63 protein-coding genes, 1 pseudogene and 1 riboswitch (2 of these 65 only partly in view) are annotated in these 57,061 nt (G+C 47.2%); of the genes and pseudogenes, 9 read left to right on the forward strand and 55 right to left on the reverse strand.

What is annotated here, in order from left to right; all coding sequences use genetic code 11:
• The 34 genes from ASG16_RS30580 to ASG16_RS06855 all read right to left on the reverse strand — a co-directional run.
• Nucleotides 1–540, reverse strand: partial view of a DNRLRE domain-containing protein gene (locus ASG16_RS30580; RefSeq protein WP_133257442.1) — the 5' portion only. The gene continues 2,154 nt to the left of window position 1, outside the view; the window shows 540 of its 2,694 coding nt (coding positions 1–540); its start codon is at nt 538–540; its stop codon lies off the left edge, out of view.
• Between the two features lie 120 nt (nt 541–660).
• Entirely contained in the window at nt 661–933 is a 273-nt protein-coding gene (locus ASG16_RS06695) for a hypothetical protein (RefSeq protein WP_056495565.1), read from the reverse strand.
• On the reverse strand, nt 934–1,251 hold the full coding sequence (locus ASG16_RS06700) for a hypothetical protein (protein ID WP_056495561.1): 318 nt from the start codon (nt 1,249–1,251) through the stop codon (nt 934–936).
• Nucleotides 1,248–1,820: a DUF2313 domain-containing protein gene (locus ASG16_RS06705; RefSeq protein ID WP_056495558.1), complete on the reverse strand. Its 573-nt coding sequence runs from the start codon at nt 1,818–1,820 to the stop codon at nt 1,248–1,250. The genes ASG16_RS06700 and ASG16_RS06705 overlap by 4 nt, the downstream gene beginning before the upstream one ends.
• On the reverse strand, nt 1,817–2,632 hold the full coding sequence (locus ASG16_RS06710; RefSeq protein ID WP_056495555.1) for a baseplate J/gp47 family protein: 816 nt from the start codon (nt 2,630–2,632) through the stop codon (nt 1,817–1,819). Before ASG16_RS06710 ends, ASG16_RS06705 begins: the two co-directional genes overlap by 4 nt.
• A complete protein-coding gene (locus tag ASG16_RS06715) occupies nt 2,620–3,054 on the reverse strand; it encodes a DUF2634 domain-containing protein (protein WP_056495552.1) in 435 nt (144 codons plus the stop codon). Before ASG16_RS06715 ends, ASG16_RS06710 begins: the two co-directional genes overlap by 13 nt.
• A complete protein-coding gene (locus ASG16_RS06720; RefSeq protein WP_056495549.1) occupies nt 3,054–3,302 on the reverse strand; it encodes a hypothetical protein in 249 nt (82 codons plus the stop codon). Before ASG16_RS06720 ends, ASG16_RS06715 begins: the two co-directional genes overlap by 1 nt.
• 3 nt (nt 3,303–3,305) lie before the next feature.
• Nucleotides 3,306–4,259 (reverse strand): XkdQ/YqbQ family protein, encoded by a 954-nt coding sequence (locus ASG16_RS06725; RefSeq protein ID WP_056495546.1) that lies wholly within the window; start codon nt 4,257–4,259, stop codon nt 3,306–3,308.
• A 13-nt stretch (nt 4,260–4,272) separates the two neighbouring features.
• On the reverse strand, nt 4,273–4,857 hold the full coding sequence (locus tag ASG16_RS06730) for a hypothetical protein (protein ID WP_056495543.1): 585 nt from the start codon (nt 4,855–4,857) through the stop codon (nt 4,273–4,275).
• On the reverse strand, nt 4,854–7,283 hold the full coding sequence (locus ASG16_RS06735; protein WP_056495540.1) for a hypothetical protein: 2,430 nt from the start codon (nt 7,281–7,283) through the stop codon (nt 4,854–4,856). The genes ASG16_RS06730 and ASG16_RS06735 overlap by 4 nt, the downstream gene beginning before the upstream one ends.
• A gap of 231 nt (nt 7,284–7,514) precedes the next feature.
• Complete coding sequence (locus tag ASG16_RS06740) at nt 7,515–7,901, reverse strand: phage tail assembly chaperone (RefSeq protein ID WP_048034815.1); 387 nt, start codon at nt 7,899–7,901, stop codon at nt 7,515–7,517.
• 14 nt (nt 7,902–7,915) lie between these two features.
• Nucleotides 7,916–8,368: a hypothetical protein gene (locus ASG16_RS06745; protein ID WP_007723453.1), complete on the reverse strand. Its 453-nt coding sequence runs from the start codon at nt 8,366–8,368 to the stop codon at nt 7,916–7,918.
• Complete coding sequence (locus tag ASG16_RS06750; protein ID WP_056495536.1) at nt 8,369–9,706, reverse strand: phage tail sheath subtilisin-like domain-containing protein; 1,338 nt, start codon at nt 9,704–9,706, stop codon at nt 8,369–8,371.
• Nucleotides 9,707–9,708: 2 nt separating this feature from the next.
• Nucleotides 9,709–9,900, reverse strand: coding sequence for a hypothetical protein (locus tag ASG16_RS06755; protein WP_016741308.1), 192 nt, complete (start codon nt 9,898–9,900; stop codon nt 9,709–9,711).
• Nucleotides 9,900–10,349 (reverse strand): hypothetical protein, encoded by a 450-nt coding sequence (locus ASG16_RS06760; protein ID WP_056495534.1) that lies wholly within the window; start codon nt 10,347–10,349, stop codon nt 9,900–9,902. Before ASG16_RS06760 ends, ASG16_RS06755 begins: the two co-directional genes overlap by 1 nt.
• A 64-nt stretch (nt 10,350–10,413) precedes the next feature.
• Nucleotides 10,414–10,581, reverse strand: a complete 168-nt coding sequence (locus tag ASG16_RS30655) for a hypothetical protein (protein ID WP_157966765.1) — start codon at nt 10,579–10,581, stop codon at nt 10,414–10,416.
• A gap of 189 nt (nt 10,582–10,770) precedes the next feature.
• Nucleotides 10,771–11,424, reverse strand: a complete 654-nt coding sequence (locus tag ASG16_RS06765) for a hypothetical protein (protein WP_056495531.1) — start codon at nt 11,422–11,424, stop codon at nt 10,771–10,773.
• 250 nt (nt 11,425–11,674) lie between these two features.
• Complete coding sequence (locus tag ASG16_RS06770) at nt 11,675–11,869, reverse strand: hypothetical protein (RefSeq protein WP_007723468.1); 195 nt, start codon at nt 11,867–11,869, stop codon at nt 11,675–11,677.
• Nucleotides 11,866–12,093, reverse strand: coding sequence for a hypothetical protein (locus tag ASG16_RS06775; protein ID WP_048034818.1), 228 nt, complete (start codon nt 12,091–12,093; stop codon nt 11,866–11,868). The genes ASG16_RS06770 and ASG16_RS06775 overlap by 4 nt, the downstream gene beginning before the upstream one ends.
• A complete protein-coding gene (locus ASG16_RS06780) occupies nt 12,039–12,377 on the reverse strand; it encodes a sigma factor-like helix-turn-helix DNA-binding protein (protein WP_056495528.1) in 339 nt (112 codons plus the stop codon). Before ASG16_RS06780 ends, ASG16_RS06775 begins: the two co-directional genes overlap by 55 nt.
• Nucleotides 12,378–12,778: 401 nt before the next feature.
• Nucleotides 12,779–13,255, reverse strand: a complete 477-nt coding sequence (locus tag ASG16_RS06785; protein ID WP_056495526.1) for a DinB family protein — start codon at nt 13,253–13,255, stop codon at nt 12,779–12,781.
• A gap of 28 nt (nt 13,256–13,283) precedes the next feature.
• Complete coding sequence (locus ASG16_RS06790; protein WP_048034821.1) at nt 13,284–13,841, reverse strand: DNA-3-methyladenine glycosylase I; 558 nt, start codon at nt 13,839–13,841, stop codon at nt 13,284–13,286.
• 123 nt (nt 13,842–13,964) lie between these two features.
• Nucleotides 13,965–14,708, reverse strand: a complete 744-nt coding sequence (gene map, locus ASG16_RS06795) for a type I methionyl aminopeptidase (RefSeq protein WP_056495523.1) — start codon at nt 14,706–14,708, stop codon at nt 13,965–13,967.
• A gap of 134 nt (nt 14,709–14,842) precedes the next feature.
• Nucleotides 14,843–15,658, reverse strand: a complete 816-nt coding sequence (locus ASG16_RS06800) for an alpha/beta fold hydrolase (RefSeq protein WP_111914396.1) — start codon at nt 15,656–15,658, stop codon at nt 14,843–14,845.
• 94 nt (nt 15,659–15,752) lie between these two features.
• A complete protein-coding gene (locus tag ASG16_RS06805; protein WP_056495517.1) occupies nt 15,753–16,082 on the reverse strand; it encodes a DUF2085 domain-containing protein in 330 nt (109 codons plus the stop codon).
• Between the two features lie 334 nt (nt 16,083–16,416).
• A complete protein-coding gene (locus ASG16_RS06815) occupies nt 16,417–17,943 on the reverse strand; it encodes a YcdB/YcdC domain-containing protein (protein ID WP_056495514.1) in 1,527 nt (508 codons plus the stop codon).
• A gap of 77 nt (nt 17,944–18,020) precedes the next feature.
• Entirely contained in the window at nt 18,021–18,896 is an 876-nt protein-coding gene (locus ASG16_RS06820; protein ID WP_056495511.1) for a PepSY domain-containing protein, read from the reverse strand.
• Between the two features lie 12 nt (nt 18,897–18,908).
• A complete protein-coding gene (locus tag ASG16_RS06825; protein WP_056495508.1) occupies nt 18,909–20,273 on the reverse strand; it encodes a HAMP domain-containing sensor histidine kinase in 1,365 nt (454 codons plus the stop codon).
• A 3-nt stretch (nt 20,274–20,276) separates the two neighbouring features.
• Nucleotides 20,277–20,963, reverse strand: coding sequence for a response regulator transcription factor (locus ASG16_RS06830; RefSeq protein ID WP_056495505.1), 687 nt, complete (start codon nt 20,961–20,963; stop codon nt 20,277–20,279).
• Between the two features lie 97 nt (nt 20,964–21,060).
• Nucleotides 21,061–22,401, reverse strand: coding sequence for an SLC13 family permease (locus ASG16_RS06835; RefSeq protein WP_370444393.1), 1,341 nt, complete (start codon nt 22,399–22,401; stop codon nt 21,061–21,063).
• Nucleotides 22,402–22,457: 56 nt separating this feature from the next.
• A complete protein-coding gene (locus tag ASG16_RS06840) occupies nt 22,458–23,642 on the reverse strand; it encodes a glycerate kinase family protein (protein WP_056495498.1) in 1,185 nt (394 codons plus the stop codon).
• A 144-nt stretch (nt 23,643–23,786) separates the two neighbouring features.
• The gene (locus ASG16_RS06845) at nt 23,787–24,785 is read right to left on the reverse strand and encodes an ABC transporter permease (protein WP_056495495.1); all 999 of its coding nucleotides are present in this window, start codon (nt 24,783–24,785) and stop codon (nt 23,787–23,789) included.
• Nucleotide 24,786: 1 nt separating this feature from the next.
• Nucleotides 24,787–26,277 (reverse strand): sugar ABC transporter ATP-binding protein, encoded by a 1,491-nt coding sequence (locus tag ASG16_RS06850; protein WP_056495492.1) that lies wholly within the window; start codon nt 26,275–26,277, stop codon nt 24,787–24,789.
• A 93-nt stretch (nt 26,278–26,370) separates the two neighbouring features.
• Nucleotides 26,371–27,390, reverse strand: a complete 1,020-nt coding sequence (locus ASG16_RS06855; RefSeq protein WP_056495695.1) for a sugar ABC transporter substrate-binding protein — start codon at nt 27,388–27,390, stop codon at nt 26,371–26,373.
• A gap of 96 nt (nt 27,391–27,486) precedes the next feature.
• Nucleotides 27,487–27,606, reverse strand: a riboswitch (SAM riboswitch).
• Between the two features lie 202 nt (nt 27,607–27,808).
• On the opposite strand from ASG16_RS06855, the gene ASG16_RS06860 reads away from it, so the two are divergent.
• Nucleotides 27,809–29,062, forward strand: a complete 1,254-nt coding sequence (locus ASG16_RS06860; protein WP_056495489.1) for a sensor histidine kinase — start codon at nt 27,809–27,811, stop codon at nt 29,060–29,062.
• 163 nt (nt 29,063–29,225) lie between these two features.
• Here the strand turns inward: ASG16_RS06860 and ASG16_RS06865 are convergent, their stop codons facing one another.
• The 4 genes from ASG16_RS06865 to ASG16_RS06880 all read right to left on the reverse strand — a co-directional run bounded on the left by ASG16_RS06865 (nt 29,226) and on the right by ASG16_RS06880 (nt 31,043).
• Entirely contained in the window at nt 29,226–29,684 is a 459-nt protein-coding gene (locus tag ASG16_RS06865) for a DUF421 domain-containing protein (protein WP_241970709.1), read from the reverse strand.
• Between the two features lie 24 nt (nt 29,685–29,708).
• Complete coding sequence (locus tag ASG16_RS31495; RefSeq protein WP_255412995.1) at nt 29,709–29,834, reverse strand: hypothetical protein; 126 nt, start codon at nt 29,832–29,834, stop codon at nt 29,709–29,711.
• Between the two features lie 68 nt (nt 29,835–29,902).
• Nucleotides 29,903–30,199: a hypothetical protein gene (locus tag ASG16_RS06875; RefSeq protein WP_056495486.1), complete on the reverse strand. Its 297-nt coding sequence runs from the start codon at nt 30,197–30,199 to the stop codon at nt 29,903–29,905.
• Between the two features lie 100 nt (nt 30,200–30,299).
• Nucleotides 30,300–31,043: an IclR family transcriptional regulator gene (locus ASG16_RS06880; protein WP_056495483.1), complete on the reverse strand. Its 744-nt coding sequence runs from the start codon at nt 31,041–31,043 to the stop codon at nt 30,300–30,302.
• A 190-nt stretch (nt 31,044–31,233) separates the two neighbouring features.
• On the opposite strand from ASG16_RS06880, the gene ASG16_RS06885 reads away from it, so the two are divergent.
• The 4 genes from ASG16_RS06885 to ASG16_RS06900 all read left to right on the forward strand — a co-directional run bounded on the left by ASG16_RS06885 (nt 31,234) and on the right by ASG16_RS06900 (nt 34,719).
• A complete protein-coding gene (locus tag ASG16_RS06885; RefSeq protein ID WP_056495480.1) occupies nt 31,234–32,109 on the forward strand; it encodes a dimethylarginine dimethylaminohydrolase family protein in 876 nt (291 codons plus the stop codon).
• A gap of 243 nt (nt 32,110–32,352) precedes the next feature.
• Entirely contained in the window at nt 32,353–32,607 is a 255-nt protein-coding gene (locus ASG16_RS06890; RefSeq protein ID WP_048034840.1) for a FeoA family protein, read from the forward strand.
• Nucleotides 32,604–33,335, forward strand: a complete 732-nt coding sequence (locus tag ASG16_RS06895; protein WP_056495477.1) for a FeoB small GTPase domain-containing protein — start codon at nt 32,604–32,606, stop codon at nt 33,333–33,335. The genes ASG16_RS06890 and ASG16_RS06895 overlap by 4 nt, the downstream gene beginning before the upstream one ends.
• The gene (locus ASG16_RS06900) at nt 33,313–34,719 is read left to right on the forward strand and encodes a nucleoside recognition domain-containing protein (RefSeq protein ID WP_056495474.1); all 1,407 of its coding nucleotides are present in this window, start codon (nt 33,313–33,315) and stop codon (nt 34,717–34,719) included. The genes ASG16_RS06895 and ASG16_RS06900 overlap by 23 nt, the downstream gene beginning before the upstream one ends.
• 84 nt (nt 34,720–34,803) lie before the next feature.
• Here the strand turns inward: ASG16_RS06900 and ASG16_RS06905 are convergent, their stop codons facing one another.
• The 4 genes from ASG16_RS06905 to ASG16_RS06920 all read right to left on the reverse strand — a co-directional run bounded on the left by ASG16_RS06905 (nt 34,804) and on the right by ASG16_RS06920 (nt 38,731).
• Entirely contained in the window at nt 34,804–36,183 is a 1,380-nt protein-coding gene (locus ASG16_RS06905) for a hypothetical protein (RefSeq protein WP_056495471.1), read from the reverse strand.
• On the reverse strand, nt 36,180–36,737 hold the full coding sequence (locus tag ASG16_RS06910) for a sigma-70 family RNA polymerase sigma factor (RefSeq protein WP_056495469.1): 558 nt from the start codon (nt 36,735–36,737) through the stop codon (nt 36,180–36,182). Before ASG16_RS06910 ends, ASG16_RS06905 begins: the two co-directional genes overlap by 4 nt.
• A gap of 120 nt (nt 36,738–36,857) precedes the next feature.
• A complete protein-coding gene (locus tag ASG16_RS06915) occupies nt 36,858–37,598 on the reverse strand; it encodes a GNAT family N-acetyltransferase (protein WP_056495465.1) in 741 nt (246 codons plus the stop codon).
• Between the two features lie 41 nt (nt 37,599–37,639).
• Nucleotides 37,640–38,731: a DUF6236 family protein gene (locus ASG16_RS06920; RefSeq protein WP_056495462.1), complete on the reverse strand. Its 1,092-nt coding sequence runs from the start codon at nt 38,729–38,731 to the stop codon at nt 37,640–37,642.
• Between the two features lie 186 nt (nt 38,732–38,917).
• On the opposite strand from ASG16_RS06920, the gene ASG16_RS06925 reads away from it, so the two are divergent.
• Together ASG16_RS06925 and ASG16_RS06930 are read left to right on the forward strand one after the other, a co-directional pair.
• A complete protein-coding gene (locus ASG16_RS06925; protein WP_056495459.1) occupies nt 38,918–40,090 on the forward strand; it encodes an NAD(P)/FAD-dependent oxidoreductase in 1,173 nt (390 codons plus the stop codon).
• 45 nt (nt 40,091–40,135) lie between these two features.
• Complete coding sequence (locus ASG16_RS06930; RefSeq protein WP_056495456.1) at nt 40,136–41,002, forward strand: RNA polymerase sigma-70 factor; 867 nt, start codon at nt 40,136–40,138, stop codon at nt 41,000–41,002.
• Between the two features lie 88 nt (nt 41,003–41,090).
• On the opposite strand, the gene ASG16_RS06935 is transcribed toward ASG16_RS06930, so the two are convergent.
• From ASG16_RS06935 to ASG16_RS06945, 3 genes and pseudogenes are all read right to left on the reverse strand, one after another.
• On the reverse strand, nt 41,091–41,657 hold the full coding sequence (locus ASG16_RS06935) for an SMI1/KNR4 family protein (RefSeq protein ID WP_056495453.1): 567 nt from the start codon (nt 41,655–41,657) through the stop codon (nt 41,091–41,093).
• A 29-nt stretch (nt 41,658–41,686) separates the two neighbouring features.
• Nucleotides 41,687–42,160 (reverse strand): annotated as a pseudogene (locus tag ASG16_RS06940) (histidine phosphatase family protein); the annotation flags it as partial.
• A 91-nt stretch (nt 42,161–42,251) separates the two neighbouring features.
• Nucleotides 42,252–44,318 (reverse strand): methyl-accepting chemotaxis protein, encoded by a 2,067-nt coding sequence (locus tag ASG16_RS06945; protein ID WP_056495450.1) that lies wholly within the window; start codon nt 44,316–44,318, stop codon nt 42,252–42,254.
• A 249-nt stretch (nt 44,319–44,567) separates the two neighbouring features.
• Here ASG16_RS06945 and ASG16_RS06950 point away from each other — a divergent pair, with 249 nt between their 5' ends.
• Complete coding sequence (locus ASG16_RS06950; RefSeq protein WP_048034850.1) at nt 44,568–45,137, forward strand: DoxX family protein; 570 nt, start codon at nt 44,568–44,570, stop codon at nt 45,135–45,137.
• Between the two features lie 235 nt (nt 45,138–45,372).
• Nucleotides 45,373–47,004, forward strand: a complete 1,632-nt coding sequence (locus ASG16_RS06955; protein ID WP_056495447.1) for a peptide ABC transporter substrate-binding protein — start codon at nt 45,373–45,375, stop codon at nt 47,002–47,004.
• Between the two features lie 55 nt (nt 47,005–47,059).
• Here the strand turns inward: ASG16_RS06955 and ASG16_RS06960 are convergent, their stop codons facing one another.
• From ASG16_RS06960 to ASG16_RS07005, 10 genes are all read right to left on the reverse strand, one after another.
• Nucleotides 47,060–48,079, reverse strand: a complete 1,020-nt coding sequence (locus tag ASG16_RS06960; protein WP_056495445.1) for a vWA domain-containing protein — start codon at nt 48,077–48,079, stop codon at nt 47,060–47,062.
• Nucleotides 48,080–48,153: 74 nt separating this feature from the next.
• Nucleotides 48,154–49,269 (reverse strand): AAA family ATPase, encoded by a 1,116-nt coding sequence (locus ASG16_RS06965; protein WP_056495442.1) that lies wholly within the window; start codon nt 49,267–49,269, stop codon nt 48,154–48,156.
• 16 nt (nt 49,270–49,285) lie between these two features.
• The gene (locus ASG16_RS06970; RefSeq protein WP_056495439.1) at nt 49,286–50,494 is read right to left on the reverse strand and encodes an MFS transporter; all 1,209 of its coding nucleotides are present in this window, start codon (nt 50,492–50,494) and stop codon (nt 49,286–49,288) included.
• Between the two features lies 1 nt (nt 50,495).
• Nucleotides 50,496–50,975: a DUF6530 family protein gene (locus ASG16_RS06975; RefSeq protein ID WP_056495435.1), complete on the reverse strand. Its 480-nt coding sequence runs from the start codon at nt 50,973–50,975 to the stop codon at nt 50,496–50,498.
• Between the two features lie 23 nt (nt 50,976–50,998).
• Nucleotides 50,999–51,358, reverse strand: coding sequence for a GIY-YIG nuclease family protein (locus ASG16_RS06980; protein ID WP_048034856.1), 360 nt, complete (start codon nt 51,356–51,358; stop codon nt 50,999–51,001).
• Between the two features lie 230 nt (nt 51,359–51,588).
• Complete coding sequence (locus tag ASG16_RS06985) at nt 51,589–52,053, reverse strand: GNAT family N-acetyltransferase (protein WP_056495432.1); 465 nt, start codon at nt 52,051–52,053, stop codon at nt 51,589–51,591.
• Nucleotides 52,054–52,066: 13 nt separating this feature from the next.
• On the reverse strand, nt 52,067–53,197 hold the full coding sequence (locus ASG16_RS06990; RefSeq protein ID WP_056495429.1) for a mandelate racemase/muconate lactonizing enzyme family protein: 1,131 nt from the start codon (nt 53,195–53,197) through the stop codon (nt 52,067–52,069).
• Nucleotides 53,194–54,660, reverse strand: a complete 1,467-nt coding sequence (locus ASG16_RS06995) for a serine hydrolase domain-containing protein (RefSeq protein WP_056495428.1) — start codon at nt 54,658–54,660, stop codon at nt 53,194–53,196. The genes ASG16_RS06990 and ASG16_RS06995 overlap by 4 nt, the downstream gene beginning before the upstream one ends.
• Nucleotides 54,661–54,696: 36 nt before the next feature.
• On the reverse strand, nt 54,697–56,337 hold the full coding sequence (locus tag ASG16_RS07000) for an ABC transporter substrate-binding protein (protein WP_056495425.1): 1,641 nt from the start codon (nt 56,335–56,337) through the stop codon (nt 54,697–54,699).
• Between the two features lie 160 nt (nt 56,338–56,497).
• Nucleotides 56,498–57,061, reverse strand: partial view of a helix-turn-helix domain-containing protein gene (locus ASG16_RS07005; RefSeq protein WP_056495422.1) — the end only. Its footprint extends 750 nt past the window's final position; the window shows 564 of its 1,314 coding nt (coding positions 751–1,314); its start codon lies beyond the right edge, outside the window — the gene reads right to left on this strand; the stop codon is at nt 56,498–56,500.

Here is a 57,061-nt window from a genome sequence, read left to right on the forward strand (position 1 = left end):
CTTCTTATTTGTCGTTGGAATCGAATAATCTACGGTTATAACTGGCTTGAAGTGCGTTTGGGAACCCGGATTGTTCAGGGTATAAAAGTTTCTGTTGTTGTCGATTCCTTCGGCTACGTTTTTAAGCAAAAATCCGTAGTTAGGATATTTAGAGTTAACGAAATCTTGCACAAGGCTGGTAACATCAACGTTGATGTATACGTGATCACCATTGACGGAATCAAACGTTGTTAATGGTGTAGGATCGAATTGAGGAGCTGTGTTCCAACTAACTTGATGTGGTATGCCCTGCGTTAATCTATGAGTCGTTATTTTGTAAAGAGACTGATTTCCGCTGTGCTGCATTAATCTCAGTGTCGCTTTGTTGATTATAGCGTCATTCGGAACCTTTCCAAAGTTGTTGTTGAACAAGAGTCTACGAACTTCACTTCCACTTTGCAAGGACATATAGCTTCTTCCGACGAATGATGTCGTAGGGAAATTGTTGCTTATGTCCGTGCCTAGAAAATTGTCGTTTAAACCAATTTCTACTTTTGGCACTAAATATCACTCCTTTGAAGTGGAACAATCAGCGCTCTAATAACCATCTCGTGTCGTATGATTGTGTCAGAAGGTACTGTTACGTGATGGCCGTTATTGGTAGTTTTCCTCATTCCGGAATTACACCTCCAACCGACTCTGAGCCTCGTTATAGTAGCCCCGAATCACTTTGATTGAGCTGGAGCTGGACAGGTCATCATTGAAATTGTTGTGAACGAATCCGTCCGGCAATGTAGATTCGATTGTATTCACTCGCACTTTCAGGTTCGAGACATCCGCTTTCAACACGGCCAGCTCCGCATGGGCATCTGCAATGCCCTGCTCCCAACGATTAATGTCCATTTCTGTGACCGGATCATCATGTTTCCAATCCGTTTTTGCGACATAAGACACCTATACCCCTCCTCTCGCTTCGATAACAAAGGTCAGGTTTACAAACTGCGCCCTGTTCATTTCAATGGCTCCTGTCTTCTTGGCAACTACAGCTCCCGTCCGAGTCCTCAACTTCACATTCGTGATGACTGGCACGCTGGCTACATGCTGGGCAGATACTTGTAGTGCTATCCCATCTTGTATGCCCGCAATCGGATGTGAGGAAATCTCCACGGCCTGTAAGGGCACCGAAACTGTGCCGTTTATTAATATGTCGCCGCCAGATACCCTAGCTAGCAAGTCATTCCGAACGGTTTGCAGATAGCTTGGCAGGATCATTTCACGACCTCCTCATAACGCTTGATTGGTTTCATTCCTACTCGAAACTCATAGACTTTGTGATACTCCTTTATCCCGACAACTAAGACGTCTCGCAGCTCGATTTTTTCGGACACCACAGGTTCAAAGGCGACACCATTACAATGTACTGGTCTGATCCTCTCAACCGACTGTACCGCGTTCTTTGTATCGAATCGATCTTCAATCGGGTAAACGTACCGGATAACCTTTTTGCCGTAATCCTCGACCATCTGTACTTGCTTGAACGACGATGAACTCAAACCAATTGCCCCCAGCACGCTCGGAGTAAAACCAAGATACGACCAGTGCTTTTCCTGGATGTTTTTGCGCCGTTCTTCAATGCTCAGCAATTGCTTTCTCCCAAAATAAATCCAATCCCAGACATCCAATCCCCATGTAGCTGACCAAGGACTAAACTGCTGTAGGATGTCCTCACGCTGTGTATTGAAAGCATCGACTGCTTCTGCCGATCCTTCGAAATGGTACTCTGCCACATCATTCTCATACCATTGCGGCGGTAGCATGCGTCTATAGCGCTCAGGTATCATGCTGTCACCACCAAGGTTAGTGTTGATACAGAGTCAGCAGGCACCGTCAAATTCAATTCCGCGCCGTTTATCGTGTAGCCCGTAAAGTCGATAACGCCATCCACGAAAAAGAGCGCTCCGATCTGCTGGTACACGATCTGAGAACGCCCTTTTAGGTAAGTCTTTACTTGTATGGTGATTTGGTCTTTGATCTTCTCGATTTCTGCGTCTGGTCGCAAGATAAGCTTAACAGCGATATTCACTGGAAAAACATTTGCTGGTAGTACCTGCAAGTCGTGCAAGGCCCTTCTTTTCTCTTCCAACTTCGTCCGTACAACCGTAGCCAAATCCTGCCCTGCTGGGTTTCCCGACAGGTCTGTGATATACACGTCGATAGATAGATCGTGTCGCGCCTTCTCGATAGCAACGGCTCCACCTACCCCATCAACGTTTCGCGCCCACCGCTCGTAATCTTGGCGTCTGCCGTCTCCCTCTTCTGTCCGTGCTCGGTCAATAAGTCGTTGTCGGTAGGCATCGTCGGTCTCTCCCTCGTTGCGAGATAAGCCAAAGAATACGCCTGTGGCATCCAAAAACTCTCCGTCTGCCCAGGGTAGAAACCGTTGGAGAAAACCGTACTCAAATAGTTGCTGCTGATCGCTGATTTCCTCTGCTATCGGATAGCCGAAGTCATAAAAGATTTCTCCCTCTTCCGTCGCTGGTGGCGTCTCTCCACGCTTTTGTGCTATAAGGGCCATCCGATTTGCCAACCGCTGATAAATCTGATCCGGGGTTTCCCTGAGAATCGGCATTTCTGGTTTGTCTAACGTTGCCATGTATTCACCTCCGTCCTAGTTGTCCCTCTCGCGCCCTCCATTTCGAGCAAAAAAATGACCCTGTTGTCCTCAAATCGAATGTCTACCACTTCCGCACGCTCAACCTCACTGTGAGCCTCTAGCGCCTCTTGTGCTTGCGTCTTAATCGCTGGCAATGAAATGCCCGAGCGCATCCTTCCTATCTCATATAGGAAGTCTACTCCGTACCTTTCCGAGTAAATCTCGTACCGGAAACGACGCGTATTCAGGATTTTCTTTGCTGTCTCTTCCAGGTACTCCGAATAAGTTGTCGTCCTCAAATAACGACCATCTGACCCTTGCATCAATTGTTTTTTGGTCCAGTCGAATTTGTATGTCCATGGAATCGGGTTATCTGGAGATTGAACCAGTTGTATTTCTTTTCCGTTCAGCTCTGGAAACATTACTCCACCACCCCAAGCAGGAGGTATTGTTCGTTGTTACAACGCAACAGAGCTACTTTTTTGCCCACATCCTCTGGCTTTAATTGGGCAGATCGTAATGCCGACAACTCATACGGCTCCAAGGATGTCGGGTCCTCGTCCAGCTTTACAGACAAGGGTGACAGCGACAAAAGCTTGCCGAACTCCCCTTGCGTGTTCTCGATGCCGTCCTGTGAGTACCCTCTCAGTTTTGCAATAACGGAATGCATCCCTCACGTCCTCCTTTCCAATTGGAGATCCATTGTGTATTGACCGCCCTGCCAGCGTGCTTGGCAGCTAGTGACGATCCAGTCCGTGATGGTTTTATTGTCTTTTTCCATGATTTTGATGAGCCAGCCAGCGCGCAGCCTCGCTGCATTCTCATCCTCGTGCCTAACCGATATCGAGCGTGTCTTAGGGATTTTGGACAACTCCGCAAGCTGCTTGGTTGCCAATCCAGCTACGTTTTTGTCCTCACCTGCGTCGATGACTTTTTGCATGCGCCCGATTTGTTTGACTAGGCTATCATTTGATTTCGTTGCACTGCTCACAACCCGATCATCTCGGTAGCGTTCTACGGTCACGACGGTGTAAACTTCTTCAATACTTTCGCCCGTCGAACTGCTTGCGAGTAAACTGGCCTTGAACATCGGGATGATACTGTTTTTCCCCTCGGGCAGTACCGTCAGCTTGTCGCGCTGGTATTGTACGAAATAGCGGATGCCTGTCTTTTCATAAGCTTGCTCGGTCAGCGAAGTAAAGAGAGACGTGTATGATTGGGATGGGATTCTCTCCTTAATCGTGAAACCAAAGGAAGGGCAGCTAAAATTGATACCTGCCGACTTGATGATTCGTGCAAGCTCTGTCCCTGCATCCCCGTCCAGCTTGAGTCTGGAGATTTCGTTTTTTTGCAAATACCAGCCCAACTCGTATGCTGAGGCGGATAGATCGCCTGTCCGATCGTCTCGGTCAAAACGAACGAGCGGGCCATGGAAAAGCTGTTGGGATTCTTTTAGCTCCGTACCCGCAAAGAGCATCAAAAAACCCGCCGATTGCAACGGCGGGCCTTCCTTGATTCTCACATCACAATTTTGAGCGATTTGTCCCCTGGCCGAGGACCAGGACAGCTCAGTAACGGCCGGGGTCAGGTCATAGCGGGTCTGTTCTTTTCCGTAAATGACTTTCATTCCATCCACTCCGTTACTTAACTACTTTTAGCTTTTCATTTATCTCTAATTTCTTGTACTCCGATTTTTCGCTGTCTATTCGAGGAGCAGCTTGTTGCTTCAGTGTCTTCTTGGCTACCTTCCCGCTGGTGTTCGGGCGAGCTGGCTGCTGTTTCGTGATGACTGTACCTGGGGATAGGAGCTGCGTTTGATTGCTCCACGTAATAAATTCGTCTTTGACAAACAGCGGAAGATCAATTGAGCCGTGAAAATCGACATTTTTCCCATGAAATTTGCCGTCACATGGCCCGATGAGCACATTCCACGCCAGATCAAGCTCGTCTATAGTCAAAAGTGCTTCGGAACCCGTTAAACGATCCAGTCCGGCAAGCCACTGTCTAGGACCTTGATATCCCTGCACCTCGACATAGGGAGCCGTACTGTCTCCGGGTAAGATGAAGTCAAAAGAGATAGACTTTGGCCGTCTGGAAGAGATCCGATTGCCGGACAATAACGTGATTGATGTCGTGCTTTCGATGTCGTTGCCGTAGCCGCGAAACTGGATTTCCGCAGGTGTGACCGGAAATGTCAGCCTATATTTTCCTTGCAGGCGGATCATGTCGTTACTCCTCCCCTCGTCTCTAGTGCATCGAGCAGCGAGCGTTCGATGATGTCTTTGATGCGTTGGGCGACAGATGGGTCAGTAAGCATTTTCATCATTGTCGGGATATCCTGTAGCACGCCTTCTACGTGAAGGGGTACCGTAATTTGCGGAATGTTCACCGAGGTAGCTTGTTGTATTGCTGGCGAGTTGCCGACAGGAGAACGATTTGGAATAGGAGGACCCGCTGGTGTTGTTGATGGTTGTGTACTGACAGGTTGTTCAGCAGGCTTGTCTTGCCACCACGACTTGATCCAGTCATATAGAGCACCTCCTGCCATTGATCCGCCGATATTTCCACCGACACCACCGACCACACCACCGACCGCTGTTCCAACGCCAGGGGTAACGAGTGAACCAGCGGCTAATCCTACTGTCGCTCCCAATCTTGCTCCAGCCCAGCCACCGAGGGATTCCGCCCCCAAACGAGCTGCAGCATCAAGCTTGTTCTCCGATGAGAATACTTCTGCGAGGCTTTCAATGATTCCGAGTTTGGGTACCTTTTTCATCCCAGCTTTCATTTTGTCGATGGGCAATTTCTTGAATTGTTCCATGAGCTTGTCTTTAAGCTTACCCGAGTGAAAGTCTTCGAGTTTGTTCATCAGTCCGTCTTTAAGCTTATTCAGGTTCATTCCTTCGAACTTTTTCATCCCGGTTTTCATTTTGTCGATGGGCAATTTCTTGAATTGTTCCATGAGCTTGTCTTTAAGCTTACCCGGGTGAAAGCCTTCGAGTTTGTTCATCAGTCCGTCTTTGAGCTTATTCAGGTTCATTCCTTCGAACTTTTTCACAAGCCCACCCTTGAACTTGTCCCGAATAAAATCTTTCAAGCTCTTATCTTTAAATTTGTTGTTGAACGTTTCATTGAGTCTGTCCCAAAGCCGTTTGACGGGATTTTTCTTGTCTCCTGATCGGGGCTTACCAGTATCAGGACCAAGTGTTTTCCCACTAGAAAATTTCTTTGGTGTACCCTGTAAGCTATTATTAGCCTCACAGCAACAACAGCAGCAACCATCTTTTCCACCAGCATCTTTTGTTGTGCGTGATGAAGCCTCCGATGTGGTTTCTGTTTTAGAGGTTGAATCGGAGCCACCCTTTTCAAATTCTTTCGCCGATTTAAATATATTTCTGAATTGCTTATACCGGGATGTAATGTTATTGATTAAATCATCGTTAAATAAAAGAAAAGCGGTAGCAAAAATCGCTGTACTTTTTTGCCAATCTTCCAAAGCATTAAACCCACTCATCAATCCTGTGGCTGCGTTCGAAATCCCAGTATTTAACCAAGACATTTTTTCTGTATACTCGGTCATAATCCCTATGGCTTCGTTTCTCGCCATAGCTTGCGCCTGTGTGGGTTCGAAATAAGCATCTTTCTGCGTAGACAGCTTATGCGCATTCACGGCTTCATTTCCAACTTTATATTCTTCCTGTTTTTCATATTCTGGTTCAAAAACCCCTGTAGCTTTATCCCTTACTTCTTTCAGACCTTTTGACAACTCATCTCCAGCATTACCTGTCAACCCAGCGAATGCATCTCGTTGTGTTGTCTCATCTTTTATGGAAGCAAAAGTCGTCATGAGTTTTGCGAGGGCGATATTAATTGTTTCTTTTTCTCCTGATGCGATATCTCGATATAGCCTTTTTATTTCGTCGTCAGCCCGGGTCTTTGCATCCTTTTTCCCTTGAGCCGTATAATGCTTCTCAAGAATTTTAGCCAGATCGCCACTCTCTGCCATCTTCATCGCATTCTCTTGCAACGCACCATACGTTTTAAAATCATTCAAAAGTTTTCCCATTGAGACAAACGTAGTCGCCATTTTTTCAGGAGTATTCAGCAATTTGCCATTCATAAAGTTGAAGTTACCCATGGACTCCACAAACTTTGCGGTAATGGCTCCTCCTCCTTTGTTGCTCATATACTGAACGGCATTTGACGTCCTAACGGTACTCTCATGTCCAGTAGAAAACTCCATGGAACCCATCATTTTCATAGCTTCATCTTCCGTAAGCCTCGTCGTGTATTTAAGCATGCCTGCTTTTTCTGCATACTTTAAACCATTCGTTGCATGCACGAGGTCGGCTTTGGCGATGAGGGCATACGATTGGTCTTTCTTTATATTCGGATTGAGCTCCATAATCGTTGTTGAAGTATCTTCTATTTTGATGATTTGATCATTATTTTTTCCACCCACTTCAAAAAGCGTCTTTTCTCTTTCTGTTGCCTGCGCTTCTTGTGCGACTGAACTAAGAGACGTTCCCAGTGCCGTTTCGGCAAGCGAAGTAAAAGAACTAAATAACCCTTTTTTGAATTCTTCATGTTTCCCTATCATTTCACTGTAACCATCAAAAAAATTGAAGAACTTCGTTAGATTCTCAGACATTCTTTCACCCCCTGTCCTCCCGTGATGTATCTCTCCACCTAGCAAAACCGAGAAAAAGCCGGGAGACCTACCCCCCAGCCCTTTCCTCGTCCTCCGCCTCAATCATCTGACAAGCAAAAATAAACAGCTTCTGCTTGTACAAATCGACTTCGTACTCGAGTAGATCCGACGGGCGGCCTCTGCCTTTTAGAAAAGCGCGGCAAATATGCCAGGCCTCGCCGTCAGATCGGATTAGTTTTTTGCTTCTTCAATGGCTTCTTCTTCCGTCTGGGTTGCATTGACTTCACGGACAGCATTGAGCAGCTTGGTGTAGCCCTCTGGATTGTCGCGGAAAATTTTCTCGACGAGCTCGTACTTGGTACCGACCTTGTAGGCTTTCTTCAGCTCTTCCTGATTCCAAGGGAAATCGTGCTCAGTGGCCTTCACCAGACGCGCATCGTTGTACAAGAACCAGTCCGTTTTCTCGCCTTTGTCAGCCATGCGTTCGCAATCGCGTAGCTCGGACAAATTCAATTGGCGAACCTTCCACTCGTCACCGTCGATGGTTACAGTGATTTCTTTTCGCGAAGCTTGTTCATTGGCTTTGGCCAAAAATTTCTCGAGTTTGTTTTTGTTCATAGTCAAGCACTCTCCTATTCCGTGTAGGTTGGTAATTCATCGAGGTAGTCCGGCTTTTCGATGGACATCCCTTTCAAATCGTAGGTCGCGTGATCGTTACCGTCTGCTTTTGCTTCCCACAGCGTAATTTCGTCTGGGTTCAGCACGATGTTGGAAATGCGGACGCGTTCGGAGTTGCCCGCTTCCTTGTCCAGCGTCTCGCCGATCAGGAATGGGAGGACTGGTGTCTTGCCTTGCGTCAATTGATCGACGCAGTAGTATTTCAACGCAGCGTTGGTTGCGGTAATTTTCAATGTCACTTCTACATGCCAGTCGTTGACGGTCTGGATTTTTCCTTTTTGCAGACGATTCGTATCGCCGTACTCCACCTTGAGGACCATTTTGCCTTCCAGGGTACCGAAGATTGGGTCTCCGTTTTCATCGTAAATTTGGCAGTTCTTCAGTTTAATATCGCGTGCAATAGCCAATTACAGCACCTCCCAGTCAATGTCAAAGTATTCGATGGCATCAAGCGGCTTCGCAGACAAGAGGAAACCACGGCGATCCCCGACGCCGTTCTTTTGATCCGTAAACGTCCAGCCCGTATCAATCGCGCCTTGCTGCTCGCGGACGGTCATGTACGCGTTGACGGCAGAGACAAACACCGCGCCGCCCAAATCGTTGTTAGCGAGCTTGCCTTTGTATTTCTTGCCGACTTGGCTGATGTCGTTGACAATCTGATCCAGCGTCATGCTGACACGAATTTTTCCGTAGTCCTCGCGCTCATGCGTGCCTAGCACCGCCAGCGTATTGACGGCGCTCTCGATGATGTACACATCTCCGTCGCGGGTTGCGATCAGCGTACCAGAGCCAAGTGCACTCAAAATATCAGTGTGGCCCCAATCCTTGAGCGCTTTTTTCAACGGAACGACGATGGCCGTCAGCGATTCATGCGCAGGTGTCGCGGCGATCATGCCTGCTACCCATGCGGCCCACTCCAGGCTGCCGTATACTTTTCCGTTGTTGTGCTGACCAGCGATAGCACTATTGACGACAAAACGGGCATTTTGCGCCACAGAGCGCTCGATATGCTTCGCCATGTTCTCATCATCCACGGCTTTGCCGCCGATCACCAGCGTGCTGAGCTTCTTGTTTTGCGTGCGACGATCGCTCATGAATTGTTTCGCTGCCGCTTGTACAGCCGCATCGTCAAAAGGCAGATACATTGTGTCAAAATCAGCACCAGACACAGCCATGAACAGCTTGGTCGAGTCAGCTTGGGTAAGCGCTACTGTGCCACTTTTCGCTCCTGTCAGTGCTGTTTCTGGCACGATTGTAACGGCAGTCTCGCCCAGCTTTTTCACACGCACATAATTGGATTGGCTCGTTTTCGCTGCCAGCTCATTCGCATCCGCAAACGAAAACTTCTCGGTTTGTAGTGGGCCTGTTACCTGGAGTTCTTTTTTACCTGGCTCAGATGTCGAGGCCGTGATGACAACCTTCAACTCGTTACCTGCCAAACCCGGATACAGAGCCTCGACTCTGATTGCATCAGCTTGCTCATACGCTGCTTTTGTGGCTGTGCCATTCGTCATGCGGTACGCAAGAATCGTTGCCCCGCCTTCTGCTGCCAGCTCCACGGTATCGACCTTGCCAAACGTTTGCGCTAGTCGCTCCTCAAAGCTCCCCAGCTTGACGAGCTCATCTGGCGCACCCCACTCTGCTTGATATGGCACCAATACGACACCGCTCTTCGGTACTACACGTTCTTTTGCTTTTGCGATCAGTTCGACCGTTACACCCGGACGTTCACGTTGAATGGTCATGCTTACACCCCGCCTTTGTATTTGGTCAGTCGGCTCTTTACTTGTCCTTCTGCCAGTAGTTGATCATCTGCTTCAGAAAAAAGAGCACCTGCTACCTCGAACCGTTCGGCTCCAAGGTAAGCGGCGCTCTTGATCCACTCTTGTTTGGTTTGCACAAGCTCTGGGGCCTGTGCTTGTTGTTCTTTTCGTGCCACTATGATCGGACCCCCTCTACATCAAATTCGCTGATTTTGTTTGTGGCCGCTCTCTGCACCGCCACGTTGTAGGTGAACTGGAACGCGATTTCCGTCCGGTCCTTTTTATCCCGCCAAATACGCAAGGTGGAGCTGTCGATCTCGATGGACAATCCAGACGTCTTGCCTTGATAGCTAAATTGCCTTTGGCGAAGAAGCTCACGCAGCGGCTCAACTGAAAGCGGCTGGTAGATACCATCTACCTTTGGATAGTGGAGGACGATGGCTGCTTCTGAGACCACCTGATAGGAAGTGAGGCTTCTTCCTTCTTCACGGACCCCTTGCGTTAAAAGAAACGCGATAGGCGGCTGGAATCGCTGCGCCATCCAGTCGTCCACGTTCACAACAGTAGCCAGCTCTGGATACGCTTCATTCACCAGTTCAATGAGAACGGCTAGCTCACGATCCATCTAGCTTTCACCTCCCATACTTGCGGTATTCTCTTCTGTCTTCGTCACATGTCTCTTCCCCCCACTACTTCACTTCATTTGGCAAGGCATCCACGGCAAATACCCGCCGAGCAGGGAGCGAGTAGCCTTTTGGCTTCGAACTCGCAACATCGTGTGGCACCAATCGCCGTTTTCCCCACTCGCCGGACATTTGAGTCGTCGGCGTACATAAAAAGCCACCCGACAGCTTCATCGGATGGCTCGTATCTCTCTTACTTGTTTCGCTTGACTCAAGTATAACCGATCTGGAGGAAAAACCGGGAAAATGACCCGATGTGTCAGGAAGTGTCAACCTTTGTCAGTTTCAACATGCTTGTGAAAATGAAAAGAAGCTGTCATCATCAGACAGCTTCTCGTCTATCGAGCTGGGCTCTGTTTTTTATTATCCAGTCTGCTGAACCTGATCGCCATACATCGCCCACGCCATCTTCATGACGGCACTACGCTTGATTTCATAATACCGCTGACGGGACACACCGATTTCTTTGGCAATCAGATTGTTCTTATCGCCATCCAGCAAAGCTTCGACTACCAAGCGTTCCTGTTCCCCCGGAATCGTCTCGACCGCTTTGTTGATCCGCTCGATTTTATCCTGCAAACTTTGCAGCCTCTTCCACTTTCGTTCCCGGCGAGCAACCTCCGCATGCGTCCTATCTCCTGTGGTGCCCTTTCCTTTTGGCAAACCTGCATCCAATCCGTACTGAGAGACCATCCCTTCCCCCGCCTCACGTAAAAAACGCTGGATACGAACGATCTCGATCTGCATGTAATTGTAGTCGCGGATTTCTTCCTCAGCCTTTTGCAGGAAATCTACGATGGGGACTTGCTCACTCATCCGGACGAAGCCTTCTTTTCTAGCAGATACTGTCTTTTGCTGCCCTTTTGCCTCTTGATCCCGCATGTACTTGTCCCACTCCGGGCAAGAATCGATTTTTCCTACGTGCTTATCATGAACCTGGCAATGTGATTTCTTTCCCCAGCACGTTGCCGGACACACCTCGCATACTGCTTCCATGAAAACATCTTTGCTGATCAAGGCACTATTCCCCCTCGGTCATATATATGAAGTCCGGATGATTGCTTAACGGTTTTCGTTGACTCTTGCGCCTTTTCTTAATCTTTGAGACAAACCGATCTGTCCGATAATGACTCCGATCAATAAGACAACTGCTCCGATTAATGCTGCTTCTATCATTTCGTACGTATCTCCTTTGCATCGTCATTTTCTTGTATAATGAAAGGGGGCAAAGAGGATACTCACCAGTTGTATTCTTTGCCCCAAGCAATTAATGGGGATTCCGATCGTCAGTCGGAGTCTCCTTTTTTTCCAGTTGCTCTTTCTTTTTCTCTTTGTTTGCCTTTAATTGCAGATTGAACAGATTATTGATCCGAATCTGCAAGTCTACCTGCTTAAACGTGACGATTAAAGCAAGGAAGCACACGACAACCGCGAGAACCTGAACGTAATCAATCGTCATCATAGCATCACTTCTCCACTGCGGATCGCTTCGAGCATCGCGGTTTTCATTTCTTGCATACTCTCTTCGCGAGGTTGTTTGATAAAGGAAGCAAGGTACTCCATGTCAGGAAGCAGATAGTCGAGGATGGTCAATACGGCCCGATTATCCCCTGACTGTGCTTTTTGGAGGGTCAGGCTGAATGAGTCAGCTTCTCGGCCAATTGGCGCAAATATTTGTTTTTGCATTTACTCACTCCTTGTCTGGTCATATTCAGTTTTTTGGCTACCTGTTCTTCTGTCATTCCTTGAATGACGACTTGCTTGATAATGATCCGGGCTTTTTCCGGGAGTTGCATCAACACCTCCTGAACATACAGGTCCGACAAGTTGTCCTCGATCTCTTCCGTTCCCCGCATCCTCTCTGTGATCACCGTCTCCCTGTACAAGCGCTTCTTGGCGGCGTACTGCAATCGCCAAGCAATCCTCTTGAGCACTTTTCTGCAATGCTCTTTCAACTGCTCATCTGTCATATGCTTCACCTTCTGTCGTTTCCAAACATCCAATCCCAAAATAGGAACACTCGTTCTCTTTGTAGTACAAGTATCTCATACTACGGTAATAAGTTCAAGTTCTTTCCACCAGATTTTTGGAGATGATTTTTCTGACTGATCCGCCGAAAAAACTTCATAGAAGACATCAAAAAACACGATCCCAAGTGGAGATCGTGCCTGTGTAGAAGTATTACATTATCCTTACACAACTGCTGCCCCTACTCTATAAAAGTACATAATTCTCATACTTTTTGAGTTTTATCTGCCCATCACGCAAGAAACACGTTAAATGAAGAAGGAGCTAGTAAAAATAAAAAAGCAAGCCCCTCTCGCATTCACAACAGGAAGAGCTAGCTTGCTTTTCTATCTTTCGCACTCTTTTAATCCCAAATATTCGGACGTTCCACACCCATCGTTCGCATATAATCTAGCAGTTGACCGGTATGTACCGACTCATGATAGGCAATTCGCAGCAGCATGTCTCCAAGCGTGCGGACATAGCCTACATCGGATCGATCGATACGGACACTCTCCAGATCACTCTTGGACAGCCCTCTGACGAAGCGGAGAAATTCTTCTCGATACGGCTTCGCAAAGGCCAAATCTTCTTCTACGGTCGAAAACTCTTTGGTTTCATACGGATTGGGGATGTCAGACAAGGGGGCGCTTCCCCGTTGGATCAAAATTTGGTGATACAAAAACTCACCCTCGATGACATGGCGAATCATTTCCCCGCAAGTGAACGCTTTATCGTCAGGCTTCCAGTTCAGCATTTCTTTGGGAATTGCCTTCCAAACTTTGATGCTTCTACGTCTTACTTCCTCAAAGTTTAAGATTAAGAGATCATTCTCGTTCATGCCATTCATCCCTCCCCGTAAGCTCGTCCTAGTTTTTTTGATAGAGATCACATGTCGCTACGTGATCATTGACCATGCCGACTGCTTGCATATAGGCGTAGCAAATGGTTGAACCCACAAATGTAAAACCGCGCTTTTTCAGGTCCTTGCTCATCTTGTCGCTGATTTCGGTAGAAGCAGGCACATCCTTCATTTCCTGAAAATGATTATGAATCGGCTTCCCGCCTACAAACGACCAAATATAGCTGCTAAAGGACCCAAACTCCTCCACAACCCGCAAATAAGCGTGGGCGTTCTTCACGACGCCGCGAATCTTCAGCCTGTTTCGAACGATGCCTTCGTCTGTCAGCAATTGCTCGATCTTGGCTTCATCGTATTGAACAATTTTATCTGCTTCAAAGTTATCAAACGCTCTTCGATAATTTTCCCGCTTCTTCAAGATCGTGTACCAGCTCAGTCCGGCTTGAGCGCCTTCCAAATTCAAATATTCAAAGAGCAATCGATCTTCATAGACAGGAACTCCCCACTCGTGATCGTGATAATCCATATAGATAGGGTCCTGATTCACCCAGCCGCACCGATTCATGGAAAGAAGCCTCCTCTACATAATACGAACATATATTCTTATATAAAGAATATACAATCATTGGGTATTCTGCAAGTTTTTCTTCACAAAAAAAGACCTCATCCATCTGAGGTCTCTCTGCAATCAAGCTGTTAAAATAATTGGCTTCCCCTTCGTTACAACGATGGTGTGCTCATATTGAGCTACGTAACTTTTATCAGGCGTAATGAGCGCCCAACCGTCCCTGCCATCATCCACATATTCCGTCCCCGTTGAAATGAATGTTTCAACTGCCAACACGAGGCCTTCTGTGAGCAAGCGTCTATCCTTTTTGTCATAGTAATTCAAAATGTAAGCAGGCTCTTCATGCAAGCTTTTGCCGATGCCATGGCCGGTAAGGTTTTTGACGACTGTAAAGCCCTTTTTCCTGGCTTCCTGGTGAACAATGCGACCAATCTGGCTTAGCTTCGATCCCGCCTTTGCCGCATCCAATGCCTTGTACAGCGACTCCTCGGCGCATTCGCATAAGGATTGCTTCTCAGGCTCGCCTTCCCCTACCACAATAGAAGCACCTGTATCGGCAAAATATCCATCCAGCTCTGCCGAGACATCAATATTGATGATATCGCCATTTTTCAGGACAGTATCATCCGGGATGCCATGCGCAACAATGTGATTGACACTGATGCACGTATGCCCTGGAAAATCATAGGTGATATTCGGTGCAGACCGCGCTCCGTACTTTGCCAAGATCTCTCCGCCAATCTGGTCGAGCTCTTTTGTTGTCACGCCTGCTCGCACGGCCCTTATCATCGTCTCTCTTGCCTCTGCCACAATACTACCAATCCGCTTCAAGCACAGCAAATCATGTTCATTTTGAATCGACATGTGTTTCCCTCCTTTTTGCATATATCAGGTTTACCCAATCCATTTTTTCATTTGAACATTTTTCTTCACCAATCGCAACCAAAGAAAAAACAAAGAACCCCAGAAGCATCCTCTGCGGCTCTTATCTTACGAAGCTATGCTGGATTCAATGCATACATTCCTTGCGCTATGGTCGACTGCTTTTGAATAAACCCGATGGAAATTCGGTTAAATTCTTCTGGCTGATCGACATTGACGACATGACCACAGTCAGCGACTAGACTCAACTGTGCAAATTGTCTTTTTTTCACACGCATCTGGACGAACGGCAAAAACATATGGTCTTCGTCACCCATAATGAACAAGGTAGGGATGGGAGGCTCTTTATCAAAGAGGGTTCCTAGGAAGCCATTAATGCCTTTTGTCAGCTTAAACCATCTCTTGAATTCTTTTTGACAAAGCTTTTTGGCTTCACGGATAAACAAGGAGCGCGATTCTTTATGACGCTTGCTCGGCATGATCACCCATGCAAACAGTCGATACAGCCACATGTACGGGATGAAATGCTTGACCATATTCCCCAATGTGATCAGCACCTGCGACCGCACGTTCATGTGCGTCACAGCTCCTGCCAAAACCATAGAGCGCATTCTCTCCGGGGCCTGCTCCGAAATAATCTGCACGATGATCGTTCCCAAGGAAATCCCCACAAAATGGGTGGAAGTGATTTTTAAATGATCCAAAACCTCAATGATATCTCTGCTGACATCATCAAAGGTATATTTTTTGAACAGCTTGCCTGGGATGTTTTTAGATTTTCCGTGACCACGCATATCTACTAGAAGAACATTGAAATTCTCTTTGTATGCCTTCAGTTGTTTATACCAAATCGATGAGCTGCCCCCTGCCCCATGGACAAAAGTCACCCATTCGCAATCTTCACCACGTATGTATGTCTTATAATGGATCACTAATATCCCCCCACCAGTATTATATAGGAGGGATGTCCCAGGTGAAAGGATTACCATAAAATTGAAATTTTTGTGTACATAAAGTCAGCTCGGTTCACTTCAGTTTCTCTACCAAAAACCAAACGACATTGGAGATGAGTAAAGACTGACCGATTCCAAAACTGAGCCCTGTGAAAAAGCGCAGCTTGTTATTACTTGTCCGCCACTTCCATTGTTGGGTAAAGCCATCAATGAGCATTGGCAATAACAGGAATCCAATCAAATAGTAAGAGGTCACGATATGCATCCCTGCAAAAACAGGTGCCAGCAGGTATCCAGCTAGGATCGAAACACATCTGGCACATAGCGGCATTTTTTGACCCACTATATAAAAGGAACGATCTGGGCGCCGATGACATGGTATCCACTGCAAATTGATCTTCATCCACTCCCTCAATGTGAGCAATCTGGCTTGCAATCGCAATCGGGTGTATTGCAATCTGGAACCGGACAATCAACGGGGAGATAGTTGCAATCCGGCGAACAATTTTTACGCTTCTTACGATAGAAGATGATCATGCAAATAAAAAGAAGAAGACCAACACCAATCAAGACTCCTCCCGTTACATAATCCCCTTCATATAGAAATACTCCTCCCGCTATCCATGCGATCATGCAAAGCGTTAATCCAACAAAAAACAGATACATCCTCTCCCTTCTTTTCTTTCTACGTCAAAGAGTATCTGCAGTTTCACTGGGCTGTATGATCGTAAGCAAAATCATCTGCCTGGCAGGCTTGTCATTGCGTCGAAATATTTATAACGCTTTGTACATGTATATTTGAGCCGATAAACCGGGAACGGAACAGGAGCTTTTTCTCTTCTATTTGAATCTCTGTTCTCCACTTGTACATATTCCAGTTCCATGTCAAACAGGCGTAAGAAGCTCTCCGCTGCCCTCCGAGTAGACACAACAGAGGCGGGATCGGGAATCTCCTTGTTTTTGCGGGCATCGTGCTTGTAAAAACCCGTTACCTGGCCTGTCCAAGGATTGACTTTTACTGTGTAGACTCTATTTGTGAGTACGATTCCTTGTCGACGCTCATAGAAGTAATAGGTATTTCCGGTACCACGTAAAAAACACAGTTCATAATAATGAAGCTCGGTAATTCCCCGCTCGATGTATTTCTCCAAAAACCTCTTTGCTATTTGCAACGCATCGTGCTCCGAAAGCCGTGGCGCTATATATTCTATTTTTTGGTTAACCGTAAAGGCAAGCAGCTCGTTGGTCGTTCGATTGAGTGTAACCCATACAACGTCAGGATCGTAAACAGTTTCAGCCTCCTCCTCATCTTCTGGTAATGGCCAGAAATAATGGATAGTAGAAGGCCAACCAGGTTCCCGCGCTTCGGCAACGAATCTGAAATATCCGCTCATTGGATTGAAAGTTTCCCCATCCTCATTCGGAGTCACAAGTGTTTCTCTTTTCATCCCTGCGTGAGTCAAATCTAATTGAAAATGTTCCTTTACCCATTGCTCGATCTCCTGCAAGTTTGCGAAAACAAGGGATTCCCCTTGGGCCATGATTGGTATGACCTCTGAGTGTTTTTCTACAAGCCGTCTTCCCCCTATGACCGTCTTTGCTATTTGTCCTGTCTTTGCATGAATGACAACATAGTCCAGCGCTGCCTCATCAGGGATATACTTGAGCTTCCCTTCTTCCTGTTCATCGTATATGAGCATCATGTTTTTCTCCAAAAAAGCAACGTACGCTTGTTTCGCCTCCTCCTTTGTTATCACTTCTGGCTTGGGAGGCTTATGTTTGCGATCAAAATCGTGAAATCCGCTGTACTGTATGTCTACCAAATTTCCCGACTCGTCTAAAGCTATTCTCAAAAACACATCTGAATGCGGAATTCCATGAAAAAAATAACGATAATATAGCTCCCATTGCTGTCTCTCGCTAAACTCTCTCAATTTTGCTACATGGTCTCTTACCATTTCGTTCAGATGATCTCCGTATAATTTTTCCGCTACTTCTATGGCCTGCTCCGTCGCTGACTCGGCATCAATTGGTTCGCCAGAAGGTAACCATTCTCGATCTTTTTTATCCAAGTCGAAATCCGTCACATAACCAGTTTCTTTGTCTATCTCCAGTTCTGTATGGTTATGACCTACTCTGATCTCCCAAGTTCTCCACTTATCGCGGGTTTTGATTCGCTGCTGAGACAATTCAAGCATACCGGGAAACATCGCAAAACATCTCTCCATCGTCTCACGAACCGCTTCTGTCGGATATGTCACCATCGCTTTCCCTCCCGAACGAAAAAACCGTCAATGCAGACACTGACGGCTTTCTCTATTTGAATGCTAAACGCTAAATCTTAATCATCATCACCATCATCCAGGTCATCATCGTCGGTGTCGATGTTGCTCGAGTCATCACTTGAAGATGTATCCGCCGGAGCACTGCCATTTTTATCAGCCGGTATCAAATCATCATCGTCATCATCATCGGTAGAGCTATTGTCGATGGTGGTCATCGAAAGTACTTTTCCAGTAATAGCATGTATGCGTACATCTACCGTTTTGGAGTCTTTTATCGTGATCACCCGATAGACTGCTCCACTCTTTGTATCGATTAAATCAACATCATCGATCTTGCCACCGCTTGTTCTTTCCGTCGCAATCTGTTTCGCTTGCTGTTCGGTAATTTTGGTCTGTGGCTGCGCTGGTGGATTCGAGCTTTGATTCGGCTTAGGCTGCTGCTGTGTTGGGGTTTGGGTTGTAGCTGGCTGTTGTTTTCCTGGCGCAACAGTCCCCACCGTCCCCGTGCCTGCTGGCTTGGTCGCGTTGCCCGAAGCATCCTTCCCGCCGTTATTCGGTTGTGGCGCTGTACTGGCTGTCGGATTCGCCCCCGGCTGCGTTGGATTCGTCGCCGTTTCATTTGCCTTCGGCTGCGTAGTGGCTGCGACCAAGGAGAGCTCCTTCAAATCAATAATTTCACCCGTATGTGCATTCACCATCACACTATACGTTCCGCGCTCATTGAGGAGTTGGAGATTGTAAATGCTGTTTTTTCCTACATCCGTCATGGAAATCGACTCAATCTTCCCCGGGTAGCGGGCCGTCACGATCTGTTTGACTTCCTCCACTGACAATGACTGCAAATCCATGCTCGCGAAGATCCGTTGCATGCCAAATGCCGTAGTGACCAGCAGAAAACTCGCCAGCAGCCCTATTTTCCATTTTTTATTCATACGTACCTCCTGCTATTTCTTAACCTGCCCCGGCAGAAAAACGGTCACGAGCGTCCATTTCCCTTCTTCGCTATCCAGCGCAATATCGCCTTGATGGGCATCGACGATCTGTTTGGCAATGGAAAGACCGAGCCCTACACCCCCTGTTTCGCGGCTGCGGGCTTTGTCTACACGGAAGAAACGATCAAAAACATGCTGCAAATCTTCTTTGGGAATCCCCATTCCATAATCCTTTACCGAGAAATAAGGACGGTCGCCTTGAAGCCCCACCCCAACCTCGATTTCATTGGAGCTGTATTTCATCGCATTGTCGAGTAAAACGACGAGCACTTGTTTTAGTTTTTGTTCATCGGCTATGACAGGAACCGATTCGTGGTTTGCGCCCAGTTGAAAGGATCTGCCATACGCATTGGTCAATTGAGCAATGGTCGTTTGGCACATCGGAATCAAGTCGATTTCTTTGACATCCAGATTCCATTCAGCGCTATTGTTGGCGAGAAGAAGCATTTGATTGGTCATATCCTTCATACGCACGGCTTCCGAATAGATTGCTTCCACCGACTCTGTCAGAACCTCCGGCTTTTTCGTCCCCCAACGCTTCAATAGCTTCGCATAGCTTTCTACTACGGTCAGCGGCGTTTTCAATTCATGGGAAGCATCTGAGACGAACTGCTGCTGCTTCTCGAAGTTTTGCTGTAATAAATCCATCATCTTGTTAAAGGTACTTCCTAACGCATGTAATTCATCTTTGGAGGTGTGCTCAAGCGGTATTTTCTTAAAAATACTGCGCGCTTGAATGTCTTCCATCGTTTGAATCATCGAGTTGACTGGTCGCAAAATCAGATTGCTCAACATGCGCCCTGCAAAAAAAGCAGGAATTAGCACGAACAACGAAGCAAATAACAGAACGTTTTGCAGCAGGCTCAAATTTTCTTGCAAGCCCGCAATACTTTCAATGACTTCTAACGTGACAATTTTTCCATTCGTCCAAATGATCGGGACCTTGACGTACGCGTATTTCGCTCCGTTAACATCGAAGACACCGTCACTCGCTTTTCGATCAAAGATGGGCTTCGGTGCCGGGATTGGCTGCGTGCTGTCTACTTCCTGCGTGACGATGGCCCGCGATTGCTGATCGATAATCCGGATCATCCCGTTCGACGGCAAATACGGCTGCAAGAGCGTGGCCGGGTCGAAACTTTCTACACCGATCTGATTGAGTCCACTCTGGATGTGCAGGACTTCTCGTTGCAGACGATCCAGCTCTCCGTCTGTTGTCACTTTGTAGAACATGAAGTAAATGAAGCTGTTGACCATGAGCAACAAAAGCAAGAGTGCGACCGTGGAGAACAAATGAATTTTATTTTTGATTTTCATAATCTACCCCTTCAGCATATAACCAACGCCTCGAACTGTATGCAAAAGCGGGGTTTCATACCCTTGGTCCACCTTTTTACGCAAGTAACGGATATACACATCAACGACATTTGTGTCTCCGAAATAGTCAAATCCCCATACATGTGTAAGAATCTGTTCACGATTCAGAACTTGGTTTTTATTCTGCATCAGATAAAGCAATAAATCGAATTCACGCGGTGTCAGCTCGATCTGACTGGACCCTCTCGTCACTTCCCGCGATTTTTCATCCAGGCTTAAATCCGCTACCTCTACTTTGGAGCTGGCTTCCACTTTCTTTGTCATTTGGGACAAGCGGAGGCAGGAACGGATGCGCGCCAGCAGCTCTTCGATTTCAAAAGGTTTCGTGATGTAGTCGTTCGCGCCTTGATCGAGTCCATTTACTTTGTCCACGACAGCATTTCTGGCCGTCAATAAAATGACTGGCGTCGCGGAGTCCTTTACCCGAATCCGACGAAGCACTTCTATACCTGACAAGCCTGGCAGCAGTACATCGAGCAAAATCAAGTTCCATCCGCCTTGATTGTATTGTTCCAGCGCCTCGAGCCCTGTTTTGGCGATCTCGCTTTCGTATCCTTCGTATTCCAGCTCTAATTGAATCACACGAGCAATTTTCTCTTCATCTTCCACAATTAATATTCGCTCCGACATGTAATCCTCCTAAACCTTGCATCCATTATCCAGATGAGTTTAGCAAATATTGGCTGTGGATCAAAGAGTAATCCGTACGAAAGATATAATTTTTTACTTATATTGATAACCCCACCCACTGCCAGTACGCGTAATAAAAGACGACCATCAGGATCGCGTGGGCAGCACCAGCATACAAGCTCAACCGCAGCAAATCCTTAGGCAAAAAGGTCTCCTTGCCGCTTTCCTGGAACATGAGCAATGCTTTGGAGCTGACAGGGAAGGTCAGGCAGTAGTTCATACCGACGATTCCTAAGAACAACACGGTCACTTCATTCAAATCAAGGCTGCTAGAAAAGTAGAGAAGCGGTGGAACAAGAATGACGGCTCGCGTTGTATGTGATGTAATGTACAAATGGGAGGTCAGTGTCAGCAATGTGATAACCACAATGATCAGAAGGGACGATTCCCCTTCCAGTTGCTCGGTGATCGTGAACAGCTTCTTCATGATCCACTCTGCCGCGCCGCTCTCCAACAACGACTTTCCGAGTGCAATGGCTGCCCCTACAAACAGAATCAGGTTCCACGAGACAGACTGAACGCCATCCTTCCATTTCATGACGCCTACATTCGGAAGTGTCAAAAGAAAGGCGCCGACGACTGTCGTGGTAGCAATCTCGATTCCGTGAAAACGCTCTGTCAGCCAGAAAATGACCATCGCCCCGATCACAGCAACCGTATATTTTTCGTTGCGGGACAAGGTGAGGGAAAGCTTTTTGCTTTTGAGTGGGCGCTGCATCTCTTCTTTGGTGAGAAACAGAGCCAGCACAATCCGGCATGTAACGATGCTGGCTACTACCCCGAACGGCAGTCCCCACAACAGCCACTCTGCGAAGCTAATCCCTTCCCCATTGAACTCCTTCAGCATATCGAGGGCGATAAAATGGGAGCCTGCTCCGATCATGGTGGAGCTCGTCGATACTAAAATAATCGTCGGAATCAGGATCGCCATGGCTTTCGTAATTTGCTTGTTCCCGATTTCTGAGGTCAGCGAGTGGAAAACAGGCAGAAGCACCGCTGCACGCCCAGAAGTAGACGGGATAAAGAATGCGAGAAATTGAACGACGACCGTCAAGAGCCAAAACAAGCTTTTGACATTCTTTGCCTTGCTTACGACCAGATCTGTTAGTTTGCCTGCCAAACCTGTCACTTGAAGAGCGCCACCGAGAATGAATGAGCCTATCATTAACCAAATGACATCGGAGGCAAGCGAGTCGAACAAAATTTCCTGGTCAGCCGTACCTGTCACGACGAGGAGTAATACGGAGCCAATCGCTACATAGGCGGAGTTCAGCGAGGTGGTCGTCCACAGAATCACGGCGACACAGAAGCAGAACAAGCTCCATTTGGCTTCAAATGTCAGGGAAGACGGCAGCATAAGCAGTAATTCAACGAACATAATCAGGACAATCGGAAGGACCCAGGCAGGTCTTTCCTTTGCAACAGTCTGTGCAATCACGATACGTGCTCCTTCGTCATTAAACGATTTGCGAGCTGCAGGCCCACCATGATGGTTCTCATGGAGCTTTCCGAGCAATCGGTCAGCCATTTCTGCGCATGCATGAACGCTTCTTCCAACGTAGACGGCATCGGCAAAATACTCGTGTACGCATCAATTCCGTGCTCATAATTGAGTCGGGCACCTTTCCCAACAGTCCCCACCAAAGCCACTACTGGCAGGGCATGCTTCTTCGCTCTCTTTGCCACTTCCACTGGAATTTTTCCTCGCGGTGTTTGAAAATCAATACTGCCTTCCGCCGTAAATACAAGGTCTGTCTCTTGAAGCATCCGATCCAAATCAATGTACTTCATGATAATGTCGTAGCGTGGATACAGATTCGCACCCGTCAGCGCATGCAAACCAGCACCCAAGCCACCCGATGCACCACTGCCCGGCATTTCTCTGACATCGATACCGAAATCCCGCTCGATGATAGCCGCGAATTGTTCGAGTGCTTCTTCCAGCTCAACCACTTGCTCAGGCGTTGCTCCCTTTTGCGGACCGAACACGCGAGCGACTCCGTTTTCCCCACACAGCTTGTTAAACCAGTTGCAAGCCACATCGATTTGCACCTGCTTGAGTCTTTTGTCCATGCCGGATACATCGATTTTCGTTACGTTTGCCAGCGATATTCCGCCTTCAATACGGATTTCCCGACCGCTTGCATCCAAAAATTTAGCGCCAAGTGCTTGCGCCATGCCTGCCCCGCCATCGGAAGTACCGGAATCGCCGCAGCCTAGCAAAATACGATCTGCCCCCATGTCCAGCGCCGCTTTGATCAATTCACCGACGCCATGTGTCGTCGTTTTGCGCGGGTCACGCAAGCTTCTTGGAACCAGTCGTAGTCCCGCTGCTGCCGCCATCTCGATCACAGCCGTTTGGCCTGTCGTCTTTGATCCGAATATCCCAAAATGGGAAGGAACCTTTTCTCCTACAGGGCCCGTTACTTCCTTATCGATAATCGAACCATTCGAAATTTTTACAATCGCTTTTGTAAAGCCTTCTCCCCCGTCTACCATTGGCAGTGTCTGTACTTGGGAGAGCGGGAGGACGCGCAGGATTCCTTCTTTCATGCACTCTGCTGCTTGCTCGGCATCTAAACTTTCCTTAAAGCCCGAAGGCACAACAAGTATACGCATAAAAACAACATCCCTTCTCTTTATTTGAATTTGCTTTCGCATTCGTCTCACTTGAGTAAGACCAATACTAAGCTTCAAAAAAGAGAAGGGAATAATAGGAAGATGAGAAATCGATGAGAGAAAAGCGAGAAGAACGTTACGATTCTAAGCGTTTCGTTTTCTGCGCAGTTGGTAATAGGTCACAGCCAATGCGAGCGCCAGTACCGTCCCCTTGATAATATCGTAAGCGTAGTACGGCAGATTGAGCATCGTCATCCCGTTAAGCAGCACCCCGATTAGGATCGCTCCCACAAATGTACCGAAAACGTTTGGTTTTCCTGCGCCGAAAACGGAGAAGCCTACGAAAGCAGCCGCTACTGCATCCATCAGCATGGAACCGCCACTACTCACCTGCCCGGTGCCAATCCGCGCTGCCAAGAGCATCCCGCCCAAGCCCGCAAAAAGAGCGGAGAGCACATAAGCCAGGGTACGATAGCGATTTACAGGAATCCCCGACAGACGGGCTGCTTCCAAATTACCGCCTGTCATGTACAGCATCCTTCCCTGTCTCGTATAGGTCAGGTACACATGCGTAATTGCGACAAGTAAAAAGGTCAGGATAACCGGAATCGGTACGGAGAGAATTTCTCCTTGGCCCAGCCACAGGAACCATTCCTGAAATTTTCCCGGAGCCTGTGAGCCGTCCTGCATCGGCATGTTTGCGTAGATCGAGTAGCCTTGGGAATACGTCATATGAATGCCGTTGACGATGTAGAGCATCGCCAGAGTAGCCAGCAAATCAGGAATGCGGATTTTCACGACCAGGAAGGCGTTGACCAGCCCGACGAGCAAGCTGAGTACAATGGGAACAACCAAAGTCGTGAAGACTCCTTGTTCGTACCAAACCATCATCGAAGCAGAAACGACCGTGGTCAATGAAACCGTCGATCCTACAGACAAGTCAAAACCTCCGACAATCAGCGAGAACGTAACGCCAATCGCGACAAATGTCACAATCGAGATGGAGCGAAGAATGTCCGTCAAGTTGTCGTACGTGAAGAAATACGGGTTGGTCAAACTGAATAACAGCATGACAATTACAATAACTGCAACCGTTCCGTATTTATAAACAAAATCAAATAAGCTAAACTTTTTATCTGCCACGTTACTCACCTCCGCTTGCGTAGTACATAATCAGCTCTTGTGTTGCTTCTTCGCGACTCAATTCCTTCACGATCTTGCCCTCGAACATGACAAGAATCCGGTCAGCAATCCCGATTACTTCCTGAAACTCACAGGAGAAATACAGGACACCCTTTTTCTGCTCGGCGAGCTTTCCGATCAGGCGGTAAATATCGCTTTTCGCGCCGATATCCACCCCTTTTGTCGGCTCGTCAAACATAAAGAGATGAGCGTTTGTATCCAGCCATTTGCCGATAGCGACTTTTTGCTGGTTTCCGCCGCTGAGAAAACCGACCAGTTGCTTGATATCGGCTGTTTTTACACCAAGGCGCGAAACGAGCTCTCTTGCACTAGCCGCTTCTGCCCCTCTTTTGATAAAACCAAGCAAGGACTTCTTTTTCAACGAGGCGACTGACAGGTTGTTCTGTACGGACTCCTCTACGAAAATGCCTTCTTTGCGCCTTTCCTCCGGGACGAGCACAATTCCTGTATCGACGGCGTCCTTTGGCGAGCGCAGTTGGGTAGGTTTTCCATGCAATCGAACGGCTCCAGCCTTTGCCTCATCTGCACCGAAGAGCAATCGGGCGAGCTCAGTCTTTCCTGCCCCAACCAGACCGACGACACCCACGATTTCTCCCTCGCGAACCTGCAAGTCGACTCCGTGTACTTTGCCGCCAGCCACACCTGACGCCTCAAAAATCGTTTCGCCAATCGGCACTGCAAGCTTTGGGAACTCCTCGTCAAAGCTTTTGCCCAGCATGTTCGCGATCACTTCGTCCATATTGGTCTTCGCCGTGTCTGTGGTCATAACATGCTGTCCATCGCGCATGATGGTGATCCGATCACAGATTTCAAAGATTTCTGGCAGGCGGTGGGAGATATAAATGATCCCGACCCCAGCTTTTTTCAACTGCGCAATGATTTGAAACAGCCGTTCGCTCTCCTTTGTACTCAACGGCGCTGTCGGTTCATCGAAAATGACGTACTTCGCCTTTTGAACGGTCGCCCGTGCAATCAAAATCAATTGCTTTTCCGATAGCGTACATTCTTCAACGAGCATCCTCACAGGAATGGAGAAGCCGAAGTTTTTTAAAATCTGCTCTGATTCGTTGTACAAGCTCTTCCAGTTGATCAGTCCCTTGGTTTTCGCCTGGACGAGTTGATCGAGTAAAATATTCTCAGCGACGCTTAAATACGGGATCAAGGCGGTGTCCACTTCCTGATATACACATTGAATGCCCTGTGCTTTGGCATCCTGCGGCGAATTGATCGTCACGGCCTGTCCATCGATGGTGATCGTACCGCCATCTGCCTGATACGCTCCCGTGAGGATTTTCATCAGGGTACTCTTTCCCGCGCCATTGGCACCAAGGAGTGCGTGAACCTCTCCTGCGCGCACCTCGAAATCGACGGATCGCAGGGCAGGAACCCCGGAAAACTGCTTCGCCATCCCTTTCATCTGCAATGTGGACATTTTTCACACCTCCTGTTTACCTGCGTGTTCCAACCTCTATAAGGAAAAATCCCGTTGACGGATACAGCTCAACGGGAAAAGCCAATTTGGTTCTTACTTGCCCCACTCTTGTACATATTGGGACAGGTCGCCCATCGTTACTTTCTTATCCTTCGGCAGGTCTTCCTGTTTCACCAGCACTGGATTCAGCTTCACGTTGTCTGGTACTTGCTCGCCTTTGATTTTTTGGAACACGGTTTGCGCATGAATGCGTCCGATATTGGATGGGTCTACCGCTGCCGTCGCTGTCCACGGAGAGTTTTCCGCCTGGATCATTTGCAGATCCTCATCGCTCAAATCGATGGAGTACACTTTGATTTCCGTACGGCCTGCTTGCTGAATGGCACGTGTCGCCCCTTTGGCAAATTCATCCCAAGCCGCCCATACTGCTGTGATGTCGCCTTTGTTCGGATACTTTTTCAAGATTGCTTCCATCTGCGTTTGTGTATCGAGTGCCGTATTGTTGGTAGCAGAACCGAATGCCGCAATTTCTTTTAAGTCCGGGTATTTCTTCTGGAAAGCTTCATACGTGACTTGGCGTTTTTCCATCGGTGCAAAGCCAGCTACCCAAATTTTTACGATGTTGCCTTTGCCGTTTGTATCTGCCGCCAGCTTCTCCAGGCTCAGCTCTGCCAATTTGTTGTCATCCTGCGCCACTACTGGCACGCCTGGAATGTTGATGTCTGTATCAAACAGGACGACCGGGATTTTTCTATCCACGGCTTTTTGCGTGCCCTGCTGCAACGCTTCTGCCGTACCATGGTCGATCAGAATGCCATCAAATTTTTGATTCACTGCCGCATCGAGGTTGGACGCCATTTTTGCCAGATCGGTATCTGCGTTGAATACGGTCAACTCGCCACCGTTTTTCTCCACCTCTGACTTCACGCCATTGATATATTGGGCGGAGAACGTCCCTACGTTTTGACGCATGATCAATGCGATTCTCTTTGCGTTCTCTCCGCCCTGCTGGTTCGTGCTGCCGGTTCCGGTGCTTGTTCCTCCGCCGCATGCCGTCACGAGAACAGACGCAGCCACAACAAGTGAAGTCAGTAATCCCAGTTTCTTTTTCATCACAAATGTTCCCCCTTTTTCTTTTTGATAACAGATGACAAAAGCAAAAAATCCTCTTTCACAGAGAAAGAGGACAAAAATCGACAAGATTCTCGCCTCTTATCTGTCAGGTATTCTACCTGTTGGAGTTAGCACCTTGGCTCGAAAGAACGCATTCTCTCGTGCTAGGTTGCCGGGCTTCATAGGGCCATTCCCTCAGCCTTCTCTTGATAAGAGTAGTTTCTATTTTCAAAACGTTTGTATAAGTATATACAGAATATAATCTGGCAATTACCTATCTGTCAACTAGGTTTACCGAAAGAATTTTCTTGATAAATATTCCAGTTTCTTATGTAACATCAAGAGGGATTTTGTTGTGTCTTGTCGAATTATCGTAGATTGATACAAGCCTAGCAAATATTTGCGATGGGGATGCTACATGAGTCTATTAAAAGAAGTCATTCTTCAATGGTTTTTCGCCATTATCCCGTTTGTGTTTTTCAACATCTATTACCGTGACAAAATGAGGAACTACAGCCGCTCCTTTATTGTCATCACCAGCTCAGCCTGCATGTTTCTCGCGATGACCTTCGCCCCGAGCGTCACGAATGGCATGTTTTTTGATATCCGACATATCATCATTCTTTTCGGACTGGTTTATGGCGGAGTCGAGATTGCCTTGCTCCTGCTGATTGAAGCCTTGGTTTATCGGTACTACCTAGGTGGCGAAGGAACATGGGTTGCCATGCTGATCCTTACAGTCAATTTTGTCTTGTCACTCTTTTTGTATCGACACTATAAAGCCAGTTATCGGAAAACACTGTATCTTTTTATGACGAGTGCGATTTTTTCTACGGTTGCTTTAGGGACTACTTATTACTTTTTTCCCACGTATGTAACTCAACACCTCGTTTACTACACCATAGTGATTCCTATTCAAAACTTTTTCGGCCTCTGGTTATTAATGTCGCTTTTCAGCAAATGCGTTTCGGATAAGGAGCTGTTTATTCGCCACGCGCAAAATGAAAAAATCCAGACGATGAGCCATGTTGCTGCATCACTCGCACACGAGGTTCGCAATCCGCTGACAGCAGTCAAAGGCTTCTTGAAATTAATACAGGAACGCCCGGAAAATTTGGTAAAAGTCGATCAATACATTCGCATCAGTCTCGACGAAATCCAACGGACAGAAGCCATTTTGACCGAGTACCTTGCGATTTCCAAGCCACTCAAGGAACGGCATGAGATCATTAATGTGAGCGAGCATCTCCATGCCATCCGCGAAGTGATGCTCCCCTTTGCCAATATGCATAACGTGGAGCTTACGCTGCAAGACTTTGAGAGACCTGTGACGATCAAGGCCAATCCAGACGAGTTCAAGCAAGTGCTGGTGAATTTCATCAAAAATGCCATCGAGGCGTGCTCGGATATTTCGGACGGAAAAGTCTCCCTGGACTTGCTCATCGAGCGAAACAAAGCCGTTTTGGTCATCAAGGATAACGGTATCGGTATGGATGCAGGACAGATCAGCCGCCTTGGAACGATTTACTTTTCTACGAAAACAACTGGGACCGGTCTTGGATTGACGTATTCCTATCATGTCATTCATGCGATTGGCGGAACGGTCAATGTATCAAGCAAACCACGAGTAGGAACCAAGTTCACCATTATGCTCCCGTATAAGGCACAGTAACTTCATGCAGGTTTTGCAGAGGAACTGTGCCTTTTTCCATTCGATAGCTAATGATGCAACGGAGGTACTTGTGGTTCTTTTTCGTTTTTTAAGGTGTACAGCAGTTCATTTTTCCGATTAATCGTTGCGAGAAAGACTTGTTCGGACGCGATCCCCTTTTTCTTCAATTTTTGAGCACGGTCAATCGACCGTTCGCCTCGATAATAGCCAAATCAATCTCTGCCAGATCGAAAATGTCTTTCTCGCGAAGCATATGGAGAACATTATCGAGAGAGTAGCGGATTTTTTTCATGTTTTTGACGTGAAAATTCCCGTTGGAGAAAATGACGGTCGGCTCAAATGTCACCATTCTGCCAAACCAGCGAAAGACAACGGACAACTGCGATACGACCCGTTGCAATATACCCAACGTCAAAACTGCTACTACAATCGAAATATGCCGGACATCTGGCTCTGCAATGTCAGCCCCTGCCACTGATCCCAAAGTAATAATGATGATAAAGTCAAAAACAGGCAGCTCCCCAATCGAACGCTTGCCCATGAACAAGGTGACCAGCAGTAATAAAGGAATAATTGTACATACGCGCCCGATGACGATCATACTTTCTCCGAATCCTTCCACATTTGCCCCTCCCTTCACGCTTTACTATGCAATTTCTGGGAAAGCATTATGCAAAACAAAACACCAGGAGTCTCCGGTAAATGTGAAACCCTCCACTTTCTGACCGAAGAACTCCATAGCAGCCGCAGCCTCTTTTGCCGATGCAACCATTGTCTTCTTACCTCCTGGCTTGACGGCAATACTGTCGCTAAACGACTCCCCGCGCCACAAATTCGTTTTCACTTCCTTGCCAGTACGAGCGTCGAGATACCCGGAAAGATCCGGAATTGGATGTGGAAGACATCCCGCATCTGATTGTTACGTGAAATAGTTTTTTCCGCATTTTTTAATTCCGGATAGTGTTTGCTCAGCCTGTCTACGGTTTTCTGGGCTGCTTTGCTCAATTGGGGTTGCGTCGATTTGGCTGCCGCGGCTTGTACAGTTACTTGTGGTTGCGTAACCCACAATGGACTTGAGAAGAGCAAAGCAGCAGCTCCTACTGTGATCATCAGCTTTTTGGTTGCGTATGGTTTCATTTTGAATTTCCTCCTGGCTTCCTCTTTTTTTACGTTCTTAGCCCAATAGTCGGAAGTAAAAGGAAAATGTTACAAACAAATCAAAATAAAAAAAGGCCAGTCAAGCCTTTGACAGGCCGCCTAGCCGTTGCGAGGTTTTGTGAGCGACATCCTTTACCTGTTCAATCAAATACTGGAGCCGTTCCTCCTTCAAATCATACGTGACAATTCCAATGCTTAATGCCCCGATTACCTTTTGGGTGTAATCAATCACAGGTGCTGCGACGGACGCCGTATTTTCCGTCCGCTCCGCAAAGCTGACAGCATGACCAGCAGCTCTGATCTCCTGGAGCTTCTCCATAAAAGCAGGCACCTGCTCTTCACTCACGAGCTGTACTACGGTTTGTCTGGCTTCTTCCACAGGCATGTGGGCCAGCACGACTTTATTAGCCGCACCGATATGCATCGGAATCCGCAAGCCCAACTGGTCGTAGATGCGGATATTGTGCTGACTGTCTACGCGATCAACGACAATAGATTCGAGTCCGCTAGGCTGACTGAAATAAACACTTTCGTTCACTTCTCTGGCAAGCTCCTCAATCATCGGCTTGATCACTTTGCGATAATCGATCCGATCGAGCACCCGCAAGCCGAACTCCATCCATTTAATCCCCAACGTATATTGTTTGGTCGCAGCATCCTGCTCTACCAGTCCATGCTTCATCAACGTGTACAACAGTCGATAGATGGTGCTGACCGGGAGCTGGCATTCTTTCGCTAAATCATTGATCGTCCACCATTTTCTATGTTCATCCGACGAAAGTACCGTTGCAATCGCCATCGCTCGATCAAACGATTGAATCACGGTCATCCCCCCCTTTTCTATCTATCTTCTCATATGAAACTATGTTAAACCATTTGCTCTAATTTTGTGAATCGCAAAAAAACTCCAGGAAGAATCACAGATTGACAGTCAGAAATCAGAATGTGTAAACTAATGGTGAACATTTCGAAATATGAATAATATTCTGCAATGTGGAAAAAGGGAGGCAACTATGTTCCAAGGCAGCCAATCCATGGTCAAAAAGATGAAAACCGTCATCATCAAGCATCCCCATCAAGCATTTATCAGCCAAGAACATCTCGATCAATCGTGGAAAACCTTCAATTATACAGACCGCCCTGACTGGGACCGCGCTCTGCATGAATACGCCAAATTCGAATCGATTTTGCGCGAGCATGTGGAAAACGTCCTGCACTTGCCACAATCCGATAAAACCGGACTGGATTCCATTTACGCCCACGACCCGGTGAAATTTACTTCCAAAGGGGCAATCATCCTCAAATCTGGCAAGGAGCTTCGTCAGGGAGAAGCAGAAATATACAAGACCTTTTTAGAAGAAAACAATATCCCGATTCTGGGACAGCTCACAGGCGATGCCTTGTCAGATGGCGGCGATCTCGTCTGGCTGGATGAAAAAACGCTCGCGATCGGACTTGGCTTTCGCACGAACGAAGCGGCTATCGCTCAAATTACGGAAATGGTCAAGGATTTCACGGATGAAATCATCGTTGTACAGCTCCCGTATGATCGCGGTCCTGCGGAATGTCTGCATCTTATGTCGATCATCAGCATGGTCGATCATGATTTGGCAGTCGTCTACTCCAAGCTGATGCCTGTATTTTTCCGCCAACTGCTCATCGACAGAGGCATACAGTTAATCGAGGTACCGGATCATGAGTACGATAATCTCGGTAGCAATGTTCTCGCCCTCGCGCCGCGTGTGTGTATGGTCGTGGCAGGCAACCCGATTACCAAGCAACTCCTTCTCGACGCAGGTGCGACTGTGTACGAGTATGAGGGCGAGGAGATTTCTTATAAGGGAACAGGTGGGCCTACTTGCCTGACAAGCCCGGTGGAACGAATCTAGCCGTTAGATACACGCAATACACCATCAAGAATGAACTGTACCTCCATTGTTAGATACCATGAACAATTGGGGGTGCAGTTTTTCTATGACCAAAAAGTTTCCTTAAGCAAAAACTTTGTTGCCTAGGAAAGAATCTTACCTTAAACTAAAATCATAAGATATCGTCTACGTGTACTTTTTTTTACCTTCATTTTTGCCCTAAGCCAACAGTTTGTCCTTAACGAAAAAAGGAGAGTGAACCTCATGCCATCTATCAGCATTCCTTTATCTGATGCCTTGATTGGTAGCCACATCTGTCTGGATCGTATTGACGTTCAGGGTATACTGCGCAGACGATTGCTGGATCTCGGCTTCGTCCCCGGCAACATCGTGGAAGTCATGCAAAAAAGTCCGCTAGGCGATCCCATTGCCTTTCGGGTTAATAACACGATCATCGCCCTGCGCAAAGAAGAAAGCTCCCTCATATTTGGAGAGTACGTGGGGAGTGAAGAAAAGTGACTTCGTACACGATTGCCTTGGCAGGAAATCCGAATACCGGTAAGAGTACATTATTCAACACATTGACGGGACTTCGCCAACATACGGGAAACTGGGCAGGGAAGACAGTCGTAATGGCTGAGGGAGAATTCGCTCGGGGAAATACGACTTTTCGGATCATCGATTTGCCAGGTACGTATTCCTTGTATTCCAACTCGGCGGATGAAGAAGTCGCGAGAGATTACATTATCTTCGAGCAGCCTGACGTCACCATTGTGGTACTGGATGCGACTTCATTGGAACGGAATCTCAATTTGGCCTTGCAGGTGTTGGAAATGACCCCTCACGTCGTCGTATGCGTCAATTTGATCGATGAGGCGAAAAGGCTTGGCATTCGTATTGATCTGGAAAAAATCTCGCAAAGCTTAGGCGTTCCCTGTATCGCCATCTCCGCCAGAAATCAAATCGGGATCGAGAATTTGCTCGATCAGGTGGAGAAAGTAGCAAACGGAACAATCGTGCCCAATCCTGTACAGATAATCTACAGTGAACAGATTGAATCCAAGCTGGCACAGTTGGAGCCGCAAATCGAGAAAACCTTGGGTAGCCGTTTTCCGACAAGATGGATCGCTCTGCGGTTGTTGGATGGAGATGAAAGTTTGTTGCGCACCTTGAGAGAGCGCATGCAAGATCCGGCTACAACGGCAAGAAAGGAGCCTTTGACCCATGGCCGAACCGTTTGCCACTAATCCGTCTGATTCCCTTGATGCACTTCTTTCCGCGGCCCAAAGCTCAGTGGAAGGAAATTCCATTCGAGACACGATTGTGAGTGACATTTACCGCACTAGTCGCAGTATTTGTAAGGAAGCTGTGACATACGAAGACAAGCAAAAGCTTTCTCGTGCATATAGGCTGGATAAAATTGTGACGTCAAAAATATGGGGCTACCCCATCATGCTGGCGATTTTAGGCGCGGTATTCTGGATCACGATCGCAGGTGCCAATGTTCCGTCCGGAATGCTTGCAGATATGTTCGGTGTAGTCGAGGGTTATCTAACTGCTGGCTTTCAAGCTGTACACGCACCTGATTGGCTGCACGGGATTCTGGTTCTCGGATTCTTTCGCGGTACCTCATGGGTTGTCAGCGTCATGCTGCCTCCGATGGCTATCTTTTTCCCAGTCTTTGCCCTGCTGGAGAACTTCGGATATCTGCCGCGTGTGGCATTCAACATGGATCGTCTGTTTAAAAACGCTGGCGGACACGGAAAACAGGCATTGACCATGTCGATGGGGTTTGGCTGTAACGCAGCAGCCATCCTTTCCACGCGGATCATCGAATCTCCCCGGGAGCGAATGCTGGCGATTCTGACCAATAATTTCGTCCCGTGCAATGGTCGCTGGCCCACATTGATTTTATTGTCTTCGCTATTTATGGCGACCAGCGCGACAAGTGGATGGCAATCTCTGACTACTGCTCTCATTGTAATGGGTATGGTTATTTTTGGAATCGCTATCACTCTTACGGTTTCCTGGACACTATCCAAAACAGCCTTGCGCGGAGTACCGACACACTATACGTTGGAGCTGCCCCCTTATCGCCGTCCGCAGATTTGGAAAACGATTCTGATCTCAAGCAAGGATAAATCGTGGAACGTGCTGAAAAGAGCCGTCATTGTGGCCGCCCCTGCCGGTATCATCACTTGGGTATTGGGCAATATCTATGTCGGTGGGGACAGCATCCTCGCCCATATGGCTGCCTTTTTTGATCCGTTTGCGCAACTCATTGGTCTGGATGGCTACATTCTCATGGCTTTTATTCTCGGTTTGCCCGCGAATGAAATCGTGCTGCCGATTCTTCTGATGGGGTACATGTCCTCCGGTGCCATGGTTGATGTGGAAGGCCTCGACAACATCAAGGATGTCTTCTTGCAGCACGGGTGGACTTGGTTGACAGCACTCAATATGATGCTGTTCTCTCTGCTTCATTACCCTTGCGGCACAACCTTGTTCAATATTTACAAGGAAACGAAAAGTGTGAAATGGACAGTACTATCCGCACTCATTCCGCTTGCCATTGCTATCGGAGTAACGTTCTTGACTGCCCTGGTGGCAAGGGCACTCGGTTGGGTGTAAAAAATAGCAAAAAGCCTTTGCACAAGACCAGACCTCCTGGTTCGTGCAAAGGCTTTTTCGTGACTTTCCCAGTGGAATCGTACTTTATTTTGTAATAGGTATCACGCCATCCAATCTGACTCTCTCAAACTCTAGCCCGCCCATCTCTACCGTATACGTATCCTGTTTCGGTACCCTGAAAACAATGGAAACAGTTTCCAAATCCTCTGCCACAATCATATCCTTGTAAGCCTGACCCTCTACACGTAAGTTAATTTCTTCTGGTCCCTTGTTTGGAACGACAATGGACAGCTTGCCTTTGTCGTAATTTACCTTTTCAATGTTCAACTGTTTCTTTTTTCCAAACGGAATCGTTTGCGGATATTTGGCATTCATATCAAGCACGAAGTTATCCTTTAGGGAGCGCTTCATCGTCACTTCATCAAATCGCAGCTCCAGTTTTTCCGGGAGAGCCCCATAGAACAGTGACGGAATAAATTGCGCCCTATAGGTATCTGTCCCCTGCACATGCTCCACGTTTTTATTCACCTTGTCGTCTATCGCCTGATATTCTTTCCCGCTTCCATCCACCAATTTCATATTTTCTAATCGATGTAGAACAAACCCATCCTCGAACTTAGCCTCAAGCTCTATCTCTGTCACAGTAGGCGAAGCTATCATTCGGTTCACTTGCAAGCTCGTCACCAGACCATCTGTTTTAAGCACAGCATCTACATCTGCATCCGGTTGGATTACTTTTTCGGCGGCAGTGACAGACTTTGGCAGGGGCAGCAACAGCTCAGCTACCACGACATCATCTCCTGATTTTCGCATATCAACGATTTGCACTGGCAGGACAGGCTTGGTCTGACCCATCAGCGCCTGCATTTCTTTTTCGTCAATTCGATAATCCGACTTGATTATGAGATAATGCACACCATCGATCATTTGAAAATCCCTTGATCCATGACCTCTTTCTGACAGCTTCCCCAACTCTACACGAAGACTCCCATAAAGCATATCGCTTCTTTTCGATTCATCCGGAATTCGCGCAATCTCCTCCATTTTTTCACCGGAGATTAACAGTGTAAACGTAATCCGTCTGTGATCGACCATGGCATCCCTGATCTGATAAACAAAACCGTCCTTCTCCAATTTCACCTCTGGCAGAATCGGATAGCCGTTCTTCAAAGCATGCATGAAACCTTCATCGGGCGTGACCCATTCAAATACCTCCTGGCCTCGCTCTGCACCAGTCAGTCCCCACAAGCTTCCATCAAAGGGCTGAGCAATCTGGAAGAAAAGGGTAGCAGCAACTGCCACTCCGGCTGCCCAAGAGGTAACCTGCCAACGACGGCGACGCTTCTCACGCTGAATTTTTGTGAGTACTTCCTGCTCGAATTTTTCCAAATGAAACGGATATTTTTCACGAACGGTTTGCTTTGCTGATTGACTCCATTCCTTCCACATGCGATCGTCGCTCATCCTTTTACCTCCTTCGACATGGTTTCCTTCAATTGCTTCCTGGCTCGATGCAAACGCGTACGGACGACCTCCTGCGAAACTGAGAGAATATCCGCCACTTCCGCAATCGACAGGTCTTCATAATAGTGCAGGAGAATAACCTGCCTGTACTTCGGTGCGAGGGATTGAATGTACGTGACGACCTCTTCCCGCTTCACCCGGTTTAAAATCTCTTCCTCAACCTGATTGTTTGCCTGCCGATCCATCAGGTCACCCAGATGATCATCCATCGTCGGAAAAATGTTGCGGAACGACCACGACCGAAAATGTTTTTTGCTTTCATTCATCGCGATCTTGTAGAGCCAATGCTTGATCTGTCCGTCCCCGCGAAACTGATCGAGATGCCGATACGCTTTGATAAACACGTTTTGGGTAATATCGTCCGCCAAGGCATGATTCTTTACCGTGAGACTCACCAGATGAAAAATCTTCTCCCCGTATTGCTGCATCAGCCATTTCAGTCTGGATTCCCGTGTTACCTCCAGACTCGCTGGCATTGTTTCTGCTTCGTTCAACCCGTTCACCTCATCCGTTGATTGCTTGCTATTAGGTATGATCCATCCCACGGCAAAAAGGTGACAGAAAATGCAAAAAGAAACCGCTGTGGTTACCACAACGGCTACTTCGCTATCGCTCTACAAAAAATGCTGCATCCAAATATTCGGCTCGATATATACCACTTCGTCCTTTTCCACGTCAACCTGCACGGGAACTAATGCGTCTGGAATGATGTACGATCCGGACTCAGGGAATTTCATCCCTGTCCAGCTTTCCCAATCTTTCAGATTTCCTCTGATCAGCATGGATTCCGGCGCTACCTGCATGATCGTCGCTCCCAGTTTCCAATGCGTGCGCACCCACGGATCAAACGGAGCGTCATCGGTCGTTTTCCACTGAACATACTTGTCCATTGGCGTGAGCGGGTACTTGTGCTTGAGCGATGGACGTACGGGTGCCACCAAGTACGCCAAGCCATTTTCCTTGGCGATTTCCTTCATCGCCGTAACCATCTGCTTGCTCAGACCGAGACCGCGATAGTGGGGATCGATGGAGATGGAGAGTGCCGATAACGCGTTTGGCTGCTTTTCTTGGCGATAGTCTTCAATCCCTTGCAGAAAGACATCATCCCACCCTTTTGGCAGCCCTTCCGTAGTACCATCCCAATAAAATGGAATCGCATTTCCTACAGCCATCAGCTTGTCAGCCTCGTCCGTCAGTATGAATTGATAAGAAGAAAACCAGTCATACAGATGACCGTAATATTCGTTAGCCACTTCGTCATTCAGCATGAAGGCAGACCAGCTTGCTTCGATTAGTTCATCAGCTTGATCGTTTAAATCTGATCTTTGTGCGAAAGTGTAGATGTTGTATGGCATGCTTGGAATCCTCCTACGAATGGTAACTCATAACAAGGAAATTATATAAAATCTTGGACGATTCCTTTGCTTCGAGCTCGATATAAATATAAAAATCCTTTATCTGATAGTTTTTCAAGAGCACTTCTTTTAATAGACATATAATTGACAGCAACATCTACAGTGGTTGCTACTCCCACTAACATTCCTACTGTCGATGGAGAAAAAGTATCCATCTTGTATCCAGCGATACCAGCAAAAGTTGAAAGCATTGTAGGAGACTTAATATTAATGATTGATCGTAAGGATGATAGGAGATAGTTAATTCCTGATCCCCTTAACATTTTAATTGTCTCTCTAGTCCCTTTTTCCATTTGTTCCTTAAATAATATCGTATACTCTTTAAGTTGATGTTCAGATTCTACGTTACTTATTTGCTGCTCATAATTATTTAAGATAGTTCTAAAAGCTAGTAGTTCATCTCGATATTTTCTTTTAAATTTAATAATGTCTTTGTAAGAAGTGTCTGGACTTGGGACAGGCAATATGTTTATAGACAGATTAATTACCGGCTCGATTTTACTAAATACAGGCTCTTGTGACTTCCGAATATCAGAGTAAATCCGATTGACTGTACTAGCCTTATCAGTCCCAATTACCGTATAGTTTACATCTGCCAATGCAATATATTTAGCAAGAGTTGCCATGTATATCTCCGCAAAAGTTCTTTCTAATAACAACCAGTCTCCTTCATTATTTTTCACGAATCTATCTAACCCTAAAATATTCGAAAGCCTATATGTCAATTTATCTCTATGAATACTATATGAATCCTCTTCACTAATATTGAAGATTCCCCTCTTAGATTTACGTCCGTGTTCGTTATTCTTCTGTTTTTGAAAATATTTATATTTTCTAATCATCTCATTCTCAAACTCAGTAAAAATTTCATGATTCATTAACTCATCTGGAAATATAGGCCGATACTGGTCCTCATAACTTAAAAATTCGAGTAAATAATTATTATTCCAAGCCTCGTATTCGATTTCTCTCGGAACGATTGAGCTTACTTCATCCCAATATAATAGAGATTTTTTTAACCAAGTCCCATCAGGAATGACAATGCTCGGATAGTATAATATCGTCCTTCTCATCGTATATCTCCTTTTGCAAGAATCCAACCACATTATTTTATCCATTTTTTCCGAACTACTACCTGATTCGATTTTATTCGACATTATCCTTTTAAAAAATTGAATTCAATAAATTTACAGCACCGAAGTCACACAATCTCCCCCTACCTCGTTATATGGTCAAATCCAAACGAGGAGCTGATTCGCATGAAAGAACGAACATGTGTGATTGTCGGAGGCGGTTACGCAGGTATCCACGCACTAAAAACCGTTCGCGATACGTGCAAAGGACGTCCGATCCGCTTCATCTTAATCGATAGAGAGCCTCATCACCTTCGCAAAGTCCTGTTGTTCAAACCAGCCGCTGCCAAAACAGATATCTCGATTCCGCTAAAAAGCCTGTTTCCAGAGGGCGTCGAATTCGTCCAAGGTACAGTCACCTCAATCAAAGGGAAGGAGAAGACCCTCTTATTCCGGAACAAAAACGGCGAAGAACAGGCGTTGCCCTATGACATGCTCATCCTAGCAGTAGGAAGCGTCATTCGCCAACCGGAGCCAGAACAAGGCGGCATCGCTTTGACGGGCATTGAGTCGGCCGAGGCGATTCGGGATAAGTGGCTTGCCAACATGCGCCAAGCCGTCCATGAGAAGCAGCCATCCGAACGTGAGCGATTGTTGACGATCGCCGTTGCGGGAGCGGGTATCAGCGGGATGGAGACCGCTACGGAGCTGGCTTTTGCTATGCGCGAGGAAGCGAAGAACCTCGGCATTCATCCTGATGAAGTCAAAGTCTATCTCATCAACGCCCAAAACCGATTGTTTACGGAAGGTTCTGCCAAAATGGGGCGCAAGCTGGAGCATGCACTCACGGATGGCGGCGTAATCATTCTCCATGGTCAAAAGGCCCTTCATGAGCGGGACGGAATGCTGATGCTAGCCAATGGGCGCACCCTTGCTATCGGGCTGTGCGTCTGGTCGCTCGGACTCTTGCCCAATCCCGCATTGCGCAGCATGGGCTTGCCACTGACCACATACGGACAGGTGGTCGTCGATGAATCCTATCGTGTAGCGGGAATGCCGGGAGTGTACAGTATTGGCGATTGTGCACACATCGTAGATCCAGCCAGCGGGCAAGCGGACACGATGACATGCAGGGAAGCCTCCGGGCAAGCGATACGTTTGGGCAAAATTGTACTGGCTGACTTGGATGGAACCCCTGCCCCCACACACAAAAGCTTCATGGACATTTACTGCGTCGGACTCGGCCCTGAACGCGCAATGGTTTGGACGAGAAAATGGGGACTCGATATCATTTTGACAGGGAAATTGGGGTGGAAGCTTCGCCAGCTCACATGGAATATTGCCAGCATGATAAAATAGGAAAAAATAGGGACGTACGAAGACAAAAGAGGAAGTGACACAGCCATGGAGGCTCTGTACAAACAATACAAGGGGCTCATGTTCCGCCTCGCCTATCAGATGCTCGGCTCGGCCACTGATGCGGAGGATATCGTGCAGGACGTATTCGTGAAGGCCCATGATGTCTCGCTGGAACAGATGACCGAACCGAAGGCCTACCTGTGCAAAATGACTACAAACCGTTGCCTCGATTTGTTAAAATCGGCCCGCAAAAAACGAGAACGGTATACTGGACCATGGCTACCAGAGCCCATCTCTACCCCTGATGCAGACAGCTATGATTCTGTCATTACCAAAGATTTGCTATCCTACGCGATGCTCGTCCTGTTGGAGCGACTGTCTCCCCCAGAACGAGCGGTATTCGTCCTGCGAGAAGCCTTTGACTTCGAATATGACGAGATTGCCGAGCTGGTTGGAAAAACCGAAGCGAATTGCCGCAAGATCATTAGTCGGGCTAAAAAGAAAATGGGGATTGACCCAGAGGAACCTCATCTCACCCCAGAAAAAGAGCTCGGTGAAGAATGGATCGGCCGTTTTCTGTCTGCGCTGGAGCACGGAAATGTAGAAACATTGCTCACTCTGCTTGCCACAGATGCAGTCATGCTCTCCGACGGCGGCGGCAAGGTCACCGCAGCCCTGCATCCGATTTTGTCTGGCGAACGCGTGGCTTCCTTCTTACTCGGCATAATGCGCAGCTTCTCGAAGCGTCCAGATTTCTCTGTAGAGCTCGCATCTTTAAACAACCAAACCGGGTTTGTGATCAGACTGGACGGCAGAATCGACACCGTGGCGTTTTTGCATATCGAACAAGGAGTCATTCGTAACCTCTACTTTGTCAGAAACCCTGATAAGTTAAGATTCATAGTGTCGTAATCGGCTCCTTCCCAGCAAACGAATCACACAAGAATCTCACAAACAAAACCCTCTTTCGTTTCATAGTGAAGGAGGGTTTTGTTTCGCTTCATTCGCGTTCTAAAAAAGTGTGGTCAAAATAAGTTTTGAAATTCGGATACAAAAAGATCAGTGATTCTTTCAATTCGTTGCGTTCTGTATTTTCTTCATCCATTTCAAACAAAATTTCATGGTCAATTTCATAGATTCCACACTTCTCTTCATCCAGACTTTCTTGTAAATCGATACATCGTAGTTTGCCGTACTCCGCATCCCATGAAAAAGGAAGGTAACCTAGCTTGCAAAGCAATGGATTGTACATATCCTTTATACGGTCGAATGGCTCATCCATCCCTTGTTCAGGAATGACGTCGAAATAATGATGGTAAGTAGAAATGAAGGCTTTATACCACTCCGGAAATTTTAGCCCAAATTCTTCTTCGAGCGCAGCCACATCATCGTGACTTACGCTAGAAGGAACCAGCTTCCATCTGGACCATTCTTCATCAATATCAGCTACCTTCATGACATCAGGGACGTCTGGCCGCATCCATCTGCAAAAGCCTTCCTCTGTCACTTGGTTATATCGGGCATAGTAAGCTTCAAAACCATTCTTGATATACGCTTTTCTATCCATATGGTAAGTCTCCTTTTTCCTATAGGAAGTCAGTTTCTCCATAATCGCTTCGTCTCCACGAGTACTTCATCCTGAAGTTCCATTTTGTAAATATCAGGCTTGGATGTCGTCAATAAAAAATCCAAGTCGTACTGACTATCAAAGTACCCCATCATCAATGTCATAACGGCACCATGCGTTCCGATTGCAACCTTCTGCCCCCTGTATTGCTCTAAAATGTTTCGGAACGTTCTTACCACACGATTCCGACAAATGGTGATCGACTCTCCCCCAGGTAAAGAAAAGTCTGGCTCAGTAAACATCCTTTTTACTAATGGATACAATTCGCTATCAGCCATGATTTGATTGTTTCCGATAAAAACGAGTTCTCTCAGCTCTTCAAAAACGACGATCTCTTTCCCTACGGACTGGGCTAGTTCTTCTATGGTTGCCACTGCCCTTTTATATGGACTTGAAATGAACGCATCTATCCCCTCGTCTTTTAACAATTGAGTAATGATACGTGGAAACTTTTTATTTTCCGCCTACATCCTTCCTGCAAATATATTACAACAAAAACCCCCTTCCCGGTTTTCACCAGAAAAGGGGGCGCTCTTAGATTTTGAACCGATGCACGATTTCTTCCATCGTCTGCGTCAAGTCGACATTTCTCTCTGAAATAGCAGCGACCTGTTGGTTGTTATCCGCAATAATGCGAGATTGCTCTGTAATCGCCTCTACACTGTGGGCACTTTTCTCCATCGAGCTCGTCACTTGCTCCACGACAGAAACCACACTGCTGATTGTGGAATTCAACTCTTCAAAAGAGGCATTGAATTCTGCCAGCAACGTATGGAAACGGTGTGCATCCAAATTGTACTTCTCCGATGTTTCCATCATGCTATCATAGTCAGGACTGACCTGCGTATCGATGAAATCCAATACGCTCGACGAATGAGTCGCCAGATTGTCTACGGATTCACGCGCGACCTGGATAATGCGTTGAATATCAATCACGACCTCAGACGATTGCGTCGCCAGTCTGCGTATCTCATCCGCTACGACAGAAAACCCTCTACCGCTGTCTCCCGCACGTGCAGCTTCAATCGCCGCATTCAATGCCAACAGATTCGTCTGCTCAGAGATTGTGAGTATCGCCTCGGCCAACAGGTTGATTTTTTCCATCGATTCTTTCGAGTCGGTGATCGCAACTTCTGTTTGTGCCTTTACATTCATATAGAGCTCTGTCGTCATTTTATCCGCAGCCAATGCATGTTCCCGCAAAGCAGTTGCTCGCGAGCTGACATCCTGTGCGGTCGCAGCCGCTACTTCTGTTCTTTTCGTAATCGAGTGAATGATGGTCTCCATATCATTCAAGGTCGCATTCATCTCTTCTGTGGCCGCCATCGTCTCCTGCATATGGGCGAGCAAGATGCCCGTAGCCTCCGCGGTTCCGCTGGACTGCTCACTTACTTTGTTGGTAGATTTCTTCGCGCTTTGCGCATTTTCAGAGACCGAGTGAGACACGGCTGCCAGCTTGCTCACGACCTCTCTTAATTGCTCACGCATGACAATGATCGACTGTGCTGTCAATCCTATCTCATCCTGCGTGCCCTGCTCGTTTACCGCCATTTTTTCCCGCAAATCAAATTGGGCCGTCTGCGTAATGATCTCCCTCATTTGATCAATCGGGCGGGTAATCCAGCGACTCAGCAGGAAGGAAAGAAGCAACGCTCCTGCCACGGAACATACCAGCTTCCAGACAACGGACTCTAGATTGTCCGCCAGCTTCTGGTTCAGCTCTGTATTATCATACACAATCTTGATAACACGTGAGCGGCTGAGATCATTGGGATCTTTGCCTAGCTTGTACGGGACGAGGCGATAAGTGAGATCTTTCTCTTCTGTTTTTTCATGAAACTCTCTGATTTCTTGTGCTTGGTATGCTTCCGTAAAAATCGGCAAGTGACTATCGATCACCCGCAAGGCTTTCCCGTTACTTCCTGTTCTCCCCAAAGCGTAACCATCGTGGGAAAAGACCAGAATGTCTTTAACCATGTCGTATTTCTCCGTGATTGCCTGTGATACAGCCAAGAAATTAAAGGTCTGGAAAAGAGCGCTGTCCTGCAAATTCACACTGACTTCAAACAGGTACTTCTGGTCAAACGTAGGGAGATAAGCGAACTTTTTAATTTGACCTGTATTGACGGAAACCTCCATGCCATCAGAAGAAAACTCAGTTCCATCGATCCGCTTTTTCAACAGCTCCGTAAAAGCCCCAGCATTGCTGAAATCAAGCCCAATATCGGTTTTGACGCTGGAATGAACGACCTTGATATTTCGGTCAATGATGAAAATATCCATTCCATACTGCTCACGCAGGGCTGCATAGTCCCACGACCCCACCGCTGGATTTTGCCGATAGTTGTTCGTTAATACTTGCAGTGTTTGCTGCATGCGGGTTTCCATGTCTTTCTCAAAAACACCGTATGCCATATCCACATTTTTCACTGCATTCGTGACATGATCCTCTACCAACTGGTACTGTATCGCTTGGTCAGAAATAATATTCGCCTTGAACTGAACATAGTCAATAATAGACAACACAATGGCTACCAGCATCGTAAATAAAGAAATCATCAAGGTAAGCTTAGTACGAAAAGACATCCACATTCGTTTCATAAGTCTGCTCCAAGAAGTTTTATTTTTTTAACATAACTTAACATAATTTACCACATCTTAACTTGTCAATCCTTTCATGAATTTACTGTATTTTGGCAATATACGCACTAAGATTTACCATTAACACCGTGCTTATAGTGTCAATGAACACCGTATGAACTTATGCCCAAAACCGCACTGCACCGCCATTTGTTATGTTAAAATCGGCTCGAACAAAGATGTGCAAAACGTATGTAGGAGGACACCCACATGCAAAATCGTCAAAATGAAATTATTATTCCTGAAAATCCTGTTTCACACTTCCTGTTCACCAGCACCAAATCGGCTGCGATCTGGTTACTCATCAGATTGTATGTCGGCTATGCATGGATTACTGCCGGATGGAAAAAAGTCCAGTCCGATAGCTGGACTGGAGATGCGGCTGGCGGCGCAATTCAAGGGTTCGTAAAAGGCTCCCTGGCAAAAGCAGCCGAAGGAAAGGACGTAACGGGGTGGTACGCCTGGTTCTTGGAAAATATGGTATTGCCAAATGCCAAGGTGTTCGGCTTCCTCGTTGCTTGGGGTGAGGTACTCGTCGGACTCGGCTTGATCCTCGGCTGCCTGACAGGGATCGCAGCGTTTTTCGGCGGCTTGATGAACGTCAGCTTTCTGTTCGCAGGAACGGTCAGTACCAACCCACTCCTTTTTGTTTTTGCCACTTGGCTCGTTCTGGCTTGGAAGGTTGCGGGCTGGTATGGTCTTGATCGCTGGGCGCTTTCTTATCTCGGAACACCTTGGACGAGAAAATCGCGCGATGGTGTTCTGCCGATGAACAAGTAATCCTTTCTTTAACTCTCTAATGACAAAAGCCACCTTATGCGGGTGGCTTTTGTCGTCCCTTCAGCTAAATAGTTAATGAAGTAACGGACAAATTGTATGAATTTATTCCGAGAGGCAACCGAGATTTCTAGTGAATATTTATACATTGTGTTGAATGACTGTCTGATTGCTGTGCATTATTCTTTTGAGGAACTATAATTTTCTTATTTTTCAAATAATTTAAAAGGAGGACTGTATGAACAAGTGGCTACTAGGCATTTCCACTGCTGTTTTGTTGTTTAGTCTCTCAGTCGGCTGTAGTTCGAAGCCCGCCGATAATATCCAATCCCCTCCAGCGGAAACCACTGCAAAGCCTACTACTTCAGAGCCAATGGTCTTGCAATGGAGCATTACCGGGGAGCCGTCTACGATGGATGCCGGCATCGCAACAGATTCGACCTCCATGGACATGATCAATCTCACCTTCGAAGGACTGACCAGCGTCGACCGTCAAGGCCAGATGATCAACGCCATCGCAGAGAGCTACACACACACTCCTGACTTCACTCATTTTACTTTTACCATTCGAAAGGACGCGAAATGGAGCAATGGCGATCCCGTTACTGCTCACGATTTTGAGTACGCCATCAAGCGCAATCTCGACCCCAAAACCGCTTCCGGCTATGCGTATCAGCTCTTCTATATCAAAGGGGGCGAGGATTTTTATTCTGGAAAAGGCAAGCCAGAAGACGTCGGGGTAAAGGCAAAGGACGACTACACACTCGATTTCATCTTGCGCTCACCAACACCGTTTTTCCGCGAATTGACCTCATTCACTACCTACTACCCGCTTCATAAAAAGACCATCGAGAGCAACCCCCAGTGGGCAACAGAAGCCAAAACAATTGTCGGCAATGGCCCGTTTATCATGGATACGTGGGAGCATAAATCCAAGCTCTCCTTCAGCAAAAGCCCTACTTATTGGGACAGCGCCAACGTCAAGCTAGATCAGATCCATATTGTCATCATCGAGGATAACAACACCGCCCTGTCCATGTTTGAAAATGGCGACCTGGATTGGGGAGGCTACCCTTCCTTTGGCTTGTCGCCGGATGCGGTCGGACAGATCAAGGAAGAGGGCAAGCTGCTCGTCGCAGATAACCCCGGCACCAAAGCCGTCATCTTCAATACAGAGAAGCCCCCGTTCACGAACAAAAAAATTCGGCAGGCGTTTTCGTATTCGATCAACCGACAGCAATTGGTGGATAACATCCTACAGACCGGTGTTCCGCCCGCTTATGGCTGGGTTCCCGTTTCCATGGGGTTGAATCCAGACGGCTACTTTAAAGAGGATGTGGCGAAGGCGAAACAGCTTTTGGCGGAGGGCCTGAAAGAGCTTGGGCTGACTCAATTCCCTAAAGTCACGTACTACTACGACACCGGAGAAACGGACAAGAAGCTGGCGCAAGCACTCCAGGACGAGTGGAAGAAGACATTGGGGGTCGACATTGACATTCGCACCTCAGAATGGAAAGTGTTCAACGAGGATGTCCAAAATGGCAAATATGACTTTGGTATCTGGCTATGGGGAGCCGATTTCAACGACCCGATCAATTTCCTCGAAATGTACAAGGATTTGGGTGGCAACAACGTCGTTCGCTTCGACAACAAGGAATACCGCGATCTGCTCAATAAGAGCTACTATGAGACCGACGAGCAAAAGCGCAAGCAACTGATGTTTGACGCCGAAAAAATTCTCATGGAAGAAATGCCACTGGCACCGCTGCACTTCCGCGGTAATGCTTATGTAAAAAACGATAAGGTGAAGGACTTTGTCATCTTCCCTCTCGGCGGTTCCTACTTTAAATACGCGTATATTGAAAAATAATAGAGCGCGGGCATCCTTTCTATGCGAATCAGATAGAGAGATGCCCGCGCTTCCATCATAAATACCGAGCGATCATCCGAACTAACTTTGCAGGGAACTCATGTAAATTGGTAATATCCAAAAATCTTTCATTCCCATAGATATCGCTAATCACATCCTTGTCTTGACCGATTGCGGCTGCAAGAAAGGTAACCCCTTTTCGTTCATACTCCTGTATCGTCTGTTTCATATCTGTAACCGCATAGCTTCCGGTATAGTCATCCATTGCTTTCGGTTGTCCGTCACTTATGCTAATCAACAGTTTTGTCTTTTGGGGGGAAGCCGCTAATCGTTCTGCCATAATTCTGAGAGCCATGCCATCGCGATTATTGCTTCTGGCATGAATCCTCATTAACCGGAAGCGATCATTGGCATCCGCTTTATCAAAGTCGGCATAGGCAAAGATCGACATTTGCTCCAATCTGGAAACATCCGCCGTATCACCGTAGATTAAAATGGGGATATGACAAAGCAGACAATATTCATATACGGCGATCACTGCTCGTTTTGCTGCTTCTAATCTCCCGTAAGCTGACATCGATGCGGATTCATCGACCCTAAGACCAACCACAAGAGAAGGGGATTCCGTTGGAGGTCGTTTCTTCGCAAAATACTTGTAATCCCTGTAAGCAACACTGTCTGCTTGAAATTTGCTGCCATAGTAACGATTCCTCGCAAAGTCGGAAGAGATCTCATGTTCCAGATACGGAAGTGTCTTTCTGGCAATCTCTTGCACGATCGGCATGAGTCCCTGACAAAGACGAGCATATTCCTGTTGGTTTTCCTCATCGTAGTCTGGACGGTGAACGATGAGCTTTACTTTTTTATGAATCGAATCGGAAATGACCTCTCTTGCATCTCGATTCAGCTTTTTACGGAAATCGCGTTCCTTTTGTTTCGCTTCCTCTGACATGGATTCAGGATTTGCCTGATGATATTTAGGAGAGCCATCTTCTCCCAAACCTGAACGTTCCATATGGGTAGCATCATCAGAGACACGGGAAGAGCTTTCGTCACTATCGGCAGATTTTTTCAATGCGATTCCCTTTTCCTCTCCACGGTTGTCTTTGCCAAAATCAGTGTCGTCTATATCTCCCCATGTCCTGATCTCTACGGCGTCGTCAGATTTTCGTTTTTTTTTAACTCAATCTCGGCTTCTTCCAAGCTGGCAAACAAACCATGATTTTTTAGTGCTTCTTCCAAAAGCTTTATTTCTTCCGAGTCGGTTGTTATCTTGTAGATGACCTTATGATAAAGGGATTCTTTTGCGGAAGCTCCTCCGGCAATCGCATCTGCCCAGTAGAAAAAGGAACGCATTCCAGCCACGCCCTTGATCGCATTGGCTCGTGCTGTTCTGTCTAAAACCATAATCATGTCCGCTAAAATACCCAGCATCTTTCCATCTTGAAAACCGGTTTTGGCCATTACACGTTCGATCATGATTTCTTTGGTCGGCAGGTCCATCTTTTCCGTATGCTGAACCCTGTCGCGTAGCGCTTCGTTTAACGGTCTGGTTCCCGCATAACTGCGGTTTGTTGTGATAACCGCGATGAAGTCTGGGTGCCTGCGTATGATCTCGGTGGGAAGATTGATGCTGCCATCCAGCTCCAAGGCAGAGTTTAATGCCATTAACACCGCAGCATCGCGAATAACGTTTGGCTCCTGGATTTCCAGCAGGTAACCCTTTTGATAAGCTCTGACGATTTCGGAAGGGTAAAATCGGTACTCAATCGCTTCGCCATCGGTGTTTTCCGCTGCTGCAAGCTTCAGTAATTGCTTCATCTTTAGGGCTGCCTGTTCCTGTGTAATTCCCAGCGCGTCCATTACAATTTCAGCTATGCTTTGAAAGCCGTCACTTTCATATAAAGCTTTCCATACCGTTTGCTCGGCAGGCTCCATTTTCTCTAGACGTTCAGAAGAAATTACCGGCAAAATAGCACCGATAATATCCGATTTATCCATATCAGCAAAACAAGTGACTTTCGTATACGGCAGCCCGAAATTAGCCGATAATGCTTTGGCTAGTTGTGTTTTACCAGAACCGGCGTCACCTTCTAACAGTATATTGGCGATTTTCATTTCCCCGCGATGCCAGTTGCGTTTGATTTCTTTACTAATGCGCTGTTCTTCTTCACTGACCTTATGGGTGGAGGGCTTTTTCCAAACAAGCTTTTTTTCTGCATCCGTCAACTGTCTTTCGGGTGACAAATCATATTTTTCATCCATCACATTTCTACTCCCCTCATAGCGCTGGGCCACTCTGATTTTTGCTCTTTTTCTCAACAAGAAGAGGAAGCAGCAAAGACGTACCGATTATAATCAAAACACCGCTGACCACATATACCGCAACCAGCGAGAACGTCTCCTTCAGATAGCCGGATATAAACATGCCAATCACCATCATCCCCATAAAAACAGGCATGACCGTACCAGATACCCGGCCAATAAATACCCCTTCTGTGTTCCGTACAAGTAGCGTCTGGATTCCGCTTTGAATACAAGGAAAAAAGAAACCGCTGATCACCAATAGAGCGATGGTTAGCCAAATCATAGTAGACGCGCCTATTCCCATCGTACAAACGGCCGAGACAAGTAAGCCTAACATGAGCAACATCTGTGGCCTCACCTTTTTCGCTATCCCGATTATGATAGCTCCTCCTGCCAGCATGGCTGCCCCATTGGCCATAACCAGCCACTGTAAAAATTGTTTGTCCTGTCCCAAATTCTCGATGACAAGGAAGATTTGAAGCGGCTGTGTCAGACCTGACGCCAATCCGACAGCGGAGAAAGTCAAACAGAGTGTTCGTAAGGAATGATTGGACCCGATATAGCGCAGCCCAGCCTTCAACTCCTTTATGAAGCCGCCAGAATCGTCAGACTTCGGTTCCTCCTCGTCACGGGGAAGCGTCGCTAATATAAGGGAAGACCCTAGGAACAGAACGGCAGTCAAAATCAGAGAGACTGTAATTCCAAACTGGATGAAAATAAACGTGCCGATGACCGGACCTAAAACCGTAAAGACAGCGACAAGCGTTTGGGACATTGCCATCGCGCCTTGCAGTTGTTCAGCCGGCACATGACGCTTGTACAGCTTCATGGCCGAGGGTTGGGAAAATTGAGACAGGCTGGCGGAAATAAATGTTCCGATGAGAAGTGCCATCCATCCACCATTCATGAGTGCAAGCAGCACAGCCCCGACGGACAGGGCAGACAGCAGATCGCTCCAAACCATTGTCCGCTTCGGCCGCCATCGGTCGGCAAAGGTTCCGCCAATTAGGCCGAATAGAAAAATGGGTGCGAATTCCGCAACCGAAATCAGTGATACATAAACCGAATTGTTATTCGTCAATTCGCTAACGAAAAGAAGAACGGCATAATTCCGGGTCCAAATCCCCAAATGCAGGAGCACGCGGGAGAGGACAATCGTTCGAACATAAACATTGGAAAACATTTCAATACCCCATATCCTTTAATAGTTTTGATAATGTGCGCAGACGTTCGCTGATCATCTCATCGTCATAGCTCAGCCCTTGGCTAAACAGCTTGATATCTTCATGAAGAGTCTCGTTATCCGTACATATCGCCACGTTCATTGCATCCCCTTGCAGGGCAACCCGGTCGATGACGGGCTCTTGCGGGTCATAATAATGCTCATATCTGTATGCGTCGCGAAAATGGGCCAAAGACCGACAAATCAGTATGGACATGTCAAGAACGCGATGGAGCGGCATTTCCTCCGATTGTTTTGACCATTCTTCTCCCGTGTATCTCCATACCTTGGCAGATAGATCAACCTTTCTTCTCGAGCTGCCCTCTGCCACTCCCAGAGAAAGTGCTTTTGCATCTGTGTTCCTGGCTAATCGTCCATCAACACGCTCATAGTTATCCGACACGACAACAGGCTTATGGTTCAAGTTCGTCGATATTTTCATTTTCTTTCCCTCTTTTCGTTTGATTATTGTTCTTTCTTTTTTTCCTGGTGGTATCCGCGCTCTCCGTACGGCTGGAGCTGGTCGAGCCATTTTTGTTCCAATTTTTTCAGCGCATCTTTTTCATCAAAGAATCCGTCTTCCTTCTTTTTCAAAACCTCCAACACTTCAAAGACGAATGCCTCTTCTCCGTACTCATTCCATTCCCGTTGAAGCTGCTTGTTTATATGCGAACCCATTTTGAGAGTGAACAGCTTTCCGTTCATCGTCTTGAGGTTGCGGGTGCCACTGATCCAGATTTTTTGGTTTTCGGTGTTTTTGATCTGATACACCCCTGCCTGCGTTTCCGATTCTTTATACAGTTGTTTCAGTTCTTCTCGATTCATCGTTTCTCCCTCACTTTTCAATAACCGAATTAAATAGACAAAATTAGTTTTTGTTTATTATTTAATAAACATAATGATCCATCGTCTTTTAATTGTCAAGTGCACAAAAAAACACCGGAACATGTCCGGTGCCTAATTGGGGTTGGGTTACAACGAGTACAAGGCCAATGAATCTCCAACAAACAATAGAGAGAAATGTCTATACTTAAGCTTGTTTAGCGAATCCTCTTCTATAGCGTTTTCACCATATAGTAGCGATCGTTTCCGCTACCATATTCCGCAATCCGTGTCTCGATAACCGCAAAGCCTGCTTTTTGATAAAGTCCGACTGCTCCAGTATTATCAGGGCTTACGGTCAGGCAAATCTGACGAAAGCCATCCTCACGCAACTGCTCCAGCAAATGGTTCAAGAAAGAGAACCCATACCCCATCCCTTTACGATCTGCTCGGATGTAATACCCATACATGTAGCACTTGTCCGGCTGACGGAAATCCCTCAAGAGCTGGCATACCCCGACAGGACACTCCTCCTCCGCTTCCATGAAAAGTGCAACGCAGCCATGTCTCGCGAGTGGCACGAGCACCCATTCATCAATCGCTCCATGTACGCCAAAAGCCTCCTGCTCCATAGCCTTGATCATCTGAAGCTGGCTTTCTGTCAATGTCTCAACGATTTCTACGCGCGTATTTTGCATCCCAGTCATCTCCCTATACGGGTTGCCGCCTCGCTCCGATGACTTGTTCTGACTTAACCGTTATGTCGGCAAGCACCGCTTCATCTAGCTCTACACCTAAGCCTGGCTGATCTGACACGACAATCTGACTTCCGTGAATCGCAAGCTGAGCCACATCCCGCGAAATGATCGTAGGTCCTGCCAGCTCGTTGGAAATGATGTTTTTCTTCGCCAAAGACAAATGTGCACCGGCTGCACTGCCAATCGAGGACTCCAGCATCGAACCAATCTGGCACTCCATCCCGGCCATTTCCGCCTGATTCACCAATTTGAGAGCAGGATAAATCCCTCCACTTTTCATCAGTTTGATGTTTACTTTATCTGCCGCTTTCTTCGCGATGACTTCCCGCATTTCCTTCGTGCCATGCAGTCCCTCGTCTACCATAATTGGAATCGTTGTTTGCCTGCGGATTTCCGCCAGCGCATCAAGATCATCTGCCAAGACAGGCTGCTCCATCCAATCAATGTGACAATCCTCGAGCTGTTTCAATACAAGCAAGGAGTTCGCACGGTTCTCCCACCCTTGGTTGGCGTCCACCCGCAGCCCTACGTCAGGGCCAACTGCCTCTCGAACTGCCCGGATTCGCTGGATATCTGTCTGAAGATCGGCTCCCACTTTTATTTTGATCGTGTCATACCCGGCTGCCACTGCTTGCCTAGCTTCAGCAGCCATGACTCCTGGCTCCAAAATGCTTAACACATAGGGGAAGGAAAGAGTCGTGTGATATTTTCCTCCCAAGAAATGATAAACAGGTTGACCAGCCGCCTTGCCCATCAGATCATAGCAGGCGATATCGATGGCGGCTTTTGCTGCTGGTGCTCCCCAAACAGCCTGGTTCATCTTCTCATGGATTCTCTCGATATCAAACGGATTTTCACCGATCACAACAGGCGCCAGGTTATGAACGAGCATCGTATAGGTAGACTCCCACGTCTCTCCGGTCACATTTTGATCCGGTACCGCTTCGCCTAGTCCAACCAGGCCATTGTCGGTCTCCACTTTTACAATAATGGACGGCATATCCTCATAAGAGGCGTACGCGATAATAAATGGGCGTTTTAGCGGCAACCTTATGGCATGAACCTTTACAGACGTTATTTTCATACTCGACTACCCTCCGTAGCTACTACTCGTGGAATGATTCGATAATAAAGGGACATGGCATTCACAGAGCCATCTTCGCCTTTTACAAAGCCAACTGTCAGCTCGCTTCCCTCTCTATCTGTGATAAATTGATGCTCCCCAATTGGTCGCAATAGGTAGTTTAGTTGTTTTCCACCAAACGCATCCGACGTTTTATCTATCATCATCAGGACATCCTCTACCATATATACGATGATATCCACTCCTTCCCCACTAACGTATCGACCGACATACTCTTCTAATTGGACAAGAGGGACACTGTATGTCTCGAATTGGTACTGTGGCGTATTCAATGGACGCCCTTCTACGGCATGAAGTGCTGTCAGAGTGGCTTTTTCGACGGGGCTTCCGATCAAATTGGCCAAGGCCATGGATGTGATACCCCGTTCGGGAACAATCGCTAAATGGGCAGCGACACCTTTGATCGCTCCACCGTGCTTGATCAAGGTACCCCCATAGTAGTCGGGTTGAATGGATAAGCCATACCCGTAATACCTGCTGTAGCTGTTCTGGACATGCGGATAGATCATTTGTTTGACGCTCTCCTCGGATAATATTCGTTCCTTGCCCACACATCCGCCCGTACGGAAAATTTCAGCGTAGTTCAACATGTCATTCACTGTTGAATTCAAATGCCCCGATGCGGCTACGAGTAGCCCATCCTCCCAATTTGGATCAGGGTAAATCTCAGATACGCCATTGCTCTCTTTAAAATGATAGATGGTCGTTACATCCGGTAGGTGTGGCAGATCGCTTAGAAGGAAGGTGCTGCTCTTCATGTCTGCTGGTTCTAAAATATGCTCTTTAACATACACGTCATACGATTTCCCACTCACTCTGGCAATGACCGCTCCCAGAAGAGAATAGCAATCATTCGAATAGCTGAACAATTGTCCTGGAGAGCCCACCAGCTCATATTCCGCCAGGGCAAGAGCTTCCATCAGCTCTTCGAACGTGTAGATTGGTTTCTGGTACTCCTTTTTCAAGTAACGGTGTATCGGGTTATCCTCGTCAGCCATGTCTTCGAGCATGGAGTTGCGAATCGCCAGGTTATCAATGGGCAGCGGCGGTATGCCCGTCGTGTGCGTCATAAAATGGTGGATCGTCATCTGCTCCGTCTTTTGACGATCCGGAGTACGAAACTCAGGGAGGTACTTGATCACCGGATCATGAACAGAGAGCTTTTTCGCTTCTTGTAGCTGCATGATCGCCATGCATGTAAAGGACTTCGTAACGGAGGCCAAACCCATCACGGTATCAGGAGTGATTTCGAGTTCCCTTTCCCGATCCCGGTAGCCAAAGCTTTTGCGAAACAGGCTCTGCCCATTCAGATTCACACCCATGACGAAGCCCGGAACTCTGCCTTCCTTCATTTCTCTTTCAACCAGTTGCTCCCACTCTACTGACCAGCCTTGCTGTCTCATTTCTTCCACCTCTTTCGAATGTTGTCATACCATGCCCTACTCGTTCACCCACATGTCCTGAATAATCAAGGATGCCAATGGATTTGGCTTGACGCCTTGAATCCGGTTACTGACGACCACGAATGTCTTTGCGGAATAGAGCGGAATCCAATAAGCCTGTTCCACGACTCTTTTTTGAATGTCTGCAAAAACCTGCTGCCGTAGCGCTTGATCCGTTGTCGTTCGTCCTTTATCTAGCAGGCTATCGAGCTGTTGATCACTGAGGCGAAAGAAATTCAAGCCCCCGATCTGACTCGAATGCAGTAACAAGTGCAAAATATCTGGATCGACGCTGCCATGACTCATTGAGAACAAATCGAACTCGCCCTTCAGTGCCTGTTCAAGAGCTGTTGCTGATTCATACTTTTGGATATGCAATTCGACACCAATCTCTTTGAACATACTTTGCACCAACTGATGTCCGGGATTTGTTTCTTCGATGAGCATTGTCAGGCTGAGCATTTTTCCATCCTTTTCACTTATCCCTTGCGCGTTTGGTTTCCATCCTGCCTCTTCCAGCAGTTGTCTGGCTTGATCAGCATTGTACTTGTAGCCGTACTGCTCTACTGCCGCATCGTATCCGATCATCGTTGGCGGGATCGGTCCGTAGACAGGCACCCCCTCTCCTTGCAGATCTGCCATGATCAATGCATCTTTGTTGATCACCAGGTTCAGTGCTTTTCTCACGCGGACATCCTGCAAGATTTCATTTTCCAGATTCATCCCAATGAAGTACTCTGCAGGCTGCATCCCTTCCAACACCGTAAAATCTTTGTGATCCTTGTATTTCTTCGCGTCTTTCGGGGGTACAGTGGCAATATCAATCGTCCCACTGTCGAGAGCAGCCATCATGGTCTGGTTGTCTTGAATAAATTTCAGAACGAACTTGTCGGGTCTCACTGGTCCTTGATTCAGAGCAAAAGGAGATGCCCACTTATACTCGTCGTTTCGTACCAGTGTGATCGATTCGCCTGTTTTCCAGCTCTCGAATTTCCACGGACCTACCCCGACAGGATTGCGCCCCAGCTCATTTCCGTATTTGTTTCGTGCCTCTATGGAAATGGGTTGCTGGTAGCCGCCATATGATAAGTTAGAAAGTAATGAAGCGGAGGGCTTATCCAAATGAAAGATCAATGTGGAATCATCAGGAGCTGAAATGGATTTGATCGAAGATACGTCCGGTCCCGTAACCGGTGAGGCTGTTTTCGGATCGAGTGCACGTTCATAGCTTTGCTTAAAAACTTCTGCGGTGAGCGGTGTTCCATCATGGAACTTCACGCCAGGGCGTATCTTGAACGTCATGGTCTTGCCGTCTTCCGAGATCGTGTACGATTCAGCCAGATGCGGCTTCAACTCAAACGTAAAGGGATCGAGGATCAGCAAAGCTCCCCCCAATAGGCCCCCAACAAAATTTCCCGCTGGCAACGACGTCTTTTGCGGGTCCAGCGTATCTGGCTCTATCTGGTAGCCCATGGTGATCGTCCCTCCCTTTTTGGGCTGGGAGTTTTTTGCTGGTTGATTTGCTTGCTTCTCATCTGTAGCCGGAGCTGGAGCAGAACTGCAACCAACAATGGAAAAGACGAGTACACACATGAGTAAAACGCTGCGTATTTGGCCCTTTAAGCGTTCTGGTAGCATGTCGGGACCTCCTTTTTCGAGTCATTTCCATTCGACGTCTATTCGTGTCGTTATATAGTCGCTAATTAGGTCGGATTGCTTCTAGGATGAGGGATGTGGGGGTCCCGGGCTTCCTTCACAAACGGAAGTGCCGGGACAAGTTGATGTTAGATGAGGAGAATCATGGATGATTAAGCCGATACACAGCCCGCGGGCGTCCTTGCTGATACGGCTGTTCTTCTCCGACGACCTCTACGACCTGATGCTCGATCAGCTTTTTCAAGGTTCTTTCTGAGCTGCGGCGACTGATTTGGAGGTACTCAGCCAAATCGGAAGCGGTGAAGCGGTTATCGCGGCGAAGCTTGACAAACTGCATGATTTTCGTGATGGTAGCGACACTTGCGCCAGTCTTCTCCGCGATCTCCAGCACTTCCTTGTTCTCGCTTTTTAATCGGAACGTCTTCGATTCGGTGTTTAACGGACCAATCACTTCTTTTTCATCCGTTACCAGATACGCACTGCTTTCCTTTGTTTTCTGGGCATGATAAATCGCAATGCGTGCATTGGCTTCGGCCTCTTTCGCGGTTAGGCCAAAACCAAACCCGATGACAATCGTCACTTTGGCAAGCAGATCGACATTACCCAATACTTGCATGATCTTCCCAGATTCAATCATTTGCTCGATGCTGCCTCTCGTGCCATAGATGATGAACTGATCCAGTCCCCATTTTTGAATGGAAGCATC

The sequence above is a fragment of the Brevibacillus sp. Leaf182 genome (genome assembly GCF_001423865.2).
Classification (GTDB): domain Bacteria; phylum Bacillota; class Bacilli; order Brevibacillales; family Brevibacillaceae; genus Brevibacillus; species Brevibacillus brevis_C.

What these genes read in the sequence shown, in the direction of transcription:
- ASG16_RS06985 (WP_056495432.1), bottom strand. Translation starts at nt 52,053, where the DNA reads ATGCAAAATACGCGCGTAGAAATCGTTGAGACATTGACAGAAAGCCAG.
- ASG16_RS06750 (WP_056495536.1), bottom strand. Translation starts at nt 9,706, where the DNA reads ATGACCATTCAACGTGAACGTCCGGGTGTAACGGTCGAACTGATCGCA.
- ASG16_RS06855 (WP_056495695.1), bottom strand. Translation starts at nt 27,390, where the DNA reads ATGAAAAAGAAACTGGGATTACTGACTTCACTTGTTGTGGCTGCGTCT.
- map (WP_056495523.1), bottom strand. Translation starts at nt 14,708, where the DNA reads ATGTCGATTCAAAATGAACATGATTTGCTGTGCTTGAAGCGGATTGGT.
- ASG16_RS06805 (WP_056495517.1), bottom strand. Translation starts at nt 16,082, where the DNA reads ATGAAGATCAATTTGCAGTGGATACCATGTCATCGGCGCCCAGATCGT.
- ASG16_RS06920 (WP_056495462.1), bottom strand. Translation starts at nt 38,731, where the DNA reads ATGAGAAGGACGATATTATACTATCCGAGCATTGTCATTCCTGATGGG.
- ASG16_RS06925 (WP_056495459.1), top strand. Translation starts at nt 38,918, where the DNA reads ATGAAAGAACGAACATGTGTGATTGTCGGAGGCGGTTACGCAGGTATC.
- ASG16_RS06760 (WP_056495534.1), bottom strand. Translation starts at nt 10,349, where the DNA reads ATGGATCGTGAGCTAGCCGTTCTCATTGAACTGGTGAATGAAGCGTAT.
- ASG16_RS06980 (WP_048034856.1), bottom strand. Translation starts at nt 51,358, where the DNA reads ATGAATCGAGAAGAACTGAAACAACTGTATAAAGAATCGGAAACGCAG.
- ASG16_RS06775 (WP_048034818.1), bottom strand. Translation starts at nt 12,093, where the DNA reads ATGCAAAAACAAATATTTGCGCCAATTGGCCGAGAAGCTGACTCATTC.
- ASG16_RS06820 (WP_056495511.1), bottom strand. Translation starts at nt 18,896, where the DNA reads ATGAATAAAAAATGGAAAATAGGGCTGCTGGCGAGTTTTCTGCTGGTC.
- ASG16_RS06835 (WP_370444393.1), bottom strand. Translation starts at nt 22,401, where the DNA reads ATGTTCGTTGAATTACTGCTTATGCTGCCGTCTTCCCTGACATTTGAA.
- ASG16_RS06715 (WP_056495552.1), bottom strand. Translation starts at nt 3,054, where the DNA reads ATGTTTCCAGAGCTGAACGGAAAAGAAATACAACTGGTTCAATCTCCA.
- ASG16_RS06830 (WP_056495505.1), bottom strand. Translation starts at nt 20,963, where the DNA reads ATGTCGGAGCGAATATTAATTGTGGAAGATGAAGAGAAAATTGCTCGT.
- ASG16_RS07000 (WP_056495425.1), bottom strand. Translation starts at nt 56,337, where the DNA reads ATGCTACCAGAACGCTTAAAGGGCCAAATACGCAGCGTTTTACTCATG.
- ASG16_RS06905 (WP_056495471.1), bottom strand. Translation starts at nt 36,183, where the DNA reads ATGAGCGACGATCGCATGTGGAAGGAATGGAGTCAATCAGCAAAGCAA.
- ASG16_RS06955 (WP_056495447.1), top strand. Translation starts at nt 45,373, where the DNA reads ATGAACAAGTGGCTACTAGGCATTTCCACTGCTGTTTTGTTGTTTAGT.
- ASG16_RS06725 (WP_056495546.1), bottom strand. Translation starts at nt 4,259, where the DNA reads ATGAAAGTCATTTACGGAAAAGAACAGACCCGCTATGACCTGACCCCG.
- ASG16_RS06815 (WP_056495514.1), bottom strand. Translation starts at nt 17,943, where the DNA reads ATGGTGACATATCCGACAGAAGCGGTTCGTGAGACGATGGAGAGATGT.
- ASG16_RS06710 (WP_056495555.1), bottom strand. Translation starts at nt 2,632, where the DNA reads ATGGCAACGTTAGACAAACCAGAAATGCCGATTCTCAGGGAAACCCCG.
- ASG16_RS06840 (WP_056495498.1), bottom strand. Translation starts at nt 23,642, where the DNA reads ATGCGTATACTTGTTGTGCCTTCGGGCTTTAAGGAAAGTTTAGATGCC.
- ASG16_RS06965 (WP_056495442.1), bottom strand. Translation starts at nt 49,269, where the DNA reads ATGGATGAAAAATATGATTTGTCACCCGAAAGACAGTTGACGGATGCA.
- ASG16_RS06850 (WP_056495492.1), bottom strand. Translation starts at nt 26,277, where the DNA reads ATGTCCACATTGCAGATGAAAGGGATGGCGAAGCAGTTTTCCGGGGTT.
- ASG16_RS06735 (WP_056495540.1), bottom strand. Translation starts at nt 7,283, where the DNA reads ATGTCTGAGAATCTAACGAAGTTCTTCAATTTTTTTGATGGTTACAGT.
- ASG16_RS06790 (WP_048034821.1), bottom strand. Translation starts at nt 13,841, where the DNA reads ATGAATCGGTGCGGCTGGGTGAATCAGGACCCTATCTATATGGATTAT.
- ASG16_RS31495 (WP_255412995.1), bottom strand. Translation starts at nt 29,834, where the DNA reads ATGGTTGCATCGGCAAAAGAGGCTGCGGCTGCTATGGAGTTCTTCGGT.
- ASG16_RS06885 (WP_056495480.1), top strand. Translation starts at nt 31,234, where the DNA reads ATGTTCCAAGGCAGCCAATCCATGGTCAAAAAGATGAAAACCGTCATC.
- ASG16_RS06945 (WP_056495450.1), bottom strand. Translation starts at nt 44,318, where the DNA reads ATGAAACGAATGTGGATGTCTTTTCGTACTAAGCTTACCTTGATGATT.
- ASG16_RS06700 (WP_056495561.1), bottom strand. Translation starts at nt 1,251, where the DNA reads ATGATCCTGCCAAGCTATCTGCAAACCGTTCGGAATGACTTGCTAGCT.
- ASG16_RS06970 (WP_056495439.1), bottom strand. Translation starts at nt 50,494, where the DNA reads ATGTTTTCCAATGTTTATGTTCGAACGATTGTCCTCTCCCGCGTGCTC.
- ASG16_RS06740 (WP_048034815.1), bottom strand. Translation starts at nt 7,901, where the DNA reads ATGAACAAAAACAAACTCGAGAAATTTTTGGCCAAAGCCAATGAACAA.
- ASG16_RS06890 (WP_048034840.1), top strand. Translation starts at nt 32,353, where the DNA reads ATGCCATCTATCAGCATTCCTTTATCTGATGCCTTGATTGGTAGCCAC.
- ASG16_RS30655 (WP_157966765.1), bottom strand. Translation starts at nt 10,581, where the DNA reads ATGAAGCTGTCGGGTGGCTTTTTATGTACGCCGACGACTCAAATGTCC.
- ASG16_RS06975 (WP_056495435.1), bottom strand. Translation starts at nt 50,975, where the DNA reads ATGAAAATATCGACGAACTTGAACCATAAGCCTGTTGTCGTGTCGGAT.
- ASG16_RS06990 (WP_056495429.1), bottom strand. Translation starts at nt 53,197, where the DNA reads ATGAAAATAACGTCTGTAAAGGTTCATGCCATAAGGTTGCCGCTAAAA.
- ASG16_RS06950 (WP_048034850.1), top strand. Translation starts at nt 44,568, where the DNA reads ATGCAAAATCGTCAAAATGAAATTATTATTCCTGAAAATCCTGTTTCA.
- ASG16_RS06875 (WP_056495486.1), bottom strand. Translation starts at nt 30,199, where the DNA reads ATGAAACCATACGCAACCAAAAAGCTGATGATCACAGTAGGAGCTGCT.
- ASG16_RS06995 (WP_056495428.1), bottom strand. Translation starts at nt 54,660, where the DNA reads ATGAGACAGCAAGGCTGGTCAGTAGAGTGGGAGCAACTGGTTGAAAGA.
- ASG16_RS06930 (WP_056495456.1), top strand. Translation starts at nt 40,136, where the DNA reads ATGGAGGCTCTGTACAAACAATACAAGGGGCTCATGTTCCGCCTCGCC.
- ASG16_RS06935 (WP_056495453.1), bottom strand. Translation starts at nt 41,657, where the DNA reads ATGGATAGAAAAGCGTATATCAAGAATGGTTTTGAAGCTTACTATGCC.
- ASG16_RS06860 (WP_056495489.1), top strand. Translation starts at nt 27,809, where the DNA reads ATGAGTCTATTAAAAGAAGTCATTCTTCAATGGTTTTTCGCCATTATC.
- ASG16_RS06720 (WP_056495549.1), bottom strand. Translation starts at nt 3,302, where the DNA reads ATGCATTCCGTTATTGCAAAACTGAGAGGGTACTCACAGGACGGCATC.
- ASG16_RS06785 (WP_056495526.1), bottom strand. Translation starts at nt 13,255, where the DNA reads ATGAACGAGAATGATCTCTTAATCTTAAACTTTGAGGAAGTAAGACGT.
- ASG16_RS06900 (WP_056495474.1), top strand. Translation starts at nt 33,313, where the DNA reads ATGGCCGAACCGTTTGCCACTAATCCGTCTGATTCCCTTGATGCACTT.
- ASG16_RS06770 (WP_007723468.1), bottom strand. Translation starts at nt 11,869, where the DNA reads ATGATGACGATTGATTACGTTCAGGTTCTCGCGGTTGTCGTGTGCTTC.
- ASG16_RS06705 (WP_056495558.1), bottom strand. Translation starts at nt 1,820, where the DNA reads ATGATACCTGAGCGCTATAGACGCATGCTACCGCCGCAATGGTATGAG.
- ASG16_RS06730 (WP_056495543.1), bottom strand. Translation starts at nt 4,857, where the DNA reads ATGATCCGCCTGCAAGGAAAATATAGGCTGACATTTCCGGTCACACCT.
- ASG16_RS06915 (WP_056495465.1), bottom strand. Translation starts at nt 37,598, where the DNA reads ATGCCATACAACATCTACACTTTCGCACAAAGATCAGATTTAAACGAT.
- ASG16_RS06825 (WP_056495508.1), bottom strand. Translation starts at nt 20,273, where the DNA reads ATGAAAATCAAAAATAAAATTCATTTGTTCTCCACGGTCGCACTCTTG.
- ASG16_RS06780 (WP_056495528.1), bottom strand. Translation starts at nt 12,377, where the DNA reads ATGACAGATGAGCAGTTGAAAGAGCATTGCAGAAAAGTGCTCAAGAGG.